This is a genomic window from Celeribacter ethanolicus (assembly GCF_001550095.1).
Taxonomy (GTDB): Bacteria; Pseudomonadota; Alphaproteobacteria; order Rhodobacterales; family Rhodobacteraceae; genus Celeribacter; species Celeribacter ethanolicus.
Window position 1 is genome coordinate 1 of record NZ_LRUC01000004.1, and the last position, 57,199, is coordinate 57,199.

General features: G+C 61.6%; 53 protein-coding genes, 2 tRNA genes and 1 riboswitch (1 of these 56 cut by a window edge). Of the genes, 24 read left to right on the forward strand and 31 right to left on the reverse strand.

Going from position 1 to position 57,199, the window contains the following annotated elements; all coding sequences use genetic code 11:
* The coding region (locus NH195_RS01075; RefSeq protein ID WP_155846031.1) for a transposase at positions 1-616 on the forward strand (616 nt) is incomplete at its 5' end.
* 102 nt (positions 617-718) lie between these two features.
* Here the strand turns inward: NH195_RS01075 and NH195_RS01080 are convergent.
* The 3 genes from NH195_RS01080 to trxC form a co-directional block, all read right to left on the reverse strand.
* Complete coding sequence (locus tag NH195_RS01080; protein ID WP_155846051.1) at positions 719-1,138, reverse strand: hypothetical protein; 420 nt, start codon at positions 1,136-1,138, stop codon at positions 719-721.
* A 39-nt stretch (positions 1,139-1,177) separates the two neighbouring features.
* A tRNA-Ala gene (locus NH195_RS01085) sits at positions 1,178-1,253 on the reverse strand.
* A gap of 60 nt (positions 1,254-1,313) precedes the next feature.
* On the reverse strand, positions 1,314-1,775 hold the full coding sequence (trxC, locus tag NH195_RS01090; protein ID WP_066701792.1) for a thioredoxin TrxC: 462 nt from the start codon (positions 1,773-1,775) through the stop codon (positions 1,314-1,316).
* A 71-nt stretch (positions 1,776-1,846) separates the two neighbouring features.
* Between trxC and NH195_RS01095 the strand changes: the two genes are divergently transcribed.
* The gene (locus NH195_RS01095; RefSeq protein WP_066701794.1) at positions 1,847-2,029 is read left to right on the forward strand and encodes a hypothetical protein; all 183 of its coding nucleotides are present in this window, start codon (positions 1,847-1,849) and stop codon (positions 2,027-2,029) included.
* Here NH195_RS01095 and gcvP read toward each other — a convergent pair whose 3' ends face one another.
* The 4 genes from gcvP to gltX form a co-directional block, all read right to left on the reverse strand.
* Complete coding sequence (gcvP, locus tag NH195_RS01100) at positions 2,030-4,876, reverse strand: aminomethyl-transferring glycine dehydrogenase (RefSeq protein ID WP_066701796.1); 2,847 nt, start codon at positions 4,874-4,876, stop codon at positions 2,030-2,032.
* A gap of 12 nt (positions 4,877-4,888) precedes the next feature.
* Entirely contained in the window at positions 4,889-5,248 is a 360-nt protein-coding gene (gcvH, locus tag NH195_RS01105) for a glycine cleavage system protein GcvH (protein WP_066702168.1), read from the reverse strand.
* Between the two features lie 31 nt (positions 5,249-5,279).
* Entirely contained in the window at positions 5,280-6,419 is a 1,140-nt protein-coding gene (gene gcvT / locus NH195_RS01110) for a glycine cleavage system aminomethyltransferase GcvT (RefSeq protein ID WP_066701798.1), read from the reverse strand.
* A 131-nt stretch (positions 6,420-6,550) separates the two neighbouring features.
* Positions 6,551-6,634: riboswitch (glycine riboswitch) on the reverse strand.
* 139 nt (positions 6,635-6,773) lie between these two features.
* On the reverse strand, positions 6,774-8,096 hold the full coding sequence (gltX, locus tag NH195_RS01115) for a glutamate--tRNA ligase (RefSeq protein WP_066701801.1): 1,323 nt from the start codon (positions 8,094-8,096) through the stop codon (positions 6,774-6,776).
* A gap of 105 nt (positions 8,097-8,201) precedes the next feature.
* Here gltX and NH195_RS01120 point away from each other — a divergent pair, with 105 nt between their 5' ends.
* From NH195_RS01120 to NH195_RS01130, 3 genes are all read left to right on the forward strand, one after another.
* Positions 8,202-8,618 (forward strand): metallopeptidase family protein, encoded by a 417-nt coding sequence (locus NH195_RS01120; RefSeq protein WP_066702170.1) that lies wholly within the window; start codon positions 8,202-8,204, stop codon positions 8,616-8,618.
* 104 nt (positions 8,619-8,722) lie between these two features.
* Positions 8,723-9,664, forward strand: coding sequence for an MBL fold metallo-hydrolase (locus tag NH195_RS01125; RefSeq protein ID WP_066701803.1), 942 nt, complete (start codon positions 8,723-8,725; stop codon positions 9,662-9,664).
* A gap of 195 nt (positions 9,665-9,859) precedes the next feature.
* On the forward strand, positions 9,860-10,813 hold the full coding sequence (locus tag NH195_RS01130; RefSeq protein ID WP_066701805.1) for a 1-phosphofructokinase family hexose kinase: 954 nt from the start codon (positions 9,860-9,862) through the stop codon (positions 10,811-10,813).
* A 5-nt stretch (positions 10,814-10,818) separates the two neighbouring features.
* On the opposite strand, the gene NH195_RS01135 is transcribed toward NH195_RS01130, so the two are convergent.
* Positions 10,819-12,054: an Hsp70 family protein gene (locus NH195_RS01135; RefSeq protein ID WP_066701807.1), complete on the reverse strand. Its 1,236-nt coding sequence runs from the start codon at positions 12,052-12,054 to the stop codon at positions 10,819-10,821.
* Positions 12,055-12,213: 159 nt separating this feature from the next.
* Positions 12,214-13,872, reverse strand: a complete 1,659-nt coding sequence (locus NH195_RS01140; RefSeq protein ID WP_066702173.1) for an NAD+ synthase — start codon at positions 13,870-13,872, stop codon at positions 12,214-12,216.
* A 194-nt stretch (positions 13,873-14,066) separates the two neighbouring features.
* On the opposite strand from NH195_RS01140, the gene NH195_RS01145 reads away from it, so the two are divergent.
* On the forward strand, positions 14,067-15,542 hold the full coding sequence (locus NH195_RS01145) for an MORN repeat-containing protein (RefSeq protein ID WP_420795648.1): 1,476 nt from the start codon (positions 14,067-14,069) through the stop codon (positions 15,540-15,542).
* A 130-nt stretch (positions 15,543-15,672) separates the two neighbouring features.
* Here the strand turns inward: NH195_RS01145 and NH195_RS01150 are convergent, their stop codons facing one another.
* Complete coding sequence (locus NH195_RS01150) at positions 15,673-16,944, reverse strand: NAD(P)/FAD-dependent oxidoreductase (protein WP_066701811.1); 1,272 nt, start codon at positions 16,942-16,944, stop codon at positions 15,673-15,675.
* A 421-nt stretch (positions 16,945-17,365) separates the two neighbouring features.
* Here NH195_RS01150 and NH195_RS01155 point away from each other — a divergent pair, with 421 nt between their 5' ends.
* The 8 genes from NH195_RS01155 (at position 17,366) to NH195_RS01190 (ending at position 26,518) form a co-directional block, all read left to right on the forward strand.
* Positions 17,366-18,943: a 2-isopropylmalate synthase gene (locus NH195_RS01155; RefSeq protein ID WP_066701813.1), complete on the forward strand. Its 1,578-nt coding sequence runs from the start codon at positions 17,366-17,368 to the stop codon at positions 18,941-18,943.
* A 1-nt stretch (position 18,944) separates the two neighbouring features.
* Positions 18,945-19,862: a hypothetical protein gene (locus NH195_RS01160; RefSeq protein ID WP_066701814.1), complete on the forward strand. Its 918-nt coding sequence runs from the start codon at positions 18,945-18,947 to the stop codon at positions 19,860-19,862.
* A gap of 112 nt (positions 19,863-19,974) precedes the next feature.
* Complete coding sequence (locus tag NH195_RS01165) at positions 19,975-21,012, forward strand: rod shape-determining protein (protein ID WP_066701815.1); 1,038 nt, start codon at positions 19,975-19,977, stop codon at positions 21,010-21,012.
* 46 nt (positions 21,013-21,058) lie between these two features.
* Entirely contained in the window at positions 21,059-21,976 is a 918-nt protein-coding gene (gene mreC / locus NH195_RS01170; protein ID WP_066701817.1) for a rod shape-determining protein MreC, read from the forward strand.
* Positions 21,969-22,508 (forward strand): rod shape-determining protein MreD, encoded by a 540-nt coding sequence (locus NH195_RS01175; protein ID WP_066701819.1) that lies wholly within the window; start codon positions 21,969-21,971, stop codon positions 22,506-22,508. Before mreC ends, NH195_RS01175 begins: the two co-directional genes overlap by 8 nt.
* The gene (gene mrdA, locus NH195_RS01180) at positions 22,505-24,424 is read left to right on the forward strand and encodes a penicillin-binding protein 2 (protein ID WP_066701821.1); all 1,920 of its coding nucleotides are present in this window, start codon (positions 22,505-22,507) and stop codon (positions 24,422-24,424) included. Before NH195_RS01175 ends, mrdA begins: the two co-directional genes overlap by 4 nt.
* Before the next feature lie 10 nt (positions 24,425-24,434).
* A complete protein-coding gene (gene rodA, locus NH195_RS01185) occupies positions 24,435-25,583 on the forward strand; it encodes a rod shape-determining protein RodA (RefSeq protein ID WP_066701823.1) in 1,149 nt (382 codons plus the stop codon).
* Positions 25,584-25,585: 2 nt separating this feature from the next.
* A complete protein-coding gene (locus NH195_RS01190) occupies positions 25,586-26,518 on the forward strand; it encodes a 2-hydroxyacid dehydrogenase (protein WP_066701828.1) in 933 nt (310 codons plus the stop codon).
* Positions 26,519-26,571: 53 nt separating this feature from the next.
* Here the strand turns inward: NH195_RS01190 and NH195_RS01195 are convergent, their stop codons facing one another.
* Both NH195_RS01195 and NH195_RS01200 read right to left on the reverse strand, forming a co-directional pair.
* Entirely contained in the window at positions 26,572-27,375 is an 804-nt protein-coding gene (locus tag NH195_RS01195; RefSeq protein WP_066701831.1) for an SseB family protein, read from the reverse strand.
* A gap of 8 nt (positions 27,376-27,383) precedes the next feature.
* Entirely contained in the window at positions 27,384-27,962 is a 579-nt protein-coding gene (locus NH195_RS01200) for a uracil-DNA glycosylase family protein (protein WP_066701834.1), read from the reverse strand.
* A gap of 89 nt (positions 27,963-28,051) precedes the next feature.
* Here NH195_RS01200 and NH195_RS01205 point away from each other — a divergent pair, with 89 nt between their 5' ends.
* The 7 genes from NH195_RS01205 (at position 28,052) to NH195_RS01235 (ending at position 34,350) form a co-directional block, all read left to right on the forward strand.
* Positions 28,052-28,432 carry an ArsR/SmtB family transcription factor gene (locus NH195_RS01205; RefSeq protein ID WP_066701837.1) on the forward strand — a complete coding sequence of 127 codons (381 nt, stop codon included), beginning with the start codon at positions 28,052-28,054 and terminating at the stop codon, positions 28,430-28,432.
* Positions 28,425-29,450, forward strand: coding sequence for a permease (locus NH195_RS01210; RefSeq protein ID WP_066701839.1), 1,026 nt, complete (start codon positions 28,425-28,427; stop codon positions 29,448-29,450). The genes NH195_RS01205 and NH195_RS01210 overlap by 8 nt, the downstream gene beginning before the upstream one ends.
* Positions 29,451-29,567: 117 nt before the next feature.
* Positions 29,568-30,848 carry a Na+/H+ antiporter NhaA gene (locus NH195_RS01215; protein WP_066701841.1) on the forward strand — a complete coding sequence of 427 codons (1,281 nt, stop codon included), beginning with the start codon at positions 29,568-29,570 and terminating at the stop codon, positions 30,846-30,848.
* Between the two features lie 201 nt (positions 30,849-31,049).
* Complete coding sequence (locus NH195_RS01220; protein WP_066701847.1) at positions 31,050-31,703, forward strand: ABC transporter ATP-binding protein; 654 nt, start codon at positions 31,050-31,052, stop codon at positions 31,701-31,703.
* Entirely contained in the window at positions 31,687-33,474 is a 1,788-nt protein-coding gene (locus NH195_RS01225) for a KpsE/RkpR family capsule polysaccharide export protein (protein ID WP_066701850.1), read from the forward strand. The genes NH195_RS01220 and NH195_RS01225 overlap by 17 nt, the downstream gene beginning before the upstream one ends.
* A 109-nt stretch (positions 33,475-33,583) precedes the next feature.
* A complete protein-coding gene (locus NH195_RS01230) occupies positions 33,584-34,096 on the forward strand; it encodes an EF-hand domain-containing protein (protein ID WP_066701854.1) in 513 nt (170 codons plus the stop codon).
* 179 nt (positions 34,097-34,275) lie between these two features.
* Positions 34,276-34,350, forward strand: a tRNA-Gln gene (locus tag NH195_RS01235).
* Between the two features lie 213 nt (positions 34,351-34,563).
* Here the strand turns inward: NH195_RS01235 and NH195_RS01240 are convergent.
* From NH195_RS01240 to NH195_RS01265, 6 genes are all read right to left on the reverse strand, one after another.
* Positions 34,564-35,682, reverse strand: coding sequence for an ABC transporter permease (locus tag NH195_RS01240; protein WP_066701859.1), 1,119 nt, complete (start codon positions 35,680-35,682; stop codon positions 34,564-34,566).
* 1 nt (position 35,683) lies between these two features.
* Positions 35,684-38,401 (reverse strand): ribosome-associated ATPase/putative transporter RbbA, encoded by a 2,718-nt coding sequence (rbbA, locus tag NH195_RS01245; protein ID WP_066701862.1) that lies wholly within the window; start codon positions 38,399-38,401, stop codon positions 35,684-35,686.
* 6 nt (positions 38,402-38,407) lie between these two features.
* Positions 38,408-39,418, reverse strand: coding sequence for an HlyD family secretion protein (locus NH195_RS01250; RefSeq protein WP_066701864.1), 1,011 nt, complete (start codon positions 39,416-39,418; stop codon positions 38,408-38,410).
* A 251-nt stretch (positions 39,419-39,669) separates the two neighbouring features.
* Positions 39,670-39,990, reverse strand: a complete 321-nt coding sequence (gene nirD / locus NH195_RS01255; protein WP_081423728.1) for a nitrite reductase small subunit NirD — start codon at positions 39,988-39,990, stop codon at positions 39,670-39,672.
* Positions 39,987-42,446: a nitrite reductase large subunit NirB gene (nirB, locus tag NH195_RS01260; protein ID WP_066701867.1), complete on the reverse strand. Its 2,460-nt coding sequence runs from the start codon at positions 42,444-42,446 to the stop codon at positions 39,987-39,989. The genes nirD and nirB overlap by 4 nt, the downstream gene beginning before the upstream one ends.
* A 315-nt stretch (positions 42,447-42,761) precedes the next feature.
* Positions 42,762-43,904 carry an alpha-D-ribose 1-methylphosphonate 5-triphosphate diphosphatase gene (locus NH195_RS01265; protein ID WP_066701871.1) on the reverse strand — a complete coding sequence of 381 codons (1,143 nt, stop codon included), beginning with the start codon at positions 43,902-43,904 and terminating at the stop codon, positions 42,762-42,764.
* A 78-nt stretch (positions 43,905-43,982) separates the two neighbouring features.
* On the opposite strand from NH195_RS01265, the gene NH195_RS01270 reads away from it, so the two are divergent.
* On the forward strand, positions 43,983-44,666 hold the full coding sequence (locus NH195_RS01270) for a DUF1045 domain-containing protein (RefSeq protein WP_066701873.1): 684 nt from the start codon (positions 43,983-43,985) through the stop codon (positions 44,664-44,666).
* Here the strand turns inward: NH195_RS01270 and phnN are convergent.
* The 8 genes from phnN to phnG are packed head-to-tail and all read right to left on the reverse strand — an operon-like array spanning position 44,648 to position 50,650.
* Positions 44,648-45,190, reverse strand: a complete 543-nt coding sequence (gene phnN / locus NH195_RS01275; protein ID WP_066701877.1) for a phosphonate metabolism protein/1,5-bisphosphokinase (PRPP-forming) PhnN — start codon at positions 45,188-45,190, stop codon at positions 44,648-44,650. The genes NH195_RS01270 and phnN overlap by 19 nt on opposite strands.
* A gap of 3 nt (positions 45,191-45,193) precedes the next feature.
* A complete protein-coding gene (gene phnL, locus NH195_RS01280; protein WP_066702177.1) occupies positions 45,194-45,877 on the reverse strand; it encodes a phosphonate C-P lyase system protein PhnL in 684 nt (227 codons plus the stop codon).
* Between the two features lie 34 nt (positions 45,878-45,911).
* Positions 45,912-46,877: a CorA family divalent cation transporter gene (locus NH195_RS01285; protein WP_066701879.1), complete on the reverse strand. Its 966-nt coding sequence runs from the start codon at positions 46,875-46,877 to the stop codon at positions 45,912-45,914.
* 3 nt (positions 46,878-46,880) lie between these two features.
* Complete coding sequence (gene phnK / locus NH195_RS01290) at positions 46,881-47,651, reverse strand: phosphonate C-P lyase system protein PhnK (protein WP_066702178.1); 771 nt, start codon at positions 47,649-47,651, stop codon at positions 46,881-46,883.
* A gap of 2 nt (positions 47,652-47,653) precedes the next feature.
* Positions 47,654-48,514: an alpha-D-ribose 1-methylphosphonate 5-phosphate C-P-lyase PhnJ gene (locus NH195_RS01295; protein ID WP_066701881.1), complete on the reverse strand. Its 861-nt coding sequence runs from the start codon at positions 48,512-48,514 to the stop codon at positions 47,654-47,656.
* Complete coding sequence (locus tag NH195_RS01300) at positions 48,511-49,599, reverse strand: carbon-phosphorus lyase complex subunit (protein WP_066701883.1); 1,089 nt, start codon at positions 49,597-49,599, stop codon at positions 48,511-48,513. Before NH195_RS01300 ends, NH195_RS01295 begins: the two co-directional genes overlap by 4 nt.
* Positions 49,599-50,168, reverse strand: a complete 570-nt coding sequence (phnH, locus tag NH195_RS01305; RefSeq protein ID WP_066702181.1) for a phosphonate C-P lyase system protein PhnH — start codon at positions 50,166-50,168, stop codon at positions 49,599-49,601. The genes NH195_RS01300 and phnH overlap by 1 nt, the downstream gene beginning before the upstream one ends.
* A gap of 14 nt (positions 50,169-50,182) precedes the next feature.
* A complete protein-coding gene (gene phnG, locus NH195_RS01310) occupies positions 50,183-50,650 on the reverse strand; it encodes a phosphonate C-P lyase system protein PhnG (protein ID WP_066702183.1) in 468 nt (155 codons plus the stop codon).
* A 137-nt stretch (positions 50,651-50,787) separates the two neighbouring features.
* Between phnG and phnF the strand changes: the two genes are divergently transcribed.
* Both phnF and NH195_RS01320 read left to right on the forward strand, forming a co-directional pair.
* A complete protein-coding gene (gene phnF, locus NH195_RS01315; protein ID WP_066701886.1) occupies positions 50,788-51,498 on the forward strand; it encodes a phosphonate metabolism transcriptional regulator PhnF in 711 nt (236 codons plus the stop codon).
* A 128-nt stretch (positions 51,499-51,626) separates the two neighbouring features.
* Positions 51,627-52,805, forward strand: coding sequence for an alpha-D-ribose 1-methylphosphonate 5-triphosphate diphosphatase (locus tag NH195_RS01320; protein WP_066701887.1), 1,179 nt, complete (start codon positions 51,627-51,629; stop codon positions 52,803-52,805).
* Position 52,806: 1 nt separating this feature from the next.
* Here the strand turns inward: NH195_RS01320 and NH195_RS01325 are convergent, their stop codons facing one another.
* From NH195_RS01325 to phnC, 5 genes are all read right to left on the reverse strand, one after another.
* The gene (locus NH195_RS01325) at positions 52,807-53,421 is read right to left on the reverse strand and encodes an LbetaH domain-containing protein (protein WP_066701889.1); all 615 of its coding nucleotides are present in this window, start codon (positions 53,419-53,421) and stop codon (positions 52,807-52,809) included.
* Between the two features lie 112 nt (positions 53,422-53,533).
* On the reverse strand, positions 53,534-54,856 hold the full coding sequence (gene phnE / locus NH195_RS01330; RefSeq protein WP_081423729.1) for a phosphonate ABC transporter, permease protein PhnE: 1,323 nt from the start codon (positions 54,854-54,856) through the stop codon (positions 53,534-53,536).
* Positions 54,853-55,743 carry a phosphonate ABC transporter, permease protein PhnE gene (phnE, locus tag NH195_RS01335; RefSeq protein WP_066701892.1) on the reverse strand — a complete coding sequence of 297 codons (891 nt, stop codon included), beginning with the start codon at positions 55,741-55,743 and terminating at the stop codon, positions 54,853-54,855. The genes phnE (NH195_RS01330) and phnE (NH195_RS01335) overlap by 4 nt, the downstream gene beginning before the upstream one ends.
* Positions 55,744-55,805: 62 nt before the next feature.
* The gene (phnD, locus tag NH195_RS01340) at positions 55,806-56,711 is read right to left on the reverse strand and encodes a phosphonate ABC transporter substrate-binding protein (protein WP_066701898.1); all 906 of its coding nucleotides are present in this window, start codon (positions 56,709-56,711) and stop codon (positions 55,806-55,808) included.
* A gap of 53 nt (positions 56,712-56,764) precedes the next feature.
* Positions 56,765-57,199: the 3' portion of a phosphonate ABC transporter ATP-binding protein gene (phnC, locus tag NH195_RS01345; protein ID WP_066701904.1), read on the reverse strand. The gene runs 390 nt beyond the window's last position; the window shows 435 of its 825 coding nt (coding positions 391-825); the start codon falls outside the window, past its right edge — the gene reads right to left on this strand; the stop codon is at positions 56,765-56,767.

A 57,199-nucleotide genomic window follows, 5' to 3' on the forward strand; every position in this document is an offset into this window, starting at 1 on the left:
TACCCGTGTCAAAGACCGGTTCGATCTGCACCCCGAGCGTTTGATCGCAGACACAGCTTATGGATCAGGCCCAATGCTGGGTTGGCTGGTTGAGCGTGAGATTGCGCCGCATATTCCCGTCATCGACAAGGCGGGGCGCAGCGACGGCACTTGGTCACGCGCGGAGTTCGAATGGGACGCGGAGAATGATCAGTATATCTGCCCCGAAGGTCACGAACTGAAGCAGTTCCGGCGAAACTACTCCGACCCGAACCGAGGTCCGACCGGCAAAGGCACAGCCCGCTATCGAGCTTTGAAGGAGGTTTGCCAAACCTGTCCATCGAAACCAACTTGCTGCCCGAATGCAGAAGCCCGCAAAATCACCCGCGAAGAACACGAAGACGCCCGCCAAGTTGCCCGTGATATCGCCAAAACCCACCAATACGATATCTCGATGAAGCTCCGAAAGAAGGTCGAGATGCTCTTCGCGCATCTCAAACGAATTCTTGGCCTGAACCGGCTCAGGTTACGTGGACCCTGCGGCGCAAATGACGAATTCCTCCTCGCCGCAACCGCCCAAAACCTCCGTAAACTGGCCAAGATCTTTCCTGCGCCGCAGCAACCGCGAAAAGCCTGAAAAGAAAGGCGCTCACGCCCATTCGGGAACCGCAAATTCTGCGCTCGCAAACATCAGTTTTTCAACAGAATCGGCGGTCAGCAGAGTGCCGATTTGGGATTGCTAATCGTTTCGGCTGTCGAATGCCTCACTAAGGCTGCGGATATGAATGCCCAACTTCCGCGCTACTTCCAACGTGGCGGCGATGCCCTGCGTTGATAGATTGAGGTCGCACAAAGACGGAGCGATCAGTTCCGAATTCGCACTCATGGAGTAGAGCCAGACGGGCGGTGCATTTGGCTCTTCTGGGTCGGTCGTGAAAATCTGATCCGTCGGAATGCCTTCTGCTTCGAGCCGCGCAATCGCGAGTTGCCGATCCTCCGCGTTTCGCACTCCAGAGATCACGCCATAGCAGTTTGCGGACATTGGAGGCCTTTCGGAAAGAGCTGAAAACAGTGTTTGTTTGTTTTGGACCTGCGGAACAGCTACTATATCTTGTGTCTCAGAATTTTCTTGACACTGAGATGCACGTTTATGCTCCAAAAATGCACTCTTATGGTCCAATGACAACATTGGGGAAATTGGTGGAGTCGATCGGGATCGAACCGACGACCTCGTCATTGCGAACGACGCGCTCTCCCAACTGAGCTACGACCCCACTTGCGTCGATGATTTGAACTTTTTGCACCGGGATGTCAAGCACCCCGGTACGCAAAGCTCAGGCCGGCAATTTGCCATTCTGCTCCACGAAAGCGACAATATCGCGGGCCGGACGCGCACCGGCGATGCGGGCCACTTCCTTGCCGCCCTGATAGAGGATCAGCGCCGGAATGCCGCGGATGCCGTTTTTCATCGAGACGGTCGGGTACTCCTCGGTGTTGATCTTGGCGAAGCGCGCCTTGCCTTTCAGCGCCTCGGCGGCCTTCGCGAACTCCGGCGCCATCATCCGGCACGGCCCACACCACGGCGCCCAGAAATCGACGAGCACCGGAAGATCGTCCTTTTTCGACAGCGCATTCAGCGTCTTCGGATCCAATTCCGACACTTTCCCTGCCATCAAAGGCTCGCCACAGGTGCCGCATTTCGGCCCGGCCGAAAGCTTTGCCACAGGTACACGGTTGACCTGACCACAAGTCGGACAGGCAAGCTTCACATCGGTCTTGTCAAGAATGGCGGCCATGGCCTGCCTCCTTTTCATATTCAGGTTAAAGAATATATGTACCCTGACGGAACCCGGTTCAAGAGGCCAAAATGACACCTTTCCGAGACATCGCCCCCGCCGAGCAGGCCCGCCTGCGCGAAGCCTACGCCGAAGAGATGGCACGGCAAACCAATACCTGTTCGATGGATGAGAAAATCGCGCGGTTCAACGCATGGCTTGAGCCGCAGGGCATCTCGTTTTCCGAAGACGACATGCGGCCCAAGAGCCGCTGATCATTCCGCCGCTTCGATATAGCTTTCGGGCGGCGGGCAGAGGCAGATCAGGTTGCGGTCGCCATAGGCGTTATCGACTCGCCCGACCGGCGGCCAGTATTTGTCGACACGGAACGCGCCCGGCGGGAAACAGCCCTGTTCGCGCGGATAGGGACGATCCCAGTCGGCGACCAGATCGTTCACCGTATGCGGCGCGTGTTTCAACGGGTTGTTGTCCTGCGGCAGCTCTCCCGCCTCGATCTGCGCGATCTCGTGACGGATCGACAACATCGCCTCGCAGAACCGATCCAACTCGGCTTTCGTCTCGCTTTCCGTCGGCTCAATCATCAGGGTGCCCGGCACCGGGAAAGACATGGTCGGCGCGTGGAACCCGCTGTCGATCAGGCGCTTGGCAATGTCATCGACAGTCACATCCGTGGTCTTCTCAAACCCGCGTGGATCGACGATGCACTCATGCGCCACACGCCCCTGTTTGCCCTTGTAGAGCACAGGGAATGCCGCATCGAGCCGCGCAGCGATATAGTTGGCGTTGAGGATCGCCACTTTCGTCGCCTGCGTGATCCCCTGCCCGCCCATGAGCATGCAATAGGCCCAAGAGATCGGCAGGATGGACGCAGAGCCGAAATTCGCCCCCGACACCGGCCCCATATCGCCCGAGCCGTCCGGCGCACCGGGCAGGAAACGGGCAAGGTGTGCCTTGACGCCGATCGGCCCCATACCGGGACCACCGCCGCCATGCGGAATGCAGAAGGTTTTGTGCAGGTTGAGGTGCGACACGTCCGAGCCGATCTCGCCGGGTTTGGCGAGCCCCACCAAGGCGTTGAGGTTCGCGCCATCGAGATAAACCTGACCACCATATTCATGCGTGATCCGGCAGACCTCTTTCACCGTTTCCTCGAACACACCATGCGTCGAGGGATAGGTGATCATGCAAGCGGCAAGCTTGTCCCCCGCCGCTTCGGCCTTGGCCCGGAAATCATCGAGATCAATGTCGCCATTCTCCGCGGTTTTCACCACAACAACCTTGAGGCCCACCATCTGCGCGGAGGCCGGGTTGGTGCCATGGGCGGACATCGGAATGAGGCAGATATTGCGCCCGCCCTGCCCGTTCGCGCGATGGTAAGCCTGAATGGTCAAAAGGCCCGCATATTCCCCCTGCGCGCCGGAGTTCGGCTGCATCGACATGGCGTCATAACCGGTGATCTCGCAGAGCTTCGCGGAGAGATCGTCGATCATATAGCGATAGCCCTCGGACTGGTCCTCCGGCGCGTAGGGGTGGATCGCGTTGAACTCCGGCCATGTGATCGGCATCATCTCAACGGCGGCGTTCAGCTTCATCGTGCAGGACCCCAGCGGGATCATCGCGCGGTCGAGCGCCAGATCGCGATCGGCAAGGCGGCGCATATAGCGCATCATCTCGCCCTCGGCCCGGTTCATGCCGAAAATCGGATGTTCGAGATAGGCGGTTTTGCGGAGAAGCGCCTCCGGAAAACCAAGCCCCGGAAAGCCTTTCGGCACCTTCGCCTCATGCCCGAAGGCGCGCCAGACTTTCGCGATCACCTCGTCATCGGCCATCTCATCCATGGCGATGGCGATGCGATCCTTGCCCACCTTGCGCAGGTTCAGGCCTTCGGCCACGGCAGAGCGCAGGATGACGCCCTGCATCGCGCCGACCTCGACCGTGATCGTGTCATAGAAGGCCTCGGGTGCAACTTTGAAGCCCTCGGCCTTAAGCCCCTCGGCGAGTTTCACGGCTTTCGCATGGATCTGTTCGCCAATGGCGCGCAAGCCCTGCGGGCCGTGGAAGACCGCATAAAACGACGCCATGACGGCCAGCAAGGCCTGCGCTGTGCAGACGTTGGACGTGGCCTTTTCGCGGCGGATATGTTGTTCGCGGGTTTGAAGCGACAGGCGGTAAGCGCGGTTGCCGCTGGCATCCACAGACACACCAACGATGCGCCCGGGCATCGACCGTTTCATCTCGTCTTTGCAGGACATAAAGGCGGCATGCGGCCCGCCAAAGCCCATCGGCACACCAAAGCGCTGCGCCGAGCCGACGGCAATATCGGCCCCCATCGCGCCCGGTTCTTTGAGCATGGTCAGCGCCATCAGATCGGTCGCCATGACCGCCACGGCTTTGACCTCATGCAGCGCGGCAATCTGGGCGGTGAAATCCTGCACATCGCCGTAGGTGCCGGGATATTGGAAGATCGCGCCGAAGACATCTGCGGGCACCAAAGCGCGAGGGCTCCCGATGATCAGCTCGATCCCCAGAGGGGCGGCGCGGGTTTTCATCACCTCGATGTTCTGCGGGTGACAGTTTTCGTCGATGAAAAACGCCTTGGCCTTCGATTTCGCAACACGCTGCGCCATGGTCATCGCCTCGGCGCAGGCGGTGGCTTCGTCCAGGAGAGACGCATTGGCGACCGGCAGGCCGGTGAGGTCGCTGACCATGGTCTGGAAGTTCAGCAAAGCCTCCAACCGCCCCTGGGCGATCTCCGGCTGGTAGGGCGTGTAGGCCGTGTACCAGGCCGGATTTTCCAAGATATTGCGCTGGATCGCGGGGGGCGTGGCCGTCCCGTAAAACCCCTGCCCGATCAGCGAGGTCATCACGAGGTTCTTCTTGGCCACCTTGCGGATATGGCCCAAGACCTCATGCTCGGTCATCGGCGCCCAGTCGAGCGGGCTCATCTGGCGGATCGCCATCGGCACGGTTTCGTCGATCAATGCATCGAGCGAGCGCGCACCGATCACCTTCAGCATCTCTTCCATCTCCTCAGGAGAGGGGCCGATGTGACGGCGGTTGGCGAAATCATAGGGGTTATAGGTCGACGGGGTATAGGCCACGATCTGCGTTCCTCAGCCGATAAAGTCTTTGTATTCCGCTTCCGACATAAAGTCGTCGAGCGCGGACATGTCCTCGATCTTCATCTTGAAGAACCACGCATCGCCCATCGGGTCTTCGCCCACCTTGCCCGGATCGTCCGCGAGCGGCGAATTCACTTCGACGATCTCGCCATCCAGCGGCGCCAGGATGTCGGAGGCAGCTTTCACGCTTTCGATCACCACAACCTCGTCGTCCTTCGACACGGTAGTGCCTTCCTCCGGCAGTTCGACGAACACCACGTCGCCCAGTTGCTCGGCGGCGTGTTCCGTAATGCCGACGACGACCAGATCGTCCTCGACGCGGAGCCATTCGTGTTCTTCGGTGAATTTGATATCAGCGGCCATAGTTTGGTCCCTATAGAGTTTAGCGTTTGTAAGTGGAGGTGCGGAACGGCATCGGCGCGACCGTCACGGGAAGACGTTTACCGCGCAGTTCCGCAAAGATTTCGGTGCCGTTTTCAGAAAGTGAGACGGGCAGATAACCCATGGCGACGGGGCGTTCGACCGAGGGGCCGAAGCCGCCGGAAGTGATCTCGCCGATCTGGTCGGCACTCTCGGCGGTTGCATAAAGCGGCGTGCCTTCGCGCATCGGCGCGCGGCCCTGAGGCAAGAGGCCCACGCGTTTGCGCTCTGCCCCACCCAGCAACTCCGAGAGGATGCGCTCCGCCCCGGGAAAACCGCCTTCGCGCGCGCCACCGGAGCGGCGGACCTTCTGGATGGCCCAAGCGATATTGGCCTCGACCGGAGAGGTGGTGGTGTCGATGTCATGGCCGTAAAGGCAGAGCCCGGCTTCCAATCGCAGGCTGTCGCGCGCGCCAAGCCCGATGGGCTCGACCTCGTCCATCGCGACAAGTTTCTCTGCGACGTCAGACGCAAGCCCGGCGGGGATCGAGATTTCGAACCCGTCCTCGCCGGTATAGCCGGAGCGCGAAATCCACCATTCGACGGTATCGACGGTGATCCGCACCGAATCCATGAATTTCAACTCCGCGACCAGCGGCACCAGACGCGCCAGCGCCACCTCGGCCATCGGGCCTTGCAGCGCCAAAAGCGCGCGGTCGGTGATCTCGGTCACATGGACATGATCCGGCAGGCTGGCATTGAGATACGCGATGTCCTCTGCCTTGCAGGCCGCATTGACCACCAGAAACAACCCGTCCCCAGTGTTCGAAATCATCAGATCGTCGAGGATGCCGCCGGTCTCATTGGTGAAAATCCCATAGCGCTGCCGCGCCGGTTTCAGCCCCAAAACATCAACGGGCACAAGGCTTTCCAGCGCCAATGCCAGCGCCTCGAACCCTTCGGTCGAGGTGAGCATCACCTGCCCCATATGCGACACGTCGAACAGCCCGGCGGCCGCGCGCGTATGCAGATGCTCCTTCATCACGCCCAGCGGGTATTGCACCGGCATCTCATAGCCCGCGAACGGCACCATCTTGGCGTCCTGCGCGAGGTGAAATTCATAAAGCGGCGTGCGGTTCAGATCAGTCGTCAAATCGGTCATAGCGTCCCTTTGCATCTCGCCGACGCAACTCGGCATCGTGACACAGGTGTCCCTGCGGATGCCCCCTCTGTCTTGGTGCCTGAGATCGTTATCCCTTCGGCGGAGGCAAAAACCCCTCTCTCCAGAGTGTTGACCGCGCGAAGGTCCGTTTACCTGAGAGTTTCCCGGGGCGGTTGCTCCTTCGGTAGGGGAGCCCCTTCTCCCAACGCACGATTTTCGGCGACGTTATGCGAGGGCAGGATTCGGGGCAAGCCGGAAATATTTCCGATAGGAAACTTACGACATTTCGACAGTAAAAAGCCGCCATGCGGGAATTCCCGAGGCGGCCTTTTGTGTATTTTTGAACAGACGCGCTTAGAGCATCGGCTTTTTCTGCAAAAGCGGAAGGACATTGGACATATCCGGACCATGCGCCATCCCGGTCACGGCCTTGCGCAGCGGCATGAACAGACCCTTACCCTTACGGCCCGTCGTTTCTTTCACAGCCGTCGTCCACTCTTTCCAGCTCTCGGCTGTGTAGGGCGGTTCGGGCAACATGGCGAAAGCCTCGGCGATGAAGTCTTTATCCTCGTCATCCACCAGCGGCTCGGCGCCGTCGCGGAACAGCTCCCACCACCCGGCCATATCGGCTTTGACGGTGATGTTCTCACGCACGACGGTCCAGAACGGCTCTGCGATCTCGGCGGGTACGCCAAGGGCGGCCACATCTTCGGCAACCTCAGAGAAGGGCTTCGAATGGTTGATCTGCGAGGTCAGAGCAAAGAGATCCTGACTGTCGAATTTCGTGGGCGCAGCACCGAATTGCGACAGATCGAATCCTTCGATCAGCTCGTCCATCGAGGTACGCAGTTCGACCGGCTGCGACGAGCCAAGCCGCGCCATCAGCGACAAAAGCGCCATCGGCTCAACGCCTTGCGCCCGCAGGTCACGCAGGGACAAGGTGCCGAGACGTTTCGACAAGGCCTCGCCATGCGGGCCGGTCAGAAGCGAGTGGTGCGCAAAGGACGGCACGGTGCCGCCAAGTGCTTCGATGATCTGGATCTGCGTCGCCGTGTTGGTGACGTGGTCCGCGCCTCGCACGATGTTGGTCACACCGAAGTCGATGTCATCGCAGACGGAGGCGAGCGTATAGAGGAACTGACCATCGGCACGGATCAGAACCGGATCGGAGACGGAGGCGGCGTCGATGGAGATCGGCCCCAGAATGCCGTCTTCCCAGTCGATCCGTTGCTGATCGAGCTTGAAGCGCCACACACCATTGCCGCGCTCGGCGCGCAGCTTGTCTTTCTCTTCGTCCGTGAGCGCCAAAGCGGCCCGGTCATAAACCGGCGGCTTGCCCATATTGAGCTGTTTCTTGCGCTTCAGGTCCAGTTCGGTCGGCGTCTCGAACGCCTCGTAGAACCGGCCCTTGTCACGCAGCTCCTGCGCCGCTTCCTCGTAACGGTCCAGACGCTCGGACTGCTTCTCAAACCGATCCCAGGTAAAGCCCAGCCATTCGAGATCTTCGAGCACGCCATCGGCATATTCCTGCGTCGAGCGCACCTGATCCGTATCGTCGAGACGCAGGATGAACTGCCCGCCCGCTTTCCGCGTCAGCAGATAGTTGAACAGCGCCGAGCGCAGGTTGCCGATATGGATAAAGCCCGTGGGAGAGGGCGCGAAACGTGTGACGATCATTTTCTGTCTCCTGTTGCGCTCCCTCTTTCATATCACGCCTCAAGAGTCCATATCGGGTGCAGTCTGACACAGGAAATCACGGAAATTCGAATGGGAACCGCCGCCATGACATCACCGCTTCTCGAGGCCTGCGCCCCCGATCTCGATGTGATCGAGGACATCGCGCGGACGACCATGTCCGATCTGCCCCCGGCATTCAAAGTGCTTGCCTCGAACGTGGCGCTGACCGTGATGGATTTCGCGCCCGAAGATTTGCTGGCCGAGATCGGCATCGAGGACCCGTTCGAGTTGACCGGGCTTTATACCGGCATTCCGATGACCGAGAAATCCACGATGGATCAGCCGATGTCCCCCGACACGATCTGGCTGTTCCGTCGTCCGATCCTCGATGAATGGTGCGCGCGGGGCAATGTGACCCTGGCGCAGATGGTGGCCCATGTCACCGTGCATGAGCTGGCGCATCACTTCGGCTGGTCGGACGAGGACATCGCCACGATTGATAAATGGTGGGAATACGACTGACAGGCACCACCTGACGCAAATGTCATTCGCCACCCGGCTCTCTGTGCTATCCTCTTGGGAAATCAATTCCGAAACCGGCCATTTCAACCCCGGAGGACGCATCCATGAAGACTTCTCACCCGACCAGCCCTCATCTGTCCCGCCGCCACCTTTTGCTGGGTGCCGCCAGCCTGCCCATGGCCACGGCCCTGCCCTTTGCCGCCCGTGCCGAAGCGCCGATGATGGGCGCGGGCATGGCCCCTTACCGCCGTTTCAAACTCGGGGCGTTCGAGGTCACGACGCTCCTGGCGGGCACCCGCACCGTACCCGATCCGCATACGATCTTTGGCCTCAACGCCACAGACGAGGAATTTGCCGCCGCCTCCGAGGCTAATTTCATCCCGCCCGAGGCCGCGCAATTCTTTTTCACGCCGACACTCGTGAACACCGGTTCCGAACTGATCCTGTTCGATACCGGGCTTGCGCCGGATGGCATCGTCACGGCGTTGGCCGCCGCCGGGTACACGCCCGATCAGGTCGACCGCGTGGTCATCACCCATATGCATGGCGACCACATCGGCGGGATTTATGCCGAGGCCCCGGTCTTCGCCAATGCCGCCTATTCCACAGGCTCCGTGGAAATGGATTACTGGGATATGTCCGGCAATGACGGCTTCGAGGCCAAGATCCGCCCGCTTCAGGACCAGTTCGACCTGCTCGAAGAGGGCTCCGAAGTTGTCTCCGGCATCACCGCCATGGAGGCCTTCGGCCATACCCCCGGCCATCTGGCGTTTCATCTCGAAAGCGAAGGCAAACGCCTGATCCTCGGCGCAGATTTCGCCAATCATTACGTCTATTCGCTCGCCCATCCCGACTGGGAGGTGCTCTATGACGTCGACAAACCCACCGCAGCCCAGACCCGGCGCAAGCTGCTCGACATGATGGCCGCCGACCGCGTCCCCTTCATCGGCTATCACATGCCCTTCCCCGCTCTGGGCTATGTGCGCGCGCAAGACAGCGTTTTCGAATATGTCCCCGCCAGCTATCAAACCATGATCGAGAGCTGATCAAAGCCTGAGCGTTCGGGCCCGGTGTTGCGCAAAAACCAGACGCCGGACCTGAACCATCTGCGTTCCATCGGGGCTGTTAACGCTACCCGGGGTAGGCTAGGGTCGCGAAGCATGTGAATCATGCCTCTGACACAAACCTCCTGTAGGGGCCTCGGGAACAGGCTGCGGCAGATAGAATACGGTTGGCGAAAAATGGTCCAGATTCTGACAATTACCCTGAACCCGACGGTGGACCTCTCCACCGCAACGCCCGCCGTCAGCGCCGGCCCCAAGCTGCGCTGTACCAACCCGGAGGCCGATCCGGGCGGCGGCGGCATCAACGTGTCGCGCGCGATCAAATTCCTCGGCGGCGAAAGCACCGCCTTCACCGCAGTGGGCGGCGAAACCGGTGCGACTCTCCTGCGGCTTCTGGCCGAGGAACATGTGCGCTTCACCGCCTTCTCCGTCACCGGCGGCGCCACCCGGCAATCCATCGCCGTGACCGAACAGGAGACCGGCAAGCAATATCGCTTCGTCATGCCCGGGCCGTATTGGCATCACGAGATGGTGGACGAATCCCTCAACGCCATCGTGCAGGCCGCACCTCTGGGCGGTGTCGTCGTACTCTCCGGCTCGCAACCGCCGGGCGTGCCGATGGATTACCCCGCGCGCCTGTCGCGGGCGCTTGCGGCCAAGGGTGTCCAGCTTTTCGTCGACACTTCCGGCAAGCCGCTGCATGAGCTAACCAAGAACCCCGCGAACCCCTATGTGCTGCGGATGGACGATGTCGAGGCCGAAGACCTTGCGGGGCGCAAACTCCCGACGCGCAAGGACACCGCCGATTTCGCCAGTGAACTCGTGGCGCGCGGTGTGGCGGAAAACGTCATCGTCGCCCGGGGCGCCGACGGGTCGACCCTTGTGAACAAGGACGGGCGCTGGCACGCCTCGCGCGCCATTTCCGCCGAAGAGGTGGTCTCCCCCGTGGGTGCCGGCGACAGTTTCGTCGGCGCGTTTTCTCTTGCGCTTACCCGTGGAGACACGATGCAGGAAGCGCTGCGCTTCGGGACCACGGCGGCCTCTTCCGCCGTGATGTCCCCAGGCACGCAACTTTGCACCAAAGCGCAGGTCGACCAGCTTCTGCCCGGCTGCGAACTGGTCGATCTCTGAACCCGTTACGCGCCCTCAGCGGAGGCCAGAGCCAACCCGTCGACCACCGCCGTGAAGGCTTCCCCCCGCAGCGCACGAGCAGCGGGCAACACGGTCTCGCAGGCCTTTTCCACCACATGCATCAGAGACGACCCGCCCACGTAAACCACGGCCCCCACCGCCTCCGGTGACAGGGCCGCACGGCTCAACGTCTCCGAAATCGCCTCCTCAAGCTCGGCGCGATACGCGGCAAGATCTTCGGCCAAAGCCTCCGGCGTCAGCCCCGCAGACAGGCCCTTTTCCAACAAAGACAGGTCGATCTCCGCCGCCTTGCCGCCGTTCGCCACGATCTTCGCCGCCTCGACCGCGAAGGCCACGTCATGGCCCAGCTCCGCCTCGATCACCTCGACCAGCCGCCCGAGCTTCTCAGGCTCGACCGCGTGGCGTTCGAGATCGCGCACTTTCATCAGGGTCTCGCGAGTGTAGAGAAACGGAATTTTCTGCCAACTCGCCAGATCGTTAAAAATCTGCGTCGGCATCGGCAAAAGCCCCTCGCCCAGCGTGCGCGTGAGTTGTGATCCCATACCAAGAAGCGGCATGGCATGAGCCAGACTCAGCGCCCGGTCGAAATGCGTGCCGCCCAGACGAATACCATGGGAGGCGAGAATCTCGACCTGCCCTTTGTCTTTGCGAAACAGGGTAAAATCCGAGGTGCCGCCGCCGATGTCGACCACCAGCCCGATCTCACCGGGTTTCAGATCCTGAGAGGCCAGCGCCGCCGCCTCGGGTTCCGCCATGAAGCGGATGCGTGTGAACCCGGCCATCTCATAGGCCTCACGCAGATCGCGTTCCGCCTGCGCATCGCGATCCGGATCTTTCGAATGGAAATGCACCGGGCGACCGGACACGACGCCCGTGACCGGCTGGCGAAGTTGATCTTCGGTGCGCTGTTTCAGCGTCGCAAGGAACTGCGCGATGACCTCCAGAAGGCTCTGGCGTTTGCCACCAATGGGACGGGTTTCGCGCAGAAGCGGCGTGCCGAGAACGGATTTGAGCGCCCGCATGTAGCGGCCTTCCTCGCCGTCGATCAGCGCCCTGTTTGCCGCCGATCCAAGCCGCATATTGCCGCGCGGATCGAAAAACACCGCCGTGGGCAGGGTTTTCTCACCGGGCTCCAGCTCCACAAGCCAAGGCGTGCCGTTGACCGCAAGGCCCAGCGCAGAATTCGAGGTGCCGAAGTCGATGCCAACCGTGAGTTCCATAGCGCGCCTCCTTATCAGAAAGCGCGCTGTCTAACGATCCCCTTGCGCAAGGACAAGAGGCCATCGTGACAGCCTCCTCGCGCTAAGGTTAATCAGATTAAGGTTAACGCGAGGAAGAGAGGCGTCGTGAGGTCCGTCGACAGGGCAACCGTGAAAGGATCAACTCGGGTCGCGCCAGCGGCTTGCGATCGGGTAGCGACGATCCAACCAGAAGGCGCGCGGCGTCAGGCGGGTGCCCGGCGCGGATTGGAAGCGTTTATACTCGGAGATATAAAGCAGATGCTCCACGCGTTTCACGGTCGCCCGGTCAAAGCCTGCCTCCACCAGATCGGCGACGCTTTCCTCGCGATCCACCAGACCTTCGAGGATCGCATCCAGCACCTCATAGGGCGGCAGGCTGTCGTCATCGCGCTGATCCGGGCGCAGCTCCGCCGAGGGCGGTTTGTCGATGATCGTGACGGGAATGGCCTCGCCCTCCGGGCCTTTCATCCAGTCGCGATGATTGGCATTGCGCCAGCGGCATTGCTCGAAGACGCGCGTTTTGTAGAGGTCTTTGATCGGATTATAGCCGCCGTTCATATCGCCATAAATCGTGCAATAGCCGACCGCGACCTCAGATTTATTGCCTGTTGTCAGCAACATAGAGCCGAACTTATTGGACAGCGCCATGAGCAAAAGCCCGCGAAGACGCGACTGGATGTTTTCCTCGGTCGTATCAAACGGCAGATCGCCAAAGATCGGCGCGAGCGTGTCGGTGATCGCATCGCGGCCCTGAGAAATCGGCACAAAGTCATAGCGACAGCCCAGACGATTGGCGATGTCCTTAGCGTCATCCAGCGAGTCTTGGGACGTGTATTCCGACGGCAGCATCACGCAGTGAACATTCTCGGCGCCCAGCGCATCGGTGGCAATCGTGGCGACAATCGCCGAGTCGATGCCGCCGGACAGGCCCAGAACGACCTTTTTGAACCCGGTTTTGCCAAGATAATCGCGCAGGCTCTCAACCATGGCGCGATAGTCCTGCTCCCATTCATCCGGCTGAGGGGTCACCTCGCCCTCGAGCGCCACCCAGTGCCCGTCGGCTTTCTCGAAATCCACATGGCGCAACTCTTCGCCAAAAGCCGGAAGGATATGCGCCGGTTTGCCGTGACGATTAAGCACGAAAGAGCCGCCGTCGAAAACCTGATCGTCCTGCCCGCCGACCATATTCAGGTACACCAGCGGCACGTCATTCTCGACCACACGCGACACCATATGCGTGAGCCGCGTGTTGAATTTGTTGCGATAATAGGGCGAGCCGTTGGGCACGATCAGAATCTCCGCCCCGCTTTCAACCTGCGCTTCGGCGACATCCTCGTACCAGGCATCTTCGCAGATCGGCGAGCCGATGCGCAGCGGGCCGATGGCATAGGGGCCTTCGATGGGACCGGAGGCAAAGAGGCGCACCTCATCGAAAACCTTGTAATTCGGCAGGTGATGTTTGCGCAGCACCTGCTTGACGCGGCCCTCGGCCAGAATCCAATAGCCGTTGTAAAGCGCATCACCGTAGGAATAGGGCGCACCGACCCCGATGGCGGGACCATCGACCGTCAGAGCGGCCAGTTCCTCGGCCTTGGCCATCGCCGTATTCACCAAAGCCGGCTTCATCACCAGATCCTGCGGCTGATAGCCAATGAGGAACAGCTCCGGGAAAACGATCATATCCGCGCCCGCCGCCTTGGCCTCGGCATGGGCGTCACGCACCTGCTCCGCATTGGCGTCGATCGCGCCCACGGTCGGATTGAGCTGGGCAAGGGTAAGGCGGAAAGTCTCGGTCATGGCACTCATGCTTTCTGGCCGCTCGGGCGTCCTGATATATCACGTCCTGATTTAGCAGAATGACGCCTAAGGGAAAGCCGGTCACGGGAAAAACATTTGAAGCCCGCAGTCCAAGCCCCTAGTCTGGCGCCGACCGAAGCCGCCCACCTCGGCGCGAGAGCACCCAAGGCAGGCACCGGACCGAATTATCTGGGATGGGACAGATTACAGTGACACGGATGCGCATTACGCTGACCGCGGCGACCCTGATCGGGCTGTCGAACCTGACGGCAACACCACTTCTGGCACAGGACGACCGCCCAGTGGAAACCCACCAGTTCGACGAAGGCGGGATTTACGAAGGCACCTTCAAGGACGGGTTGCAGGACGGGGTCGGCACCTACCGCTTGCCGAACGGGTTCGAATACACCGGCGAATGGGTGATGGGCGAGATCAAGGGACAGGGCCTCGCGCGGTTCACCGACGGCTCGGTCTATGAGGGCGCTTTCGCCAAGGGCAAACCCGACGGATTCGGCAAAATCACCTATGCCGATGGCGGCACCTACGAAGGCGACTGGGTCGCGGGCGAGGCCACCGGGTCGGGTGTGGCGGTCTATGCCAATGGCGTGAAATACGAAGGCGGGTTTCTCGCCGCCAAACATCACGGCCAGGGCCGGATGCAAAGCCCGACGGGTTATGTCTACGAAGGCGCCTGGGTCAATGGCGTCAAGGAGGGCAAGGGCAAGATCACCTATCCCGAAGGCGCCACTTACGACGGCGAAATGGCGCGCGACATGCGCCACGGACAAGGCATCCTGACCACCGACGAGGGCATGGTGCTCGACTGCAACTGGGTCGACAACCAGTGCAACGGCACAGGCAAGATCACCCAACCCAACGGCGATGTCTACGAAGGCGAGCTGGTGGCCGGGAAGCGTCAGGGCATGGGCAAGGTGACCTATGCCAATGGCGACATCTACGAGGGCGCCTTCGACGACGACAAGCGCCACGGCCAAGGCACGTTCACCGGCTCGGACGGCTATCTCTACACCGGCGAATGGGTCAACGGCCGGATCGAAGGCCAAGGGCAGGTCACCTATCCGGATGGCTCGGTCTATGTCGGCCAGTTCAAGGACGACCTGTCTCATGGCAAAGGCAAGATCACCTACCCGAACGGCACCACCTATGAGGGCGACTGGCTTTATGGCGTCCCGGAAGGCGAAGGTGTTGTGAATTATACCGGCGGGCTGTCCTATGAGGGTGCGTTCAAGAATGCCCAGAGCCACGGTTTCGGCAAGATGACCTATGCCGACGGCTTCGTCTACGAAGGCGACTGGGTCGAGGGCCAGCGTCAGGGCAAGGGCAAAGGCACCTACCCCGACGGCACAGTCTACGAGGGCGATTATGTCGCCGGCAAACGCCATGGCATCGGCACCATCGTCATGGCCACGGGCTTCACCTACACCGGCGAATGGCAGGACGGCGAAATTCAGGGGCGCGGCAAGGCGGTCTACGCCAATGGCGACAGCTACGAAGGCCTGTTCGTCGCGGGCAAGGCCAACGGCCGCGGCACCATCACCTACAAGGACGGCCGCGTGGTTTCCGGCGACTGGGTCGACGGTGCGCTGGTCTCCGAGGATGCCGCTCCGGCGGAAACCACCGCCGAAGACGCACCCGCAGACGCTGAGTAACCCGAACCGGAACGCACGACATATCACGAAAAAGGCGGCCCATCCCGGCCGCCTTTTCTTGTTCCAAAACCCTCCCGACGCCGGACCTCAAGGCCATATGTCGGGAGGGACCGATCCATGTGCGGATGGATCAGGGTTTCAGCTTGTTGACCTTCATAATTTTCATGATCATGCGTTCGTAGAACGGTTCGGACACGCCGCGTTTCACCTTGCGCATGAAGTACCACTCGAAGCCGAGTTTCGCCCAGTGCACCCATTTGCCGTGACCCGCCCAGTTGACGTTGCGCGGCGGATTCTGCGGCATCGCCAAAAAGGCCGCACCACCGTCGCCGAAATCCGCCAAACAAAGCGCGTTCCAGGAGGCGAGGTTCTTCGGCTCTTCGCCCTTCATGATCAGCGGGATGTTATGCGCGGTGGCGGTCACCATGGATTCGATCATGAACCCGGTTTTCGGCACGCCGGTCGGGATCACGGTCGGCTCCGTCGGCGCGATGGCGATACAGACCCCGATACCGAAGATATTCGGATAGGTCGGGTTGCGCTGGAATTCATCGACGATGACAAAGCCGCGCGGGTTCACGAGGCCCTCAACGCCCATCAGCGCCGGAATGCCACGGAAGGCCGGGAGCAGCATGGAATAGGAGAAGGGCAGCTCGTGCTCTTTCACCGGGTTGCCATACTGGTCGTGCTCGGTGACAAAAACCTTGCCGTCTTCGAACTTATTGGTCTTGGCATTGGTGATCCAGCGGATCGACCGATCCCGCATGTAGGATTCGAGCATCCCCTTGGTGTCGCCCACGCCGCCAAGGCCCAGATGGCCGATATAGGGTTCCGGCGTCACAAAGGTCATCGGCACCTTGTCGCGGATCTTGCGGCGGCGCAGGTCGGTATCCATGGTCATGGCATATTCATAGGCCGGACCGAAACAGGACGCGCCCTGCACGGCACCCACGACGATGGGACCGGGATTGGCGCAGAAATCGTCCCACATCGCACCCGACTCGGAGGCGTGTTCGATGGAACAGACGGAATGGGTATAGCCTTCGGGGCCAAAGCCCTCGATCTCGTCAAAGGCCAGCTCCGGACCGGTCGCCAGCACCAGATAGTCATAGGTGACTTCTTTGCCCGAAGCGAGCGTGATCTTGTTTTCCTTCGGATCGAGCGCCACGGCGCCGTCACAGATGAAGTCGATCCCCCGGCGTTTCATCACAGGTTCGAGCTCAATGGTCAGCTCGTCTTTCGTGCGCCAATTGACGCCCGCCCACGGGTTCGAGGGCGTGAACTGGAAATAACTCTTGTTGGAAATGACCGTGATCTTGTCATCCTGGCCCACGGTTTCCTTCAACTCATAGGCCTGAATGGTGCCGCCAAGGCCAGCGCCGAGCACAACGATATGCGCCATAGTCGTATCCCTTCCTTGATGCCTCCGCCTTCCCGGGTCAGCATCCCCGACGGAGTAATATGCAAAATCATAGCACAGGTTTTTGCGTACCGGCTTGATTTATACCCCGGATCGAGTCGGCATACATTTGTATTCAATTTTTTGAATGGGATTGCAAGCCTATTTTGCAAGGCGGCAGCATGCCGCAGAGGCCGGGAATGGAAATAAGGGGTTTTCAACCGCCCCTCACAGGGTATATTCCAGCCCCATGACGACGATGGCTCATATTCCTTCCCAAGCCCTGCGCCCCTGCGCAGCGCCGCGTCATGGCCTTCTTCTTCTTAGCTGCCTCTGAGCGTGCCTTCGGCGCGAGGCTCAGAGGTGACCGCATGCGCCGAGACAGCACAGCCCGAAAGCTAAGAACATCAAGAGAGATTTCAAAATGACCACGACTTCCAAACAGGACCGCGTCCTGATTTTCGACACGACTTTGCGCGACGGCGAACAGAGCCCCGGCGCCACCATGAGCCATAATGAGAAACTCGAGATCGCCGCAATGCTCGACGAGATGGGCGTCGACATCATCGAAGCCGGGTTCCCGATCGCCTCCGAAGGCGATTTCGAAGCCGTCTCCGACATCGCGAAAGCCTCGAAGAACTCCGTCATCTGCGGTCTGGCGCGCGCCAATTTCAAGGACATCGACCGCTGCTGGGAGGCCGTGAAACACGCGGCCCAACCGCGCATCCACACCTTTATCGGCACCTCGCCCCTGCACCGCGACATCACCGCGCTGTCGATGGACGCCATGGCCGATCAGATCCACGAAACCGTGTCGCATGCCCGCAACCTGACCGACAACGTGCAATGGTCACCGATGGATGCGATCCGCACCGAACACGATTACCTCTGCCGTGTCGTCGAGATCGCGATCAAGGCCGGCGCCACCACGATCAACATCCCCGATACCGTCGGCTACACCATCCCGCGCGAAAGCGCCGACATCATCCGCATGCTGCTGGAACGTGTGCCGGGGGCCGACGAGGTGGTCTTCGCGACCCACTGCCACAACGATCTGGGCATGGCGACCGCCAACGCACTGGCCGCCGTCGAGGCGGGCGCGCGTCAGATCGAATGTACGATCAACGGTCTGGGCGAGCGTGCGGGCAACACCGCGCTCGAAGAGGTCGTCATGGCACTCAAGGTCCGTCACGACGTGATGCCCTATGACACCGGCATCGACACCACCAAGATCATGGGCATTTCCCGTCGCGTGTCGCAGGTCTCCGGTTTCCCGGTGCAATTCAACAAGGCCATCGTCGGCAAAAACGCCTTCGCGCATGAATCCGGCATCCACCAGGACGGCATGCTGAAGAACAAGGAAACCTTCGAGATCATGCGCCCGCAGGACATCGGTCTCGCAGGCACCTCCCTGCCCTTGGGCAAACACTCGGGCCGTGCCGCACTGCGCGCCAAGCTCGAGGACATGGGCTATCCGATGGCCGACAACCAGCTCAAGGACGTGTTCGTCCGGTTCAAGGATCTCGCCGACCGCAAGAAGGAAGTGTTCGACGACGACCTGATCGCCCTGCTGCGCGACGCCGGGGCCGCCGATCAGAACGAGCGCATCAAGGTCAAGTTCCTGCGCGTGATCTGCGGCACCGAAGCGCCGCAATCCGCCGATCTCACGCTCGAAGTCGATGGTGTGGACAAGCAGATCACCTGTCAGGGCGACGGTCCGGTGGATGCGACCTTCAAGGCGATCAAGGAGATTTTCCCCACCACTGCGCGCCTGCAACTCTATCAGGTCCATGCCGTGACTGAAGGCACCGACGCACAGGCCACCGTCTCCGTCCGTCTCGAAGAGGACGGCAAGATCGTCACCGGCCAGAGCTCCGACACCGATACGGTCGTCGCCTCCGCCAAGGCCTATGTCAACGCGATGAACCGTCTCTTGGTCCGTCGCGAAAAATCGGCCCCGGATTCGGACGTCAAAACGGTGAAATACACCGACACCGTCTGACATGGCGCAGCGACCGACCCTGACCCTCACCGGCTGCGAACGGCCCGCGCTGTTCGCACAGGTCATGGCAGATCTGGCCGCCTGCGATCCCGGCGGCTGGCATCTTCATGTCGGCATCGAACCCGGGCCGCAGGCGGCGCATTTCGACCAGATTTGCGCCGCGCACCTGCCGCCCGGCTCCTACACGCTGACGGTGAATCCCACCCGTCTCGGCGTGCTGGAAAATCCGCTGCAAACGCTGGAACGTGCCTTTGCGTCGGGCAGTGCGTTCAATCTGCACCTCGAGGAGGACCTGCGGTTGTCGCCCGACGCCTTGCAGATGGCACTTTGGTATCGCGACAACCGGCGCCCGCATTGGGCAGCACTCAACCTTCTGTGCGGGAGTTGCGGCACCACCGGCTATCTGTCGCGCCCCGACCACCCCGGCCTGCTGACAGAAACCCGCCTGTTCAATTCGCTGGGCTTCGCCACCGACCGGACACATTGGCAGCAGCTTCTCCACCCTGTCTGGAGTGCCCATCGCCTGCCCCGCAGGCAAAGACCGCGCTATTTCGGTGCAATCGGCTGGGACTGGGCGCTGAGCGGGGCGATCCATGAGAACGAGACCCTGCGCGTGGTTCAGCCGATCTGCGCCCGCGCCACGCACATCGGTCACACCGGCACCCATTGCACCCCCGAATTCCAGGACGCCGCCTTCGGCGGGCTGGAGATTTGCGATACCCTCGTCGACAGCTATCGCTGCGTTGCCCCCAAAACCCTGCCGCAGACTGTCCGAAGTCACCTCGGCGCGCTCGAAGATCTGACCCAGACCCGCGCCGATTTCGGACGCTATAAAATGACGCATGTGCCCTCGCGCCTCAAACGCTGGAAGGCCTTATGGCGCTCCAGACATCATCGGACAGGGCAAAACAGGCAATAAGCTGCCGTCGCGTCCCATCGCCCCCCTTTCAACAGCTTGTCAGGCCCCCTATAAGTCTGCCGATACGGGGGGATTCTCCCCTTTTGCGCGCACGACGGGGCTTTGGGACAATATGGCGGGACTGACCGGACTTTTTTCTTCGGACATGGCAATCGACTTGGGCACGGCGAACACGCTGGTCTATGTCAAAGGCAAGGGGATCATCCTCAACGAGCCCTCAGTGGTCGCCTATCACGTCAAGGACGGGCGCAAACAGGTGCTCGCCGTCGGTGAAGACGCCAAGCACATGCTCGGCAAGACCCCCGGCTCGATTGAGGCCATCCGCCCGATGCGCGAAGGCGTGATCGCCGATTTCGACACCGCCGAAGAGATGATCAAACACTTCATCCGCAAGGTTCACAAACGCACGACCTTTTCGAAACCGAAGATCATCGTCTGTGTACCTCAAGGCGCGACGCCCGTCGAGAAACGCGCCATCCGTCAATCCGTTTTGTCCGCCGGTGCCCGCAAGGCCGGTCTGATCGCCGAACCCATCGCCGCCGCCATCGGCGCGGGCATGCCGATCACCGACCCGACCGGCAACATGGTCGTCGACATCGGCGGCGGCACCACCGAGGTCGCCGTTCTCTCGCTGGGCGACATCGTTTACGCGCGTTCCGTGCGTGTCGGGGGCGACCGCATGGACGAGGCGATCATCTCCTACCTGCGCCGTCAACAGAACCTTCTGATCGGCGAAGGCACTGCCGAGCGCATCAAAACCACCATCGGCACCGCCCGCATGCCCGACGACGGGCGCGGCGCCGTGTTGACGATCCGCGGCCGCGACCTCTTGAACGGCGTGCCGAAAGAGATCGAAATCAATCAGGCGCAGGTCGCCGAAGCGCTGGCCGAACCCGTGCAGCAAATCTGCGAAGCGGTGATGCAGGCGCTGGAGACCACCCCGCCCGATCTCGCCGCCGACATCGTCGACCGGGGCGTCATGCTTACCGGTGGCGGTGCGCTTCTGGGCGAACTGGATCTGGCGCTGCGTGAACAGACCGGCCTTGCCATCTCGGTCGCCGACGAGTCACTCAATTGTGTGGCTCTGGGCACCGGCAAGGCGCTGGAATATGAAAAGCAACTCCGGCACGTTATTGATTACGACACCTGAGAGGCTGCGCCACACGCGGCGCGGTTTGGTTGCCTGAGAGGACATCTTGGCCAGAGACAAAGGCACAGCGGATGAGTATGTCCGCCCGATCCGGCGTTTGCTGATCGGGATTCTTTTGCTGTGCCTCATCGGTCTCTTCATCCTCTGGCGGATCGACAGCCCGCGCGTCGAACGACTGCGCGCCAATCTTGTCGACAGGTTCGTGCCCTCGATGGAATGGGCTTTGGTGCCGGTCACCAAAACCATCGGTATGATCGAGAATTTCCAGAGCTATCAACGGCTTTATGACCAGAACCAGGAGCTGCGCAACGAATTGCGCCAAATGCAGGCCTGGAAAGAAGCTGCGCTTCAGCTCGAACAGAAAAACGCCAAGCTGCTTGATCTCAACAATGTCCGCCTCGACCCGCGCTACACCTATGTGACCGGCGTGGTGATGGCCGACAGCGGCTCGCCGTTTCGTCAGTCCGTGCTTCTGAACGTCGGCGCGCGCGACGGCATCGTCGACGGCTGGGCCACGATGGACGGCATCGGCCTTGTCGGGCGCATCTCCGGCGTCGGCCAGAACACCGCGCGGGTGATTCTCCTGACCGACAGCAATTCGCGCCTGCCGGTGACGATCCAGCCCTCCGGCCAACGTGCGATCCTGTCGGGCGACAACTCGATCCGCCCCTCGCTCGATTTCATCGAGACGCCCGAGCTGGTCCGCCCCGGCGACCGGGTGATTTCCTCGGGCGATGGTGGCGTCTTCCCGCCGGGCATCCTGATCGGTCAGGTCGCGAAAGGCCCGGACCGCCGGTTGCGCGTGGTGCTTGCCGCCGATTACGAGCGTCTCGACTACCTGCGCGTGCTGCGCACCCACGAAAGCGAACGGATCACCGATCCCGGCGCGCTGATCCTGCCCGACGGCACCCCGGAAGCAGAGGTCCCGGCGCTCGAAACGGGAGCGGAGGCTGGCGATGGTTGATCCCCGCACCGTCCGCACCCTGTCGTTTCGTGCGGGCTACCTGCTCGTCGCCTTCATTGCCGCGTTCTTCTACCTTTTGCCGATCGAGGTCGGCGCGGGGCATTGGCCCGGGCCGGACCTGATCCTGTCGGTGGCCTTCGCCTGGGTGCTGCGCCGCCCGGATTACGTGCCCGTCTTCCTCTTCGCCCCCGTCATGCTGATGGCCGATTTCATCTTTCTGCGCCCGCCGGGGCTCTGGACCCTGCTCGCCGTTCTCGGTCTCGAATTCCTGCGCCGCCGCGAAGTCACCTCGCGCGACATGCCCTTTGCCGTCGAATGGATGATGGTCGGCGGCGTGATGTTGGCCATGGGCGTGTTGAACCGGCTGGTCCTTGCCATTTTCATGGTCGACCAGACTTCTCTGGGCCTTGCGCTCATGGGCTTGCTTTCCACCCTCCTGAGCTATCCCGTGGTGGTGCTGATCTCGCAATTCCTGCTTGGCATCACGAAAATCAGCCCCTCCGAGGCGGATGAAATGAGGTATGCGCGATGAAACGGACACCCACGGAAACCGCTGCCTCCACCCGCAGGATCAGCCGCCGTGCGCTGTTCCTCGGCGGCTCGCAACTGGCCTTCATGGGCATTCTCGGCCTGCGCATGCGTTACATGCAGGTCGAACAAGCCGATGAATTCCGTCTTCTGGCCGAGGAAAACCGCATCCGCGACTTCCTCCTCGCCCCTGCCCGCGGTCTGATCTACGACCGCAGCGGCACGCTTCTCGCCGAAAACGAACAGACCTTCCGCGTGGTGATCCGCAAGGAGGACGCGGCCGAGCTGGATGCCGTTTTAATGAAGCTCGAAGAGCTGATCGGCATCACGCCGGAGGATCAGGCCCGCGTGCGCAAGGAACTCAAGGATGCCGGTCCCTCCGCCCCCGTGATCATCGCCGACCGTCTGAGCTGGGAAGCCTTCTCGCTGGTCTCCGCCAATGGCCCCGCGCTTCCGGGCGTGACCCCGGAAGTCGGGCTCTCGCGCTATTATCCGTTGCACGAGGATTTCGCCCATCTCGTCGGCTATGTCGGCCCGGTGTCGAGCTATGACATTTCCAAGATGGAAACTGTCGATCCGCTCTACAAGATCCCGAAATTCCAGCTCGGCAAATTCGGCGTCGAGGCAAAACTCGAAGACGTTCTGAAAGGCAAGGCTGGGCTCCGCCGCGTCGAACAGAACGCCTATGGCCGGATCATCCGCGAGCTCGACCGTCAGGAAGGCCAGCCCGGCAACAACATCCAGCTCACCGTCGATCACAAGGTGCAGAATTTTATCCACGCACGTCTGGGCGGCGAGAGTGCTGCCGCCGTGGTGATCGACGTGGAAACCGGCGACATCATCGCCGCCGCCTCCAACCCTGCCTATGATCCGAACCTCTTCGTCCGCGGGATTTCCTCGGCCGATTACAAGGCGCTCCTGGAAAACGACCACCGCCCGCTGCCCGCCAAGTCGGTGCAAGGCTCCTACCCGCCCGGCTCCACCTTCAAGATGGTCACGGCACTCGCAGCCCTCGACAGCGGCACCGTCACGCCCGAGGAAACCGTGCGCTGCCCCGGCTATGTCGAGGTCGGCGGGCGGCGGTTCCATTGCTGGAAACGCGCGGGCCATGGCAACCTCAACCTTGTAGGTTCCCTGCGCCATTCCTGCGACGTCTATTATTATGAGATGGCCCAGCGCACCGGCATCGACAAGATCGCCGAAATGGGCCGCAAACTCGGCCTCGGGCAGGAATACGACCTGCCGCTTTCGGGGATCAATTCCGGCCTGATGCCCGACAAGCAATGGAAACTCGCGAAACGCGGTGCCGAATGGGTGGTGGGCGACAGCCTCAACGCCGCCATCGGACAGGGCTTCGTTCTGGCGACCCCGCTGCAACTCGCGGTGATGACCGCACGCCTTGCCACCAACCGCGAGATCGTGCCCCGCATCGTGAAATCCATCGACGGGGTCGAACAGCCGGTGCTGGGCGGAGGGCCTCTTGAGCTCAACGAAAACATGCTGCGCGCGGTGCGTCAGGGCATGTATGAGGTGTTGAACTCCAACCGCGGCACCGCCTTTGCCTCGCGCATCGCCAATGAAAGCCTGCGCATGGCGGGCAAGACCGGCACCTCGCAGGTCCGCTCCACCGTGGTGAACAACAAGCAAGTGCCCTGGGAACAGCGCGACCATGCGCTTTTCGTCGCCTTCGCCCCCTATGACAAGCCGCGCTATGCGGTGTCCGTCGTGGTCGAACATGGCGGTGGTGGCTCCTCCGTCGCCGCCCCCATCGCCCGTGACGTCATGCTGTTCTCGCTCCACGGCGCGGTGCCGCCGCTGTCGGATTATCCCTCGGCGCAACAGAACACGATCCGCGAACGCTTCCGCGCCCTGCCTCTGATCGGCAATGACGCGGAGCGCGACGAGAGAAGCCAGGCGTGAGGATGAGGACGTGAGCTATCTCGAAAGCAATCTCAAGACCGTCCCCACCGGCCTCTCGAAGGTGCTCTATCTCAACTGGGCGCTGGTGCTGCTGCTCTCTGCCGTCGCCTCCGTCGGGTTCCTGATGCTCTACTCCAACGCCGGAGGGTCCTTCCAGCCCTGGGCAGAACCGCAGATGAAGCGTTTCGCCCTAGGCATGGTCGCCATGTTCATGATCGCCATGGTGCCGATCTGGTTCTGGCGCAATATCGCGGGGGTGGCTTATATCGTCTCCTTCATGCTTTTGATTTTCGTGGAGTTTTTCGGCCATGTCGGCATGGGGGCACAGCGTTGGATCGACCTGGGCTTCATGAAGCTCCAGCCTTCCGAACTGATGAAAATCTCTCTCGTCATGCTGCTCGCGGCCTATTACGACTGGTTGCCGATGGACAAGGTCTCCCGCCCGCTCTGGGTCGCCATTCCGGTCATCCTGATCCTCGTCCCGACCTTTCTGGTTCTGAAACAACCCGATCTCGGCACCTCGATCCTGTTGCTCGCAGGCGGGGCCATCGTGATGTTCGCAGCCGGCGTGAGCTGGTGGTATTTCGGGGCTGTGGTGGCCATGGCCGCAGGTCTGATCAGCGCCGTCTTCATGTCACGCGGCACCTCTTGGCAGCTTTTGAAAGACTATCAGTTCCGCCGCATCGACACCTTCCTAGATCCCTCGACCGACCCCTTGGGCGCAGGCTATCACATCACCCAGGCGAAGATCGCGCTTGGCTCCGGCGGCTGGACCGGGCGCGGCTTCATGCAGGGCACACAAAGCCGTCTCAACTTCCTGCCCGAGAAGCACACCGATTTCATCTTCACCACTCTGGCGGAAGAATTCGGCTTCATCGGCGGCTTCTCCCTTCTGGCGCTCTATGCCGGGATCATCGTCTTTTGTCTGATCTCCGCGATGAACAACAAAGACCGCTTCGGCGCGCTCGTCACCATCGGCATCGCGGCGACGTTCTTTTTCTTCTTCGCGGTCAACATGTCGATGGTCATGGGGCTGATGCCGGTCGTCGGCGTACCCCTGCCGCTGGTATCCTACGGTGGCTCGGCCATGCTCGTGCTGCTCGCCGCCTTCGGCATCGTGCAATCCGCCCATATTCATCGCCCGAGAGGGAAACGCTGACCATGAGCCTGACGATCCTTTTCTCCGCCCCGGACCGGCTCTGGCCCGCCTATTCGGAGGCTCTCCCCAAGGCCTTTGACGCCGCAGGCATCGACGCGCATCTGACGCGCGAGACCGATCCCGAGACGGTCGATTACATCGTCTACGCCCCCAACGACGCCTTACGCGACTTCACCCCCTTCATCCGCACCAGGGCCGTATTGAGCCTCTGGGCCGGGGTCGAGAAAATCGCACCCAACACCACCCTGACCCAGCCCCTGTGCCGCATGGTCGACACCGGTCTGGCGCTCGGCATGCGCGATTACGTCGTGGGTCATGTGATGCGTCATCATCTCGGAATGGATCGGCATATCCACGGCCTCAGCGGTGTCTGGGATCAGACCACGCCGCCGCTCGCCCGTGACCGTAAGGTCACCGTTTTGGGCATGGGCGAGCTGGGCCGCACCTGCGCCGACGCACTCTCGGGCCTCGGCTTCGATGTTACCGGCTGGTCGCGTCGCCCGAAAGACGTGCCCGGCATCACCAGCCTCTCCGGCCCGGACGGGTTGCAAAAGGCCCTTTCGACCGCCGAGATTCTCGTACTGCTGTTGCCCGACACAAGTCAGACGCAAAGCATACTGAATGCCGTCACGCTAAATCGCCTCCCGAAAGGCGCCATGATCGTCAATCCGGGGCGCGGCACGCTGATCGACGACACTGCCCTTCTGGCCGCCCTCGACAGTGGCCGGATCGCTCACGCGACCCTCGACGTTTTCCGCACCGAACCTTTGCCCGAGGATCACCCCTACTGGTCGCATCCCAAGGTCACAGTCACGCCGCATATCGCCGCCGAAACGCGGCCCGCTACCGCGTCTGAAGTGATCGCCGAAAACATCCGGCGCGGCGAAGCGGGGGAGCCCTTTCTGCATCTCGTCGATCGCAGCGCAGGCTACTGACCCCAAAATTACCGCAGCCCCGCCCGTTTCCTTTGCTGCGAAAATACTCGGCCTCACCGCAGGATCGGCGGCGCATTCGGGTCCATGCCCGGCGCGGAGGGGCCGTTGGTCTCGAACGGTTCCGGCTCCGGCAAATCAAACCGCAACCCGAACCGTGCCAGAGACGCACAGACCGGATCGGAGGATTTGAAGAACGCCACATCGAGCGCCCCTGCCTCGATCCCGGAGAAGATCAAAGCTTCAGACACAAGACGCGCCAGAGCCGTCTCGGCTCCCGGAATTTGATCCACGAAAGCAAGGAGATGCGAGCGCACCCCGTCTTCGTATTTCACCCCGGCCAGATAACAGAGCTTCGCCAAGCCCCCCGCAATCGCAAGCTTGGCGTCGAGCGCGGTTATCAGAAGCTCCGGCAAACCGGCGGGCGGGAAGACCTCTTCGGCCTTGCCGTGCGTCTCAACCGGGGCATTGCCCAGCGTCGCATGCAGCCAGTCGACCGCCTCTCCCGGCAAGAGCATCTCGGAAGGCGCCACAGACAGATTCAGCCCAAGCCCATAACCCGATCCGGTCAGCATCTCCGCCAGAACCCGCCCCGACATCGCCGCATAGGGCGCATGGCCCGCGAATTCCGCAAGACGCTGCTCGCGGTCGAAGGCAAGGACAAAGCTGTTCTCTTCAACGGGAAACACCCGTGGCGAGATCGGCCCCTCGCCGTCATGTTCCTCTTCGAGCAACAGGAACCATTCGCCATCCGCCACCCGTTCAAAAAACCTGAGACGGGCGTTGTCGTCATCCGGTGCAGCCTGCATGGCGGCATGGGCGAGGTCGACAGGCGTTTGATCTGGCGTGTGTTCGGTCATGGTCTCTCTCACAACAAGTCCCGGATCCGGGCACGCAGCTCCGGCAGGAGCTCGGCTTCGAACCACGGATTTTTCTTAAGCCAAGCCGTATTGCGCCAGGACGGATGAGGCAAGGGAAAGAGACGCGGCGCATGCGCACGCCAGCCTTGCACTGCCTCGGTCAAACTGCCCTTGTGCCCGGTGTGATAGCGGATCGCATGCAGGCCGACCGGCACAATCAGGTCCAGATCGCCAAGCTCCGCCATCACCCTGTCATGCCAGGTCTCACGACAGATCAAGGGCGGCGGAATGTCCGCGCCTTTCGCGTCATAGCCCGGAAAACAAAACCCCATCGGCACGATGGCGATCCGGTCGCGGTCATAGAATGTCGCCTCATCCAGCCCGAGCCACGCGCGCAGCCGGTCGCCCGAGGGATCGGTAAAGGGCCGCCCGCTCTCATGCACCCGCGCGCCGGGGGCTTGGCCCGCGATCAGGATGCGTGCCGAAGGACGGAACCACACCACCGGGCGCGGCGCGTGATGCGTCGCGGTGGCGGCGAACTGCCCGGCGCAGAGGCGGCAGGCAGAAATGTCATCGGCAAGACTCATGGAATGGTTCTAACGCGCGAGATTGAAAAAGGCCACTTGACTCATTTCTATATTTTTAGAAATATCAAAATGAATCACAGGAGACCGACATGAGCCTTCTTCCTTTCGACGACATCACTCTGGCCGAGGCGGCCAGCACCTTTGCCGCCCTCGGCTCCGAACAGCGACTTCTGGTGCTGCGCGCGCTGGTGCGGGCGGGCCCGAAGGGTCTGACCATCGGTGAGCTGGGCGCACGCACCGGCATCACCGGCGCGACGCTCACCCACCACATGAAAACACTGGCCGCCACGAAGCTTGCCAAGCAGGAAAAGCACGGCCGCTCGGTAATCTGCATCGCCGCCGATTATCGCGAGCTGGATACGCTGGTCTCCGCCCTGCTGTCCGAATGCTGCGCCGATTGCACGGACGACGCCTGCGCCCCGGACAGCCATTGCCACAGCGATCATCGCACAGGAGAGGATCATGACTGAGCTGACGCAAACCCCGCCCCGCCAGACCTCGCTCTGGAAGAAAACCGACAAGGCGCTTTTGCTCATCGCGCTCGTCTTACTCGCGGTTGCGCTCCTCGACCCCACGAACCTCTGGCCGACCCTGCGGTTCACAGCCCTTGCACTCGGGGCGGCAGCACCTTTCCTGTTGTTCGCCATCCTCGCGACCGCCTATGTGCAGGCCTCGGGTGCCGAGACGCTCTTGGCGCGGGCCTTCGAGGGCCGCGAGGTGCAGATGATCGTGGTCGCCGCACTCGTCGGCGGCATCTCCCCCTTCTGTTCCTGTCAGGTCATCCCCTTCATCGCCGCCTCGCTGGCGGTGGGCGTACCGCTCTCGGCGGTCATGGCTTTCTGGCTCGCCTCCCCTTTGATGGACCCGGCCATGTTCTTTGTGACAGCCGGCGAGCTGGGTGTGGATTTCGCCGTGGCAAAAACCGTGGCCGCCATCGGCATCGGCCTGATGGGCGGGTTTGGCGTCAAGCTCCTCGGCGGCACGGCACTGTTCTCCGACCCGCTCAAAGCCTTCAGCAAACCTTCCTGCTGCGCCAGCTCCGGCCTCCGGGGCACGCCGCTTTGGGCCTTCTGGCGGGACCGCGCGCGGATCGAGACGTTCAAATCGAGTTTTCTCAAAAACCTGATGTTCCTCGGAAAATGGATGCTCGTGGCCTATGCGCTCGAAAGCGTGATGCTGTCCTACCTGCCCGCCGACACGATCGCCTCCGTGATGGGCGGCGACGGCATGCGCCCGATCATGATCGGCGCGCTGATCGGAGCGCCCGCCTATCTCAACGGCTTTGCCGCCGTGCCGCTGATGTCCGGGTTGATCTCGCAGGGCATGGCCGAGGGAGCCGCCATGTCCTTCATGGTGGCAGGTGGGATTTCCTGCATTCCGGCGGCTGTGGCGGTCTGGGCCCTGGTCAAACCACGCGTGTTTGCCGCCTATATCGGCTTCGCTCTTTTGGGAGCGGTTCTTGCCGGCATGATCTGGTCGGTTTTCTAAGCAAACCTTCGTGAAATCGCCCCGCGAGCGGGACCCAGCCCCCCGCTCGCGCTTGCCCTGTTGCCGCAGTTGCACTATTCCCGATCCGAACAGGGCAAGGGACCGGAGGGCACGGGCATGTATAAAATCTGGAATTACATCACCAACTATTCGCTGCTTTTGATCTTCGGGGCCATCACGGCGCTGATCTGGGCGAATGTCGATGCGACCTCCTACCACGCCCTCGTCGATTACCCGCTTGCCGAGAACTTCTTCATCGGCCACCCGCATCTGGACGAGGCGGGTCATATCCACCGCACGCTGACTCTGCACTACCTGTTCAACGACGTGCTCATGGCCTTCTTCTTCGCCATCGCCGCGAAAGAGGTCTGGGAGGCGGTGATCCTCAAGAACGGCTCGTTGCGCGGCAAGAAAGCCGCAACGCCACTGATCGCCACGGCGGGCGGGATGCTTGGGCCGGTCGTGGTCTATCTCGGTTTGGCGATGCTCTTCGGCTCCGACACCTATGACGCGGTGAAGAACGGCTGGGCGGTTCCGACCGCCACCGACATCGCCTTTTCCTATCTCGTCGGGCGCCTGGTCTTCGGCGCCGGTCACCCGGCGGTGCGGTTCCTGCTTCTGCTGGCCATCGCCGACGATGCCGCCGGCCTCGTGATCCTCGCGATCTTCTATCCGACGGGTGAGCTGGCCGTGGAATGGCTCCTGCTGTCGCTGGCCGCCGCCATCCTGGTGTTCCTCGTCGCCAACTGGCTGCCGCGCACGCTCGACCGCCACAATCAGATCCGCCCGAACTCGACCTGGGTGCGCAAGAATCTCGGCTTTTGGCCCTATATGATCGCGGGCTGCATTTCCTGGTACGGCTTCATGCGCGCGGGCATTCACCCGGCTCTGGGTCTGCTGCCCATCGTGCCGACCATTCCGCATGCCGACCGCGCCTTCGGGATTTTCGCCGATGCCGAACAGCACCTGCACGACCTGCTCAACGACATCGAGCACAAGCTGAAAGCCCCGGTCGAAGTCATCCTGTTCTTCTTCGGCCTGCTCAACGCCGGTGTCGAGTTCAACGCCATCGGCGAACCGACCTGGCTTGTCGTCGGCGGGCTTTTGATCGGCAAGCCGGTCGGCATTATGATTATGGGCACACTCGCGGCGCACGGGCTGGGTCTGGGGCTTCCGGCGGGGATGCGCACCATCGACTTGCTGGTGATCGGCTGTGTCGCCGCCATCGGGTTCACCGTGTCTCTGTTCATCGCGTCCGTGGCTTTCGATGCGCATACGCTTCTCGACGGCGCGCCGGTTCAGGATGCCGCGAAGATGGGTGCCCTGTTCTCCTTCGCCGCCGCGATTATCTCCATCGTGGTCGGAAAACTGTGCAGAGTGAAGAAACAATACATCTGACCTTCGCAGATCTCTGCGACACTGTTTCTCTTACGAGGCCGAAATCCTGGATTTCGGCCTCAATCTTGCCACATTTGCGCGATCAGAGATGGATTTGCCGGGGTGAGACGACATAATATAGCCGAAATGACCTTTTAAAACACTCTACAAGACCGCCTGTACAAACAGGAATGTGTTGAGGCAGTAACACGGCGGGGGCGTATGCTCGAGTTCGACAATGTCAGCAAGTCCTTCTGGACCGGAAAGCAGCGCAAGGTGATCCTTGATCGCGCCTCTTTCCGTGTTGAGCTTGGCAATTCGCTTGGCATTCTTGCGCCCAACGGCACCGGCAAAACCACCATCATCAACATGATGTCCGGGCTTGAGAAGCCCGATGAAGGCGAGATCCGCCGGGGGTGCCGCGTGTCCTTTCCCCTGGGTTTCATGGGAGGGCTGATCGGCAAACATACGGCGCGCGAGAACGTGCGCTTCATCGCCCAGATCTACGATCTCGACCCCGATTACGTCGAAGCCTTCTGTCGCTGGCTCTGTGATCTGGACGAATATTTCGACATGCCGGTCTCGACCTTTTCCTCGGGTATGCGGTCGCGGCTGTCCTTCGCGCTTCTGCTGGCGCTCGACTTCGACATGTATCTGATCGATGAAGGCATGCCCTCCACCGCGGATGTGAATTTCAACCGCAAGGCCGGCAGCATCCTGCGCGAGCGTCTCGATCGCACCACCATTATTGTTGTGTCCCACCAGGCCGCGACACTTGAAAAATTCTGTCGCTCCGCCGCCGTTCTGCGCAACGGCCGGCTCTACATGTTCGACACGCTGGAAGAGGCCAAGGCACTGTATGACTACCAAGGTTAAAGCCCAGAAATTCCGCGTACGCCGGACGCCCCGTGCCGCCCAAAGTGCCGTCGCACAGCCGGATGCAGAGGTGCTGTCCCCCGAAGAAGCACTCGAAGCCGATATCCGTGCCGAGGAGGACAAGCTGTTCGACAACGGTGCCGCCGATGACGGCTTTGGCGACATGCCCTTCCCCGGCTCTGCCGCGGCGGACAAGAACGTGACACGCATCCCACCGAACCCAACCGCCCGCAAACGGGCGCAGGGCGGCGTGGCCCGCACTCTCGGGGGCGCTGCGAATGACACGAACAGCGTCAGCGGCGATGTCACGCCCGCCGACGAAGCCTCCATCGACGCGGAGATCGACGCCATCCGGCGCGAGGGCCTGACCGGACGGCAATTGCGCATGGCACGCCGCGTGGCACAGAAACACGGCATCGCTGCAACTTCGGATTTCGACGCGGTCCGTCTGTTGCGCAAACAGGGTATCGATCCGTTCCAGCGCAGCTCCATGCTCGAACTGGTGACCACCGACAAAGACGCATCACGGGCTCTGACCACAGCCGACGGGCCGAAACTGCCGAAAACCGTGGATGGCAATGCCCAATTGCCCTCACCCGACATCCTTGAGCGGTTGAACCGTGAGGATGAAATTTCCCGCATTCAACAGGACATCGCGAGACGCCGTCAACGCAAGATGCTGCTTCTGGCGGCGCGGCTTCTGGTGTTTGTCGGCATCCCCACGCTGCTCGCGGGCTTCTATTTCTACCGGATCGCGACTCCGATGTACGCGACCAAATCCGCCTTCATCATCCAGCAGGCCGAGGCCGCCTCCGCTGCGGGCAGCGGGCTCAGCAGCATGCTGAAGGGCACGTCTTTCGGCTCCTCACAGGATTCCATCGCGGTGCAGGATTACCTGACCTCGCGCGACGCGATGTTGCGGCTCGATGCCGATGCCGGGTTCAAGGCGCATTTCGCCTCGCAGGCGATCGACCCGATTCAGCGTCTGCCGGAAAACCCGTCGAACGAAGCCGCCTACAAGGTCTATCTCGACCGGGTCAGCATCGGCTACGATCCAACCGAGGGTCTTCTGCGCATGGAAGTGGTCGCCGCCGATCCGGAAACTTCGCAGGAATTCTCCGATCTTCTGGTGAAATATGCCGAAGAACAAGTGGACCACCTGACCCAGCGTCTGCGCGAAGACCAGATGAAAGGCGCGCGCGAGAGCCTTGCCGATGCCGAGGCAAAGATGACGGCCGCGCAGGAAAAGGTCGTCCTTCTACAGGAACAGCTCGGGATCATTTCACCGGATGCGGAAACCGCTGCGATCATGTCGCAGATTTCCGGTTTCGACACCCAGTTGCAGCAAAAACGCCTCTCGCTTCAGCAATTGCTCGACAACCCGCGCCCGAACCAGGCCCGTGTTGATGGCACACAGGGCGACATTCGCCGCCTCGAAGACATTATCGCCGATCTGCGCAAACAGCTGACCGAAGCCTCGAACGGAGCGGGTTCGCTGGCCCGGATCACCGCAGAGCAGCGCATGGCCGAGGTGGACCTTGCGACCCGTCAGGCGATGGTGGCGCAGGCCATTCAGGCGCTCGAAGCCTCCCGGATCGAAGCCAACCGCCAGGTGCGCTATCTGTCCATGTCCTCGCGTCCCGTGGCGCCGGATGAACCGACCTACCCGCGCAAATTCGAGAACACGCTTCTGGCGCTTCTGGTGTTCTCCGGCATCTACCTGATGGCCTCGCTCACCGCTGCGGTGCTGCGTGAACAGGTTTCTGCCTGATCCTTTCCCTTTCCAGACCTCAAAAGGGTGCGACATTCTGTTCAGACAGAATGTCGACCCGTTTGCGTATGAACCAGTATCGACACGCGGAACTTGAAAGGATCTGACGATGAAACATTTTGCACTTTCTCTCAGTCTGATGGCCGCCCTGCCCTTCGCCGCCCAGGCACAGGGCATTGGGGGCGAATTCATGACGAACTGGGACCTGAACGAGGATGGGCAGGTGACGCTCGCCGAAGTGCGCGAACGGCGCGGCGATCTGTTCTATATGTTCGACGAAGACGAGGACGGCAAACTCAACGATGCGGAATATGCCACCTTCGACGAAACCCGCGCGATGGATCGTGAAATGCATCTCGAGGAATACGGCACCACGATGGGCCCCGGTCAGGGGCAGGGACTTGGACAGGGCGGTCAGGCCCAGGGTCAGGGCCCCCGCGGGCCACGCGCCTTTGCAGCGGGCATCGACTCGGTGCAGGCTTCGATGACGCGCAAAGCCAACGACCTGAACCGGGACGGCGTTGTGACGCGCGCGGAGTTTGTCGGCAATGGCGACCAATGGTTCGCCCGCATGGACCGCAATCGCGACGGCGTGGTGACACTGGGCGATTTCGGCAACTGAGCGTCGCTCAACACGTAACAGTTTCGTCTGACAGAGACCCCCCGGACCCGTTTCCGGGGTCTCTTTCGTGTAAACCTCAGCCAGATCGGGGTCATGGAAAAATCTTTCCCCGGATGACGAGATTTTGCCGAAAAAGGGGTTGCGCCCGACGCGGGGACGGACTAATTAGCCCCCCACGTTGGGGTGTAGCCAAGTGGTAAGGCACCGGTTTTTGGTACCGCGCACCGTAGGTTCGAATCCTACCACCCCAGCCATCTTTCTCTGCACCAATGAAACAAGACCCGACGGACCAACCCCGCCGGAAAGTGCCCCTGTCGTCCTTTTCAAGGGCACGCCACGAGAGCCGAGGAGCCTATCCAAGGGGGGGGTAGCCACAGACGTGGTATTGCGGCGATACCGCACTCGTCGCCATAGCTCGCCGCCTGCCGCAGCCACCGGGACGCATCACGTCCCGGCGACAGGGGGGATCAGCTCAGGATCTTGCGGAAGCGTGCCAGAACCAGCGTCAGCGCGATCAGAGACATGGCAACCATGGCCGCGAGTTGACCGATCACGAGATCGAGCCCCGCGCCGCGGTAGAGCACGGATTGCGCGAAGGAGACGAAATGCGTCGCCGGGCTGATCGTGCGCATGACGATCTGGAGCCAGCCGGGCATGGATTCGAGCGGAGTGATGCCGCCCGAAAGCAGGATCATGATGACGATCACCGGAATGGTCAAAAGCCCGAACTGCCCCATGTTATGGGTGAAACTCGCCAGCATCAGCCCCATTGACCCCATCGAGATCACATAGATCGCAGCCCCCAGCACATAGAGCGTCAGGGAGCCGGCAATCGGCACCCCCATAGCCCCCTGAACCACGATTACGAGGCTCAGCACCGACGCCATCAGAATCACGCCGCCGGTGGCGAAAATTTTCGACAACACGATCTCATGCGGACGCACCGGCATCACCAGCACATGCTCGATCGTGCCGCGTTCGCGCTCGCGAATGAGAGAGGCCCCCGACAGGATCAGCATCAGCATGGTGACGTTGTTCATCAACTGCATCACGGAGGTGAACCAGCGCGTCGTCATGTTCGGGTTGAACCGGCTGCGGAACACCACATTCACCAGATCGTCACTCTCCCCACCCGGCGCGAGATAATCGGAGACGGTGTCCGCCAGAAGCTGCGTCATGAAGGAGGAGCCATTGCCTGCAAAGGCCACCGCGGTGGCATCGGCGAGGATCTGGATTTCAACGGCATCGCCCCGGCGCAGGTCGCGTTCGAGATCGGGCGGCAGGGAGACGACCAGTACGTAATCGCCATCTGTCTGCGCACTTGCAGCCTCCCTCGGGCTCAGAAGAGCCGGAGGCTCGAACAGCGGCGCACGGATCTCGTCGATGATGCGCGCCGACAGCGGGCTGTGATCCTCGTCCACCACCGCGACCGACAAATCCTTGACCTCCGTCGACCCTGCATCCGACACCAGCCAGACGGCGGCGCTGAAGACGTAGAGGATCAGCGCAACCATCACCAGATCGCCGCGGATCGCCCGCAATTCCTTGACCGTGAGACGGAGGATGTTGGAAAGGCTTTTCAACATGTCAGGCCTCCTGCTTGCGCAGGGCAAGCACGGCAAGGGTGAGGTAAATCAGGCAGAACGCCGCGATCACAAGGATGTTCTGCGCCACATCGCCGAGACCGAAACCCTTGAGGAACGTGCCGATGGAGATCGGCTGAAACCACGCCCCGGGAAAGGACTGGCCCAGCATGCGGCCCATCGGGGCAAGCGTCGAGACCGGCGTGACCAGACCTGAGAAGTTCACCGTCGGGATGATCGCAAGCACCGCCGTCGCGAAAACCGCAGAGACCTGCGTGCGGGTGAAACTCGACATCAACTGACCGAACCCCGTGGAGGCGATGACATAGAACAGCGCGGCAAGGCCCAGCACCGGCAGGCTGCCATACAAAGGCACACCGAAGATCCAGAGCCCCAGCCCCGCCAGCACCCAGAAATTGAACCAGGCGATGACGATATAGGGGAGCTGTTTGCCGACGAGAAACTCGACCTTGCGCACCGGGGTGGCACGGAAATTGGCGATCGTGCCGGTTTCCTTTTCACGCACCACCGAGATCGCCGACATGATCGCCGGGATCAGCATCAGGATCAGCATAAGCATCGAAGGCACCATGGCATGCGCGCTCTTGAAGGCCTGATTGTAGAGATAACGGGTCGAAATCGACAGGTTGGAGCGGGCTTGCGTGCCGGTCTCGGTTGCGAGATCATGAGCAAACTGTGTCAGGAGCCCGAGTGCATAGCCTTCGGCGGTTTCACCGCGAAACGGCATGGAGCCGTCGACCCACAGCGAGATTTCCGGCGCTTTCTGCCCCTGATGCAGAGCCTTGCCGAACCCGTCGGGGATCTCCATCGCCAGGGTCAGATCGCCTCGTTCCATTCGTCGATCCACGGCTTCGAGCGTGTCGTAATCCGCCTGCTGGTCGAATTGCGGGATGGCGGAAAACGCCTCGATCAACCGTCGGCTTTCCGGCGTGCGATCCATGTCGTTGACGGCAAAGCTCAACTTGTCGACATCAAAGGAAATCCCGAACCCCATGGTGATCAACAGGATGATCGGACCCGCGAGAGCAAAGAACATGCGGATCGGATCGCGCATCAGTTCCAGCGTCTCGCGCGCCGTATAAGCCCAGAGGCGGCTCGCCGCGCGGTGCAGGGCGTTCGGGGCAGCGACCGCCATTTCGGCGCTCAGGCTGGCCGTCTCGGGTGGTGCGTTTTCGGCCCGCGCCTCGCCTTCGAGAGCCGCGATGAAAGCCTCTTCCAGAGTCGCCGCACCACGTCGTTCGGTCAGCTCCTGCGGCGCACCGACATCGAGCACGCGCCCCGCATGCATAAGTGAAATCCGGTCGCAACGCTCCGCTTCGTTCATGAAATGGGTGGAGATGAAAATCGTCACCCCCTTGTCGCGCGACAGCGAAATCAGCTTGCGCCAGAACGCGTCGCGCGCCAGCGGATCGACCCCGGAGGTCGGTTCGTCGAGAATGAGGATACGCGGTTCGTGGATGGTCGCGACCGCAAGCTGCAACCTCTGCCGAATGCCAAGGGGCAGCCCGTCGGGCATGGCCCCCGCCACGTCGGTCAGCTCGAACTCGTCCAGCACCTCACGCACCCGCGCGGCCCGGCGTTCGGGCGGAATGTGGTAGAGCTTTGCATGCAGTTCGAGGTTCTGCCGCACGGTGAGTTCGGCATAGAGCGAAAAAGCTTGCGACATATAGCCGATATTCCGGCGCGCGGCCATGTCGCCGTTCTCGAGTTCTTCGCCAAAAAGTTTCGACCGCCCCTCGGTCGGCTGCAACAGCCCGGTGAGCATCTTCATCGTCGTCGATTTGCCACAGCCGTTGGAGCCGAGAAAGCCGAAAATCTCGCCCTCGGGAATGGTGAAGCTGACGTGATCGACGGCGGTGAAATCACCGAAGCGCTTGACCAGATCGAACGCCTCGATTGCGGGCACCGCACCGTCTTTCTCAGGCCGGGGGCGCAGTGTCACTCCGACCTCCTCGCCCTCCTCTTTCGGCAGCATCTCGATGAAGGCTTCCTCAAGCGTCGCCTTGCCCGCCTGCGCGCGGATTTCCTCCGGCGTTCCCGTGGCGATCACCTTGCCATCGTTCATCGCGGCCAGCCATTCGAAGCGTTCCGCCTCCTCCATATAGGCGGTGGCCACCAGCACGCTCATGCCGGTGAGCTTGGCGCGAATGCGGTCGATCAACTCCCAGAACTGCCGCCGCGACAGCGGGTCGACCCCGGTCGTCGGCTCGTCGAGGATCAGAAGGTCCGGATCATGGATCAGCGCCGCACAAAGCCCAAGCTTCTGCTTCATCCCGCCCGACAACTTGCCCGCCGGGCGGTCGAGAAAGGGCGCAAGCCCGGTAGCCTCGGTCAGCATGGCGATGCGCTCATGCCGCTCGGCATGTTTCTGGCCGAACAGACGCCCGAAGAAATCGAGGTTCTCGCGCACGCTCAGGGTCGGGTAAAGGTTCCGGCCCAGCCCCTGCGGCATATAGGCGATGCGCGCCCCCAGAGCGCTGCGGGCGCGGACGTCGCGCATATCCCGGTCGAGGACGGCGATCTCCCCCGTCTGGGCTTTGCGCACCCCGGCAATCAGCCCCAGAAGCGTGGATTTGCCGACCCCGTCCGGGCCGATCAAACCGACCACCTTCCCGGCAGGAATGTCGAGCGTCACATCGTCGAGCGCAAAAACCGCCTTGTAACGATGCGACACGGCGTTGAGGCGTGCCACATGTTCCATGACGGGTTACTCCGGCACGTTGACGGTCAGATGCTCCGGCCAGTCCACATCCGTGCGGCTGCGTACGAACCCGATGCCGCGCACACCGCTTTTGATCAGGCTCTCGTATTGCGCCAGAAGGGCACGCGGCACAGACAATTTCACCCGGAACACAAGCTCCTCGCGCTGTTCCTGAGTCTCGACATTCTTCGGCGTGAATTGCGACTGGGGCGAGATGAAGGTGATCGTCGCGGGCACCACGTAATCGGAAATCGGATCGAGGATCAGCCGCGCCTCGTCCCCCACCGACAGTGTGCCGATCGCCGTCGCGGGCAGATAGATGTTCATGTAGACATTGCTCAGATCGAGCATGGTGACGACCGGATAGCCCGCGTCGATCACTTCACCCGGCTCATGCAGACGATAGAGCACCCGGCCCCGGAGCGGCGCGGTGATGGTCAGGTCGTCGAGGGCGAGCTGCACCTGTTCCCGATCCGCCTCCGCCGCCGCGATGGTGGCCTTGGCATCCTCGATCTGTGCCCTGGCCATCTCGACCGTCGCCTTGGCACTGTTGAGCGCGTTGGTGGCATCATCGAGCGAGCTTTGCGGCGCTGTGCCGGTTTCACGCAGCTTCACCACCCGATCATAGGTCGTCTGCGTCACGGAGAGCGCGCTTTCCGCCTGCATCAACGTGGCCTGCGCCACGGTCAGCCCGGCATTGGCGCGCAGCACGGCGGCCTTGGCGGCGTTGAGCTTGGCATTGGCATCCGCCGTCCCCATCTGTGCGATCACATCGCCCGCCGCCAGAAGATCGCCCTCTTCCGCCGTCACGCTGTCGATACGGCCCGCGTATTTCGTCGCCACATCGACGGTCTGCGCCTCGATCCGGCCATTGGAACTGTAGATGCCCTCCTCGCCATTCGACTTGCCGAATTTTTCGAGCAGCGTGTCGAACCGGCTTTCCGCCAAAGCGGGGGAAATTCCCGCTCCCAGCGCAGCGATCAGAAGGAATGTGAAAATGGAGCGGGAAGGAAGCATCGGATCGGCCTTTCTCGGGACGGACTCGCAATGGGTCACAGGTATGGCTTTGACTATCATGCCTTTCTTCGCACAGGAATCACAAATGACAGAAACGTCAATTTGTGACTGTACGTCGACCTGTACCCGATACGCACCAAAAGCGACCGCCCTACGATCGCCCCGGTCGCGAAAAGCCCCGCCCGAGGGCGAGGCTCTGCGATCATGTGCATCGGGGCACCCGGTTGACGGAGGATCGCGGCTGGAAACGATCAGAGACCGAGAAACACGGTCTCGCCGACCAGTTTGACCGGGAAGGTCAGGCTCACCCCCTCGTCGGCACCTTGCGCGGCCCCGGTTTCAAGTGAAATCACCCAATTGTGCAGCGGGCATGTGACACATCCGTCGTGCACGATGCCGTCGCTCAGCGGCCCGTTTTTGTGCGGGCATTTATCTTCGAGGGCGAACAGGCGGTCGTCCGTGGTGCGAAAGATGGCGATGGTCATCTCGCCGTTTTTCACACAGCGCGCGCCTTGACGCGGAATATCGTTCAGAGCTCCGACTTCAATCCAGGTTTTCGTCTGCATGTTCATTCTGCTGCCTCCAGATTGAGGGTGGCCATGGGTTTGAATTCATGGGCTTCGACGCCCGCGACACGTTCGGCCCAAGGGTCGATCTGCGCGAATATCTGCGAGAAGGCGAAGCGGTCTGCGTATTCTTTGCGCGCCTCGAGATTGTCGTAGACCACCTCGCGAATATGGTCGTAACCGATCCGGTCTGCCCATTTGTAAATCCGTTCAAGGTAGAACCCGGTTTCTCGGTAGTATTGCGTCAGCGCGCAAACTGTCTCCATGACCTCGTCTTCGGTCGCGACTTTGCCCAACACGGTGGTGCCTTGGATGTGCAGACCCGCCGCGCCGCCGTAGACGATCTCGTAACCGCTATCGACGCAGATGATGCCGATGTCCTTACAGGTCGCCTCGGCACAGTTGCGCGGACAGCCGGTGACCGCGAGCTTGAGTTTTGCCGGAGACCACGCACCCCAGAGCGCCTTCTCCAACTTGATGCCCAGACCCGTCGAGTCCTGCGTCCCAAACCGGCACCAATCCGTGCCGACACAGGTTTTCACCGTGCGCAGCCCCTTCGCATAGGCCGCACCGGACACCATGCCAGCGGCATTGAGATCGGCCCAAACCGGGATCAGGTCTTCTTTCTTGACGCCGAGCAAGTCGATCCGCTGACCGCCGGTCACCTTGACGGTCGGGATATTGTAACGATCCGCCACATCCGCGATCAGGCGCAGCTCATCGGGGGTGGTGATGCCGCCGAACATTCGCGGCACGACGGAATAGGTGCCGTCTTTCTGGATGTTGGCGTGCACACGTTCGTTGATGAAACGAGACTGCTGGTCATCGACATATTCGCCCGGCCAGTCCGCCACGAGATAATAGTTCAGCGCCGGACGACATTTCGCACAGCCCTCGGGCGTCGACCATTCCAGCTCCTGCATCACGGCGGGGATGGATTTGAGGCCCTTCGCCTTGATCATCCGTCGGATATAGCCGTGACCATGGGTGGTGCAGCCGCAAATGCCTTGCGCTTCGGGGATTTTGAAATCGTCGCCAAGGGTCACGCCCATGACGCCCTCGACGAGGCCGGTGCAGGTGCCGCAGGAGGCAGAGGCCTTGGTGTGGGCGCGCACTTCGGCAAGCGTCGTCAGGCCCTTGTCCTTGATCGCCGCGACGACCATGCCTTTGGTGATGCCGTTGCAGCCGCAAATCTCCGCGTCGTCCGGCAGGGCCGCGACCGCCGCCAGCGGGTCAACCGTGCCGCCGCCCTGATAGGCCTGACCGAAAATCAGCGTCTCGCGCATCTCGGATACGTCTTCCCCGGAGATCAGCATCTGGTTGTACCAAGCTCCGTCCGCGACATCGCCGTAGAGCACCGCGCCGATCACCTTGTTGTCCTTGAGGATCACGCGCTTGTAGGTGCCGCGCATCGCATCGCGCAGCACGATGTCTTCGCGCCCCTCGCCTTCGGCGAAATCGCCGACGGAGTAGAGATCGCAGCCGGTGACTTTGAGTTTCGTCGGCGTCTCTGCATGTGCGAAAGCTGCCTCCGATGCCCCGGCAAGATGCTCGGCGGCCACTTTCGCCATGCGGTAAAGCGGCGCGACAAGGCCATAGACCATACCGCCCACTTCGACGCATTCCCCAACGGAATAGATATTCGGATCGGAGGTCTTCATCGTCGCATCGGTGACGATGCCGCGATTGACCTCAAGCCCTGCCTCTTTGGCAAGCTGCGTGTTAGGGCGGATGCCGACGGCCATGACCACGAGGGAGGCGTCGATCACACGCCCGTCGGCAAGCTCCACCCCCTCGACTTTGTCGGAGCCGAGGATCTGTTTGGTGTTCGCTTCGCAGAGCACTTCGATGCCGCGCGATTCCAGTTCTTTTTGCAAAAGATACCCGGCTGCGGTGTCGAGCTGACGCTCCATCAGGGTCGACATCAGGTGAATGACAGTCACCTCCATACCGCGCAGTTTCAGACCTGCGGCGGCCTCAAGCCCCAAAAGACCGCCACCGATCACCACAGCGCGCCCGCCCTTTTCGGCAGCTTTAATCATACCGTCGGTGTCATCGAGATCGCGGTAGGCCAACACGCCCGGCAGATCCGATCCCGGCACCGGAATGATGAAAGGGGTCGATCCGGTGGCGATGACCAGCTTGTCATACTCGGCGACAATGCCTGTCTCGGAGATCACCTTACGCTCATGACGGCGAATCTCGGTGATCTTGTCGCCCTGATGTAGCGTGATGCCATGTTCGGCATACCAGCCTTCGCCATGGATGATGATGTCGGCATAGGTCTTTTCGCCCGACAGAACCGGCGAGAGCATGATGCGGTCATAGTTCACACGCGGCTCGGCGTTGAAGATGGTGACTTCATACTGGTCGCTCACTTCGAACAAATGCTCAAGCATCCGGCCCGGCGCCATCCCGTTGCCAACGATAACAAGTTTCTGTTTATGAGTGTGTTCAGTCATAACGGCACGTCCTCTCAGAACACGGTTCGTATTGAACCAGATTGTCTTTTGGTGAGAATGCAGCGCCGTTGCTGCGGGCCACGCGGGGTGGCGATGTCGGTCATGTCGCGCCCTTGCGACATGCGAGCGCATGGCTCGTTACGGACAATCTTCTAGGGGATCGCCGGTGTGAAACAAGACGGAATTGCTGGGCTTGTCCCAAAACCCCTCGCAGTCGCAGCAAGACCTGCCTAAGTTTTATGCAAACGGGCACACCGAAATGACAAAAAAGGCAAGGTGGAAACACCCTGCCCCTGTTTCACATCGCCAGAGCGCTCAGCCGACCTGACGCCCGTGCGACCAGACGCCTCGAATCACCGGCATTCCTTCGATCCGCGCGATGCGCACCAGATCGGCATGAAGCCCCGGCGCGATGCGTCCGCGATCCGAGAGCCCCACCGCCTCGGCAGGGTTCGCTGTGACGGTGGCGATGGCGCGCGGGATGTCGTCCCACAAATCCGCCAGAAGCATCGCCGAAGACATCAGCGCCGAGGGCACATAGTCCGAAGACACGATATCCAGAAGCCCACGCTCCGCCAGCTCATGCGCCGCGACGTTGCCGGAATGCGAGCCGCCACGAATGAGATTGGGCGCGCCCATCATCGCAGCGATGCCATGCAGTTTACAGGCCTGCGCCGCTTCGATCGTGGTCGGGAATTCGGCCACACGCACGCCATGCTGGCGCGAAACCTCGACATGCTCCGCCGTGGTGTCGTCATGGCTGGCCAGAACCGCGCCGTAGCGTTTCGCCTCGGCCACCGCCACCGCTTCGTGGCGCACGGCATAGGTGTCGCGCAGCTCGTAGAGGTGGTTCACATGGTCGTCGAACTCGGCATTCGACATGCCGCGTTTCTTTTGCACATAATCGCGCAGCTTTTCGATGTCGCGAAACTGCCGCTGCCCCGGCGTGTGATCCATCAAGGACACGAGGCCCACCCGATCCTCCGGACCGAACTCGGCCATCTCGGCCTCCAAGGTCTCCGAACAAATCTCTGCCCTGAGATGTAGGAAATGGCTGATCTTCAGCGCCCCGAGATCGCGCAGATGCATCACCTCGCGCGACAGATTGCGCGCGTATTTGCCATAGCCCGCATCGCCACGCGTATGGATCGACCCCACGCGCATCGCATCAAAGACAGTGGTGATCCCGACCGAAGCCAGTTCGGCGTCATGGGCGAGGATGGCGGCCTGATGCGGCCAGTCGACCTTGGGACGCGGTTCGATATGGCGTTCGAGATTGTCGGTGTGCAACTCGATCAAACCGGGGATCATCATATCGCCCCCTGCATCAATCGCCCCCGCAACCGAGGTGCCGCCGGTGCTCACATCCGCGATCTTGCCGTTCTCAACACGAAGGCTGCCCTGGATCACCTCGGTCGGCAAAACGATCCGTGCATTGGTCAAAGTAAAGTCGGTCATCACATCGTCCTTGTCAGAGGCGCTTCATTGCCCGATCCATGTCACACGGATGTGACAGGGAGCCGTTAGGACAGCGCCATGGATGAATTCAAAAGATACGCGGTCTATTACGCCCCCGCTCCGGGGCCGTTTGCCGAATTTTGCGCCCATTGGCTGGGCTGGGATGCGTTTGAGGGCATCGAGTTGCCGCACCCCGCAATCGAGGGCCTGCCCGCGCCGATCCGCGAGATCACCGAAGCCCCGCGCAAATACGGGTTTCATGGCACGCTCAAGCCACCGTTTCGCCTGACCGGCACGCGTACCGAATTGATGGCCGATCTTGCGGCGTTCGCCGCAGCCCATCGGCCCATCGAGATGGAGGGGCTCACACTCACCCGCATCGGCGGGTTTCTGGCGCTCACCCCCATGGGCGATCTGGCGCCCCTCGAAGCCCTTGCCGGAGAAATCGTCGCCAAGCTCGATCCGCATCGCGCGCAGCCCTCGGAAACCGAACTGGCGCGCCGTCGGTCCGCAGGGCTTTCGGAGCGGCAGAACGCGCTTTTGACGCAATGGGGCTATCCCTATGTGATGGAGGAATTCAAATTCCACCTCACGCTGACCGGCAAGCTTTCCATCGAGGAGGCCGAAACGGTCAAAACCGCGCTGGAGCCTGCGCTCGCGCCGCTTCTGCCCCACCCCTTCCGCATCGACGATCTGTGCCTCTTCGGGGAGGCGGAGGATGGCCGGTTTCATCTTTTGCACCGCTATACGCTTTCGGGCTGAAGCGCCGCGAGGAATGCGTCCACCGCCGCGTCCAGCGCTCCGTCATTGTTGATACGCCGCACCGGCAGGCCCGGCGCGATGTCATAGCCCGCGCGCGCCAGACGTTTTTCAATCTCCGCCCGGCTTTCTCGCCCGCGCGCCGCGAGCCGACTGGTCAAAACCTCCGGCGAAGCGGTGATCAGCAGGACGCCCATATTGGGATAAAGCGCATAGGCCTCCGGCAGGATCGCGCGCGAACCGTTAAAAAGCACATCGCGCCCTTCGCTCAGCGCCGCATCAATCGAGATCGGCACACCGTATTTCAGCCCATGCGCCTCCCAATGGAGCGCGAAGTCTCCGGCCGCGACACGCCGGTCAAATTCCTCGACTGTGACGCCTTCGAAATCTTCCCCGCCCGCCTCTGTGGGACGGGTGATCACGCGTTTCGCCACGGCGAGATCGCCACGCCGCTCAAGCGCCGCTTCGATCAACGTATCCTTGCCCACGCCGGACGGCCCGACCACGGCATAAAGACGCCCGACCACGGCTCAGGCCGCCTTCGCAGGCGTAAAGGCCGAAACATTGATCTCCCGATCTGCGACCCGTTCACGGGCCGGAGCATCGTGGAAAATCCCGATGATCGCCGCCCCGCGCGCTTTGGCCTCTTCGATCAGCGACAGAACCGTTTCGCGATTGGTCGCATCGAGAGAGGCGGTCGGTTCATCCAACAGCATCGCCGGATAGTCATGGGCAAAACCGCGCGCGATGTTCACGCGCTGTTGCTCGCCACCCGAGAATGTCGTAGGCGACAGGCCCCAGAGCGTTTCGGGGATATTGAGCCGGGACAGAAGATCGCGCGCCTTGGCAAAGGCCACCTCTTTATCGACACCAACGGTCAGGAGCGGCTCCGCCACCACCTCCAATGTGGGCACACGCGGCACGACGCGCAGGAATTGCGAGACATAGCCCAAAGTTGCCCGGCGCAGCGCGATGATCTCGCGCGGCTCGGCGGTGGCGACATCCGTCTCGCCCACCCAGATATGCCCGGAGGCCGAGAGGTAATTGCCGTAAATCATCCGCATCAGCGTCGACTTGCCCGCCCCCGAATTGCCCGTGAGCGCCACGCATTCGCCGGGCATGACATCGAACGTCGCCCCCTGCATGACGGGGATCACGGCGCTGCCCTGATTGTGCAGGGTGAAGGATTTCGAGACGTCTTCAATCCGGATCATCGGACGCGTTTGGGGCAGCGTTTGGGTCATGGGATTACAGCCAGTTTTTCCATTTCGAGAGAAGATAAGTCCCCAGCGCCGAACCGAACATCAGCGCCGAGGCGATGAGATAGCCATGCGGATGTTCAAGGCCGGGGATGAAGGGAAAGTTCATGCCATAGACAGACGCGACCAGCGTCGGCGGCAGGAACAGAACCGCCACAACCGACAGAATGCGGCTTGTGTCGCTTTGCTCCAAATTGATGAGGCCGAGCACAACATCGGTAAGCTGAGCGATCCGCCCTGAGAGGAAATCGCCATGCACGGTGAGCGCCTGACAATCCTTGACCTGCGCCTTGAGGATCGTGGTCAGCCCCTTGTCCTTGTCCTCGACAAGACCCAACCCAAAGCTCGACAAAGCCCGCTCGACGGTCAAAAGCGCATGCCGGTATTTCGCCACCTGCTCGCTTTGTTTGCCCAGCGCCCGAAGCGCATCGGCCAATTCATCGCCGCGCGGTTCGGGGTCGCGGAAGGCGATATGCGATTGCTGATCGAGCGCCACGCCAACGCCTTCCATCAGGTCGGCGATGCGGGCGATGATCTCTTCGATCAGGCTCAGAAACACCCGCCTTCGCCCGGCATAGCCTGCGCTCGATTGCGCGGCGTGCGCCGCAAAGGTCTCGAAGGGGCGCGGCGTATGATAGCGCACCGTAAACAACCGCTCCGGCGTGATCAGAAAGGCAACGGGGCCGAAAGACGGCTCCTTGTTGCGGTCGAGCCCCGGCAGAACGATGGTCAACACCTCGGTGTCGCCATCGCGATAAAGCCGGTTCGATACCTCGATCTCCTGCATATCCGCAAGCGTCGGCACGGAAATCCCAAGCGCCTCCACAGCCGCAACCTGCGCTGGTTGCGGGCTGAGCAGATCAATCCACAGCGCCTCGGACAGGTGCCCGGTCGGATCGCCCTCCGGGGGCAATCTCTCAAGGCCTGTCTCAGTGGGTCGATAGGCGAAAATCATGTGTCACACCTGCAAAACAGAGGACACAAGAAGCTGGGTATAGGCATGTTGCGGGTCATCGAGCACCTGATCGGTCAGGCCATGTTCCACGACATGGCCGGATTTCATAACCATCAGACGATCCGCCAAAAGCCGAACGACAGCAAGGTCATGAGTGACGATGATCGCCGACAGTCCCATTTCCCGCACCAATCCGCGCAAAAGATCCAAAAGCCGCGCCTGCACCGAGACGTCAAGGCCCCCAGTCGGCTCGTCCATGAAGACAAGCCTTGGCCCGGTCACAAGGTTCCGCGCGATTTGCAGGCGCTGCTGCATCCCGCCCGAAAAGGCCGAGGGTTTGTCGTCCACCCGGTCCTCATTGATCTCCACGCGGTCCAACCAATCAATCGCCTGCGTGCGGATATTGCCGTAATGCCGCGCGCCGACCGCCATGAGACGCTCGCCCACATTGCCGCCGGCAGAGACCCCCATGCGCAGCCCGTCGCGCGCGTGTTGATGGACAAAGGCCCAATCCGTGCGCGACAGCATCCGGCGTTCGGGTTCGGACATGGTGAGCGTGTCGACCATGCCTCGATCACGGGTGTCGAACAGAACCTGCCCGCTGTCGGGCGGCAAGTGCCCCGCCATACAGTTCAAAAGCGTCGATTTGCCGGAGCCGGATTCGCCCACGATGCCCATCACCTCGCCGGGGTAGAGATCGAAGGACACATCGGTGCAGCCGATCCGACCGCCGTAGGTTTTGCGGATGTCTTTGACGGAAAGAAGCGGTTGGATCGTCATTCTGCGGCCTCCGGGGACAAGCGCCCGCGATGGCCCATGGCCTGCCGCTCGGCACAATAATCGGTGTCGGAACAGACGAACATCCGCCCGCCATCATCGTCGATGATCACCTCATCGAGATAGGTGTGCTCCGCTCCACAGAGATCGCAGGGATGGTTGGCTTTTGAGGGATCAAACGGATGATCTTCGAAATCGAGACTGACGACCTTGGTGTAAGGCGGCACGGCGTAGATGCGTTGTTCGCGCCCGGCGCCAAAGAGTTGAATCGCCGCCATTTCCATCTTCGGATTGTCGAATTTCGGGATGGGCGACGGGTCCATCACATAGTGCCCTTCGACCTTCACCGGATAGGCGTAGGAGGTGGCGATATGGCCGTGTTTCGCGATGTCCTCGTAAAGCTTCACATGCATCAGCCCGTATTCTTCGAGCGCATGCATCTTGCGCGTCTCGGTCTCGCGCGGTTCCAGAAACCGCAGCGGTTCCGGGATCGGCACCTGATAGACAAGGATCTGCCCCTCTTTGAGCGGCTCCTCGGGAATGCGGTGACGGGTCTGAATGACCGTCGCTTCGCGGGTTTTCTCGGTCACCGCGATCTCGGCGGTCTTCTCGAAAAACTTGCGGATCGAGACGGCATTGGTCGTGTCATCCGCGCCCTGGTCGATCACCTTTAGTGTATCTTCTGGCATCAAACAGGCGGCAGAGACCTGCACGCCCCCCGTCCCCCAACCGTAAGGCATCGGCATTTCGCGCGAGGCAAACGGCACCTGATAGCCCGGCACAGCAATCCCTTTGAGGATCGCGCGACGGATCATCCGTTTGGTTTGCTCGTCGAGATAGGCGAAGTTATAGTCGCTCATTCTGCCGCCTCCTTCGCACTTGCGCTCGCGATCTCCGCGCGCATTTTGCGGACCAGTTCCATCTCCGACTGGAAATCCACATAGTGTGGCAATTTGATATGTTCGAGAAATCCGGTAGCCTGAATGTTGTCACAATGATACAGGACGAATTCCTCATCATGCGCGGGAGAGTTCGAGACCTCGACGCCAAGCTCCTTCGAGCGCAGCGAGCGGTCGACCAAAGCCATGGAAATCGCCTTGCGTTCCGTCTGGCCAAAGGTCAGCCCATAGCCGCGCGTGAACTGCGGCGGCTCGACTTTCGAGCCTGCGAATTTGTTCACGGTTTCGCATTCGGTCAGCTCGACCTCTCCCACTTCGATGGCAAAGCCCAGTTCGGGGATGTCTATCTCGACCGCCACCTTGCCGATGCGCAGCTCGCCCACAAACGCATGGCTGTTGCCGTAGCCGCGCTGGGTGGAATAGGCCATCGACAGGATGAACCCCTCATCGCCACGGGTCAGCGCCTGCAACCGAAGCGCGCGGTTGGCGGGCAATTCGAGCGGTTCACGGGTCAGATCCGGCGGAGTGTCTTCCCCCTCGGCTTCGGTTTGGATCAGGCCTTCCTTATTCAAAAAAGACGTCACATGCGGGGTCGGCTCAATCCGGGGTTCAGCCTCGACGGCCTCCGGCACCTCGCCCTCCGCCATGAGTTTGAAATCCAAGAGACGATGTGTGTAATCGAAGGTCGGCCCCAAGACCTGCCCGCCCGGCACGTCCTTGAACGTCGCCGACACCCGGCGGTCGCAGGCCATCTTGTCGGTCTCCACCGGATGCGAATGGCCGATGCGCGGCAGGGTCGTTCGGTAGGCGCGAATGAGGAAAATCGCCTCAATCAGATCGCCCCGCGACTGCTTGATCGCCAGAGCGGCCAGATCGGGATCGTAAAGCGAGCCTTCGGTCATCACCCGATTGACGGCCAGCGCAAGCTGTTCGCGGATTTGCGGCACGGTGAGTTCCGCAACCGTCACATCGCCCCGGCGCTCTTCGGCGAGCCACGCGTGCGCATTGTCGATGGCGCGTTCGCCCCCTTTGACGGCAACATACATCAGTTGGCCTCCACTGTTGTGGACCGCGGCAAACCTGCGATCTGCGTGCCCGAGGTGAAATAGAAATCGAGACCCAGCGGGAAGAGCATGGCGTTCATCTGAAACGGTTCCAGCGCGGGCAAAGAGAGGCTGGCCGTGGTTTCAATCCCCGGCCCCGTGAGCTGCGCACCGTCCTGAGACAGCGCCTCCATTTCGACGATCAGCGTCGTCGACCGGTCGGGATATTCCGCCGTGCCGATGGGGAAAACTGTCACTGGCTGCAACGCATCCCAAGTGCCCAGCGCGAACATGGCTTTCGCGGGGCCGACGATGGGCGCGCCGATTTGAAAGGCGATCCAGTCGCGGATTTCCCGCGTGTCGTGCGCCCCCATCAGGCAGAGCGGGGTTTCCGGGTCGCAAAGCGTCAGCAAAAGGCTCGCCGCCGCTTCGGACACAGGCGCAGGCGCTTGGCCGCCCTTGATCCCATGCAGCGTGCCGGGGCGCGCGAGAGCCTCCAAAGCGGCGCGAAAGGCACGTGCGGCGTCTTGCGGCGGGGTCTCGAAAGCACCGATCAGACTTTGTTCACTCATCTGTCTTGCCGGCATCAGTCCTCTCCCCGGACCATCGTAAAGAAATCCACTTTCGTCGCAGCGGCTTTCGCGGCGCGTGCGCTACGGGCCGCGACCTGAGCCGCTTCCAACGGTGCCAGAACGGCCTCTCGCACCGCTTCGGCCCGCGCCCCTTGCATCAGCGCATCGACCAGCGCCGCCTGCTCCGCCTGCCGCTTGTCACGCCCTTGCGCATAGCCATGGCCGACTTCGCCCGTTGCCAGCCGCAGAGAGCATCGCGTCACAGTCATTTCGCCCAGATTGAACGGCGCGCCCGTGCCGCCCATACGCCCGCGCACCATGACACCGCCCACTTCGGGACGCCGCAGCCACTCAAAACCGGGAAGATCGGCCATCTCGACCATCCGTTCAGCCAAAAGCGCGGCGTCGGATTTGGCCAAAAGCCCCATCCACGCCTTGCGCGCCTTCTGGTCCGGGGAGAGTGCAGTTTCGGGTTTGCCCATCGCCGCCACCTTTCTCATCTAGTCTCATCTAGACAGCTTGCGGAGTTGTCTAAACTTCTATACAACTAGACAAATCATTGCCGATCCCTCGCGTCTCGGCAAGGGAAAAATCGTGAAATTTTGGTGACGAAACGCTCATGCCACGCACACCGGTCTGGAAATCCATCGCCGAAACCCTCTCCGAGGAAATCGCCAAGGGGCATTATCGCCCCGGCGACAAGCTCCCCACCGAAGCGGAGCTTTCGGCACGATTCGGAGTTAATCGCCATACGGTACGCCATGCGCTTTCCGATCTCACAGAACGCGGCATCACCCGCTCGCGGCGCGGTGCGGGCGTGTTCGTCCAGAGCGCGCCGGTGGACTATCCCATCGGCAGGCGCGTGCGATTTCATCAGAATATCCGTGCCACAGGCCGCCTGCCGCACAAGACGGTGCTGCGCATCGAAACCCGTCCCTGCGATACGAAAGAGGCCATGGCGCTCGACCTTGCTCCCGGGGCAGAGGTTCTGGTTTACGAGGGCCTGTCCCTGTCGGGCGACGCCCCCGTGGCGCATTTCATCTCGATCTTTCCCGCTGCCCGACTGCCCGGTCTCACGGAGGCCTTGCGTGAGATCAGCTCGGTCACCGCCGCACTCGCCTCCATCGGGATCGAGGATTACCTGCGGTCCGAAACCCGCGTCAGCGCCGAACGCGCCACTGCGACACAGGCTTTGCATCTTGGCCTGCGCGAAGGCGATCCGCTTCTGCGCACAGTCAGCCTCAACACCACGCCTGACGGCATCCCCATCGAACGTGGCATCACATGGTTCGCCGGAGATCACGTCACGCTCATCGTCACACCGGACTGACACACCGGACCGGCGTAACGGCCGGACTGTCATCCCGAGCGTGTCGAAACGTCATCTGCGCGATACAAAACACAGGTATTTCAACCTGAAATGGTAAAATGCCACTCTTCGTATCGCAGGTAATTCCGATGTCCGTACTTCCGCCCCTGAGCTTTTCCGGTGCATCCGTCCTGATCGACGGCGCGTTTCACGCCGCACCGCTCTCGATTGCCGAAGGGCGGATTACCCAAGGTGCCTTCCCGGAAGTGGACCTGAGCGGTTATCTGATCCTGCCCGGCATCGTCGACCTGCATGGCGACGCCTTCGAACGCCATATCGCACCACGCCCGCGCGCGCCCTTTCCCATTCGCACCGGGCTCGCCTCCGCCGCCCGGGATGCCGCGGCTCATGGTGTGACGACGGCCTGGTTCGCACAATGCTGGTCTTGGGAGGGCGGGTTGCGCGGCCCCGATTATGCCGAGGAATTGCTCGCAGAGATGCAGGCCTTCGAGGCCCATGCCCCCATCGACATCCGCCTGCAAATCCGCTGCGAAACCCATATGATCGACAGCCGTGAACGGCTTTTGTCGGCGATCCGGCAGTTTGGCGTCGATTATGTGGTGTTCAACAACCACCTGCCCGAGGCCATCGAGATCGCCAAGAAGGAGCCGCTGGAATTCGCCGCTTGGGCGAAACGCGGCGGTCGCACACCCGAACAGTTCATCAAGGTGCTGCGCGAGGCCAAGGACCGCAAACCCGAAGTGCCGCGTCACCTCTGCGCTCTAGCCAAGGCCTTCGACACACTCGGCGTGCTCTACGGCAGCCACGACGACCCCGATGCGGAAACCCGCGAGGAATTCCGCGCGCTGGGCGCGCATATCGCGGAATTCCCGATCTCGGAAAAGGCTGCCGCTGCGGCCAAGGCGATGGGCGATCCGGTCCTGATGGGCGCGCCGAACGTGGCGCGTGGCGGCTCTCAGGCAGGCAATATTTCAGCACAGAAACTGATCGAACGCGGGCTCTGCGATGCGCTGGTGTCCGATTATCACTATCCGACGCTGACCACCGCCGCCTGGACCCTTGTCGACAAGGGCGTGAAGGATCTGGCGCGGGCCTGGGCGCTGATCTCGACCAACCCGGCGCGGATCATGAAACTGAAGGATCGCGGCACGCTGAGCCCGGGCAAACGCGCCGATGTCGTGGTGATCAACGCGGAGACCCGTGAGATCGAAGTCACCATCTCCGGCGGGCGCATCGCCTATCTGAGCGGTCGGGCCGGGCAACGGCTGGCGTCTGTGGGCAGCGAGCTGCGCCTCGCCGCAGAATAGCTCACTCGTATTTTTCGAGGAAGGCTTCGGCCTCAAGCGCGCGAAAATCGCCAAGCGCCGCGCGCAGCCGGGCATGATCCCAATCCCACCAGCCGAGCGCCTGCATCCGCTCGGCAATGCCGTCCGGATAGCGCGGGCGCATCGGCGCAGAAGGCACGCCCGCGACGATCGTGTAAGGCGGCACATCCTTGGTCACCACCGCGCCGGACGCCACGATGGCCCCATTCCCGATGGTCACTTCCGGCTTGATGACCGCCCCGTGGCCAATCCATGTGTCATGGCCGATCACCGTGCGCCGCGCCGCACGGGCCTCGAAAAACGCGGCATCGTCCTCCGTGTCGTCCCAGTAATAGGACGAGCGATAGAGAAAGTGATGCAGCGAAGCGTTGCGATAGGGATGATCCGTCGGGCCGATGCGGGTGAAGGCGGCGATATTGGCGAATTTGCCAATCGTGGTGTTGGCAATATCGGAATATTGCTCGCAATAGGAGTAATCTCCGAGGCTCGAATTCAAAACCCGCGCGCCCTTGCCCACCTCGCAATAGGCTCCGAAGGTCGAATTCCGGACCTCCGCCTCTTCGTGCAGAAAGACTTCGGTCGCGCTCAGTTTCGGCATGTGTCACCTGTTGATATGTCGGATCGCCTCCGGCGGGAGTATTTCGAGCACAAAGGAAACCCGGACACAAATCCTGTTTCCACAACTCCCGTTTCCTTTGTGCCGAAAATACTCAGTCGCCCTTGATCAGCTTGCGCCGCAGCCAGCTTGAAAAGCTGTCCATCGCCATGACCAGAAGCACCACGAGAACGATATAATAGCTGACCTCTTCCCAGTCCTTCTGGGTGATCATCGCCTGAGTGAGCAGCAACCCGATGCCGCCGCCGGTGATCGCGCCGATTATGGTGGCGGAGCGGGTGTTCGATTCGAGGAAATACAGCACCTGCGAGAGAAGCACGGGCACGATTTGCGGGATCACCCCGAAGCGGTAACGCTGAAGCGGCTTGGCCCCGGTGGAGGCAACGCCTTCGATCTGTTTCTCATCGACGTTCTCTAACGCTTCGGAGAACAGCTTGCCGAAAGAACCCGTGTCGGTGAAGAGGATCGCCAAAGCGCCGGTCAGAGGACCGGGGCCGAAGGCCCGGGACAGGAGGATGGTCCAGATCAGCCCGTCGACCCCGCGCAGGAAGTCGAAGAGACGGCGTGCCGCCATGCGGATCGCCACCAGCGGCGCGAAATTGCGCGCGGCGAGGAAGGCCAGAGGCAGAGCGATGATCGCAGCCCCGAAGGTGCCGAGGAAGGCCATGAGCACGGTTTCGAACAGCGCCCATGCGGTATCGCCATGCCGCCAGATCGCATTGTTCCAGAAATCCTGCCAGGCGCCCGTCAGGTTCGAACGCGACGGGTCGATGCGCGCACCGAAAAGGATGTCTGAAATGCTGTGAGCGTAATACGGGCTTTCCAGCGTGAACCAGAACAGCTCCCAGCCGAATTCGTAAACGAAGACCTCGGTGCGGGCTTTGGTCAGCGACAGGCGCGCGGCATCGGTGGTCACCATGAGGCGCGTGTTGGAATAGGAAATCCAGTCGGGCAGCGCGGCAGGATCGAGATTGATCGTCACGCCTTCGGCCCGGCTTTGCGTCGCTTCGATCACTCCAAACCCCGGCACGTCATAGCGCACCACATCGCCCGCGATTTCGATGGTGCCACCATCGTCGAGCGTGATCGCTGTGACGTCTTCGCCGAGCCTGACCCAAGTCGGGTAATTCGTCACGTCGTAAGTCCCCTTGCGCTCTCCCTCGACCGCGACCTCGATCTCGCCGGTGCGGTTGTTGCGCTCGACATGGGTCTTGTAGCTATAGGTGTCGGACACCAGCGTCACCGCATTGTCCCACCGCATCCGACCGGCCAGCCCCGCCAGATCGAAGGCGAAGAAGATATAGACGAAATAGGCCAGTGCCACGAGTGGCAGAGCGAAGGCGAGCCTGCGCTTGCGGGCGATCAACGCCTTGGCGCGGGCGTGCATGTCAACGGGCGTGTTAGCAGCGAAGCTCATTGCGCGGCTCCTTTCAGCGGACCCGGCTTCATCGAACCATGGGTCAGGCGATTGCGCACCATTGAGGACATCTGGTCGAACACCACGATGGTCAGGAACAGGAGAATGAACACGGCGGCAGCCTCGTCGAATTTGCCCTGCCCCCAAGAGATCGCATTCTTGAGCTCATAGCCGATGCCGCCCGCACCGACGAAGCCGAGGATGGCAGAGGCGCGAATGTTGATCTCGAAGCGCAGCAAAGCATAGGAAAACCAATTTGGGGCGACCTGCGGCACAAGGCCAAGCATCATGCGCTGCGGCCATGTCGCGCCGACGGAGGCGAGCCCTTCGAGCGGTTTCTGATCGGCATTTTCGTTCACTTCGGAAAACAGCTTGCCCAGCGCGCCGACAGTGTGAAAGGCGATGGCAATGGCCGCGGGCACCGGCCCACCACCCAGAACGAAGATCAGCACAAGCGCGATCACGATCTCCGGGATCGCCCGCATCAGGTCCATCACCCGGCGAAACAGCGGAATGAGACGCGGCCAGGGCGCAAGGCCGTGCGTCGAGAGCAGCGACAGCACAATCGCCCCGCAGGCGCCGGTGAGCGTCGCCACGGCGGCGATATTGATGGTCTCGATCAGCGCCGGGATCGCATCGCGCAGATGCCCCGGCAGGTTCGCGCGTTTCTGCCAGGCTTCGGCGACCACATCGGCAGGAAAATCGAAAATATGCGGCAGACCGGGCAGGAAGCCACCCGCATTTCGGTCATTGGCGATGCCGAACCCGCTTGCCAGCAGAAGGACGAAAACCAGAAGCATGATGCCACCATAAAGGCGGCGCTGACGGGTGAGCGCCATGTAATGGGCGCGGGTCGCGTCCAGCGTGTTGGCGGTGAGATCGGCCATGTTCGGAAGTCCTTCGGGAAAAGACCCCGCGCCAAAAGCGCAGGGTCCAATGTCAGATCGGCTTAGTTCGACGCGGCGAGACGGGCGGCGACGATGGAGGTGTAAGCCTCATGGGTGATCGGGTCGAAACCGAGGCTCTCACCGGCGGCCACACCATAGGCGCAATCCGGGTCCACTTCGTTCAGACCGTCGACCAGAGCGGTCATCGTCGCCTTGACATCGGCGGGCAGTGCCTTGCGCAGCACGACCGGACCTTCCGGGATCGGCTTGGAACGCCAGATTTCCACGAGATCGTTCATGTCGACGAGACCGGCATCCACAGCCTTGCGCAGCGCACCGGAATTGTACCCGTCTTCCCAGGCACCCTGACCGTCGGCCCAGGTCACACCGGCGTCGATGTCGCCATTGTTCACCGCAACAATGGTCTGTTCGTGACCGCCGGTGAATTTCACTTCACCGAAATACTGACCGGATTCCATGGTGATACCGTCTTTGTACTGCGGGATCTCGACGGAGGGGATCAGATAGCCGGAGGTGGAGTTCGGATCGCCGAAGCCGAAAGATTTGCCAGCCATGTCGTCGAGCGAGGTGATACCGCTGTCCTTGCGAGCAAAGCCGATGGAATGATAGCCGTAGGTGCCATCGAGGTTGATCTTCACCAGAACCGGTTCAACAGCTTCCGGATCCTGAATGTAGACACCGGCGTAGGAAGAGGCGCCGAGCCAGGCCATGTCGATGGTGCCGCCCAGAAGGCCCTGCATCACACCGTTGTAGTCGGCCGGAGCAAAAAGTTTCACCGGAACGCCCAGAGCCTCTTCGGCATAGGCGCGCAGGCATTCGTTGGAATTCAGACGGTCCTGAGCGTTTTCGCCGCCCAGCAGACCGATGTTGAATTCCTTGATCTCCTGAGCCTGAGCGGCACCGACGAGCGCGGTGGTAGTCAGAACGGCAGCAAGCAGTTTTTTCATCATTCTCTCCAGTTGATGGACCCGCATGAGTTCGGTTAGTGCGGGTGAAAGGGTCAGACAGTAACCTTTGCGAGACGGCGCTCGACCGCCTCGACATCCTCGTGATCACGGATTTCGGTCGAGGTGGCGGCCTCCGAAAAATCGGCCCCCGCCCCGTAGATGTCGCGCGCAACGCCTGTGGTGAGCTGGGCGGGTGTGCCGTCGAACACCACGCGCCCGTCGCGCATACCGATGATGCGGTCGCAATAGCGCCGCGCGGTGTCGAGCGTGTGAAGGTTCGCGATCACCATGCGTCCGTCCTCGTCATGGATGCGTCTGAGCGCCTCCATCACGGTCTGGGCATTCATCGGATCAAGCGAGGCGATGGGTTCGTCGGCAAGGATCACCTTGGGGTCCTGCATCAGCGCGCGGGCAATGGCGACGCGCTGTTGCTGACCGCCGGAAAGGGCTTCGGCGCGTTTCTCGGCATGTTCGGAAATGCCAAGGCG

Excerpts from the sequence above, each read along its gene's own strand:
- trxC (WP_066701792.1), bottom strand. The coding sequence starts at position 1,775 with ATGGCCGCCATTCTTGACAAGACCGATGTGAAGCTTGCCTGTCCGACT.
- NH195_RS01095 (WP_066701794.1), top strand. The coding sequence starts at position 1,847 with ATGACACCTTTCCGAGACATCGCCCCCGCCGAGCAGGCCCGCCTGCGC.
- gcvT (WP_066701798.1), bottom strand. The coding sequence starts at position 6,419 with ATGACCGATTTGACGACTGATCTGAACCGCACGCCGCTTTATGAATTT.
- gltX (WP_066701801.1), bottom strand. The coding sequence starts at position 8,096 with ATGATCGTCACACGTTTCGCGCCCTCTCCCACGGGCTTTATCCATATC.
- NH195_RS01120 (WP_066702170.1), top strand. The coding sequence starts at position 8,202 with ATGACATCACCGCTTCTCGAGGCCTGCGCCCCCGATCTCGATGTGATC.
- NH195_RS01125 (WP_066701803.1), top strand. The coding sequence starts at position 8,723 with ATGAAGACTTCTCACCCGACCAGCCCTCATCTGTCCCGCCGCCACCTT.
- NH195_RS01130 (WP_066701805.1), top strand. The coding sequence starts at position 9,860 with ATGGTCCAGATTCTGACAATTACCCTGAACCCGACGGTGGACCTCTCC.
- NH195_RS01135 (WP_066701807.1), bottom strand. The coding sequence starts at position 12,054 with ATGGAACTCACGGTTGGCATCGACTTCGGCACCTCGAATTCTGCGCTG.
- NH195_RS01140 (WP_066702173.1), bottom strand. The coding sequence starts at position 13,872 with ATGACCGAGACTTTCCGCCTTACCCTTGCCCAGCTCAATCCGACCGTG.
- NH195_RS01145 (WP_420795648.1), top strand. The coding sequence starts at position 14,067 with ATGGGACAGATTACAGTGACACGGATGCGCATTACGCTGACCGCGGCG.
- NH195_RS01150 (WP_066701811.1), bottom strand. The coding sequence starts at position 16,944 with ATGGCGCATATCGTTGTGCTCGGCGCTGGCCTTGGCGGCACCATTCAG.
- NH195_RS01155 (WP_066701813.1), top strand. The coding sequence starts at position 17,366 with ATGACCACGACTTCCAAACAGGACCGCGTCCTGATTTTCGACACGACT.
- NH195_RS01160 (WP_066701814.1), top strand. The coding sequence starts at position 18,945 with ATGGCGCAGCGACCGACCCTGACCCTCACCGGCTGCGAACGGCCCGCG.
- NH195_RS01165 (WP_066701815.1), top strand. The coding sequence starts at position 19,975 with ATGGCGGGACTGACCGGACTTTTTTCTTCGGACATGGCAATCGACTTG.
- NH195_RS01175 (WP_066701819.1), top strand. The coding sequence starts at position 21,969 with ATGGTTGATCCCCGCACCGTCCGCACCCTGTCGTTTCGTGCGGGCTAC.
- mrdA (WP_066701821.1), top strand. The coding sequence starts at position 22,505 with ATGAAACGGACACCCACGGAAACCGCTGCCTCCACCCGCAGGATCAGC.
- NH195_RS01190 (WP_066701828.1), top strand. The coding sequence starts at position 25,586 with ATGAGCCTGACGATCCTTTTCTCCGCCCCGGACCGGCTCTGGCCCGCC.
- NH195_RS01195 (WP_066701831.1), bottom strand. The coding sequence starts at position 27,375 with ATGACCGAACACACGCCAGATCAAACGCCTGTCGACCTCGCCCATGCC.
- NH195_RS01200 (WP_066701834.1), bottom strand. The coding sequence starts at position 27,962 with ATGAGTCTTGCCGATGACATTTCTGCCTGCCGCCTCTGCGCCGGGCAG.
- NH195_RS01205 (WP_066701837.1), top strand. The coding sequence starts at position 28,052 with ATGAGCCTTCTTCCTTTCGACGACATCACTCTGGCCGAGGCGGCCAGC.
- NH195_RS01210 (WP_066701839.1), top strand. The coding sequence starts at position 28,425 with ATGACTGAGCTGACGCAAACCCCGCCCCGCCAGACCTCGCTCTGGAAG.
- NH195_RS01215 (WP_066701841.1), top strand. The coding sequence starts at position 29,568 with ATGTATAAAATCTGGAATTACATCACCAACTATTCGCTGCTTTTGATC.
- NH195_RS01220 (WP_066701847.1), top strand. The coding sequence starts at position 31,050 with ATGCTCGAGTTCGACAATGTCAGCAAGTCCTTCTGGACCGGAAAGCAG.
- NH195_RS01225 (WP_066701850.1), top strand. The coding sequence starts at position 31,687 with ATGACTACCAAGGTTAAAGCCCAGAAATTCCGCGTACGCCGGACGCCC.
- NH195_RS01230 (WP_066701854.1), top strand. The coding sequence starts at position 33,584 with ATGAAACATTTTGCACTTTCTCTCAGTCTGATGGCCGCCCTGCCCTTC.
- NH195_RS01240 (WP_066701859.1), bottom strand. The coding sequence starts at position 35,682 with ATGTTGAAAAGCCTTTCCAACATCCTCCGTCTCACGGTCAAGGAATTG.
- rbbA (WP_066701862.1), bottom strand. The coding sequence starts at position 38,401 with ATGGAACATGTGGCACGCCTCAACGCCGTGTCGCATCGTTACAAGGCG.
- NH195_RS01250 (WP_066701864.1), bottom strand. The coding sequence starts at position 39,418 with ATGCTTCCTTCCCGCTCCATTTTCACATTCCTTCTGATCGCTGCGCTG.
- nirD (WP_081423728.1), bottom strand. The coding sequence starts at position 39,990 with ATGAACATGCAGACGAAAACCTGGATTGAAGTCGGAGCTCTGAACGAT.
- nirB (WP_066701867.1), bottom strand. The coding sequence starts at position 42,446 with ATGACTGAACACACTCATAAACAGAAACTTGTTATCGTTGGCAACGGG.
- NH195_RS01265 (WP_066701871.1), bottom strand. The coding sequence starts at position 43,904 with ATGACCGACTTTACTTTGACCAATGCACGGATCGTTTTGCCGACCGAG.
- NH195_RS01270 (WP_066701873.1), top strand. The coding sequence starts at position 43,983 with ATGGATGAATTCAAAAGATACGCGGTCTATTACGCCCCCGCTCCGGGG.
- phnL (WP_066702177.1), bottom strand. The coding sequence starts at position 45,877 with ATGATCCGGATTGAAGACGTCTCGAAATCCTTCACCCTGCACAATCAG.
- NH195_RS01285 (WP_066701879.1), bottom strand. The coding sequence starts at position 46,877 with ATGATTTTCGCCTATCGACCCACTGAGACAGGCCTTGAGAGATTGCCC.
- NH195_RS01295 (WP_066701881.1), bottom strand. The coding sequence starts at position 48,514 with ATGAGCGACTATAACTTCGCCTATCTCGACGAGCAAACCAAACGGATG.
- NH195_RS01300 (WP_066701883.1), bottom strand. The coding sequence starts at position 49,599 with ATGTATGTTGCCGTCAAAGGGGGCGAACGCGCCATCGACAATGCGCAC.
- phnH (WP_066702181.1), bottom strand. The coding sequence starts at position 50,168 with ATGAGTGAACAAAGTCTGATCGGTGCTTTCGAGACCCCGCCGCAAGAC.
- phnG (WP_066702183.1), bottom strand. The coding sequence starts at position 50,650 with ATGGGCAAACCCGAAACTGCACTCTCCCCGGACCAGAAGGCGCGCAAG.
- phnF (WP_066701886.1), top strand. The coding sequence starts at position 50,788 with ATGCCACGCACACCGGTCTGGAAATCCATCGCCGAAACCCTCTCCGAG.
- NH195_RS01320 (WP_066701887.1), top strand. The coding sequence starts at position 51,627 with ATGTCCGTACTTCCGCCCCTGAGCTTTTCCGGTGCATCCGTCCTGATC.
- NH195_RS01325 (WP_066701889.1), bottom strand. The coding sequence starts at position 53,421 with ATGCCGAAACTGAGCGCGACCGAAGTCTTTCTGCACGAAGAGGCGGAG.
- phnE (WP_081423729.1), bottom strand. The coding sequence starts at position 54,856 with ATGAGCTTCGCTGCTAACACGCCCGTTGACATGCACGCCCGCGCCAAG.
- phnE (WP_066701892.1), bottom strand. The coding sequence starts at position 55,743 with ATGGCCGATCTCACCGCCAACACGCTGGACGCGACCCGCGCCCATTAC.
- phnD (WP_066701898.1), bottom strand. The coding sequence starts at position 56,711 with ATGAAAAAACTGCTTGCTGCCGTTCTGACTACCACCGCGCTCGTCGGT.